A 57,671-nucleotide genomic window follows, 5' to 3' on the forward strand; every position below is an offset into this window, starting at 1 on the left:
CCTGCGCCGCCTCCAGCAGGTGCTGGCGGGTGGCTGGATCGCGGGCGACCGCGGCCTGGCCGAAGTACAGGCCTTGGGCACAGACCTCGCCGACGTGGTTGATGCGCATGAGCCCGGCCGCATGGCGCCGGGCGGGAGCGTCTAGGAGCGCGTCGGGCGTGCCGGCGGCCGGGTTGGCGCGATGCGTCGGCGGATTGCCGAAGACCGTGTCGAGCGCGCGCTGGGCTTCGGTCAGCAGGTCGTCGAGCGGGGTGTTCAGGCGCGGCATGGCGGGGGCTTCGGAGGAGGGGCGGCCCCGATTTTCCCCCGGAACCCGGCCCCGGGCCAGCCGCGGACCCGGCGGCTTGAACATGGCGGGGGAAGTGCGTAGAATGCCGGCCCTCTTGTTTCACCCTTCACAACGCGTGGCAAAGTTCCGGCAGCGTCGCCGCCGCAATGAGCCCGACCTACCTTGAGTTCCCTATGAGCACTTTCACCGCAAAGTCCGAGACCGTCCAGCGCGACTGGTATCTCGTCGACGCCTCCGGCAAGACGCTGGGTCGTCTGGCCTCCGAGCTGGCCCGCCGCCTGCGTGGCAAGCACAAGCCCGTCTATACCCCTCACGTCGACACCGGCGACTACTTGGTCGTGATCAACGCCGAGAAGATCGCCGTCACCGGCAAGAAGCTGCAGGACAAGCAGTACCACCGCTTCACCGGCTACATCGGCAACCTGAAGACCGAGACCCTGGCCGAGGCGCTGGAGCGCCATCCGGAGCGCGTGATCGAGATCGCCGTCAAGGGCATGCTGCCGAAGGGCCCGCTGGGCCGCGCCATGTACCGCAAGCTCAAGGTCTACGCCGGCCCGAACCATCCGCACGCCGCTCAGCAGCCGCAGGTCCTGGACATCTAATCATGGCTATCACTCAGAACTACGGCACTGGCCGTCGCAAGTCCTCCACCGCCCGCGTGTTCCTGCGCAAGGGCTCCGGCAACATCACCGTCAATGGCCGTCCGCTGGACGAGTTCTTCGGCCGCGAGACCGCCCGCATGATCGTGCGCCAGCCGCTGGAGCTGACCAAGAACACCGAGAGCTTCGACATCACCGTCACCGCCACCGGCGGCGGCACCACCGGCCAGGCCGGTGCGATCCGCCTGGGCATCGCCCGCGCGCTGGTCGAGTACGACGAGTCGCTGAAGTCCGAGCTGCGCAAGGCCGGCTTCATGACCCGCGACGCGCGCGAGGTCGAGCGCAAGAAGGTCGGCCTGCACAAGGCCCGTCGCGCCACCCAGTTCTCCAAGCGCTGATCCGGCGCCTGGTCCGGGCGGCGCAGGCCGCCCGAACTGGAGTGTTTCCGCAAAGCCCGGCCCAGGCCGGGCTTTTGCGTTTCCGCTCCCGCAAAAGCCGCTCCTGCGGGGATGGATGGGCGGCCAAAGAAAAAGGGCCTGATCTTGCGATCAGGCCCTTTCGGATTTGGCTGCCCCGGATGGATTCGAACCACCGAATGTCTGAGTCAGAGTCAGATGCCTTACCACTTGGCGACGGGGCAATGGATGTACTGCTCCAAGATTATCGCACGCGCGAGGCGGACTGGAAACCTTGGTGGCTATGGGTGGACTCGAACCACCGACCCCAGCATTATGAGTGCTGTGCTCTAACCGGCTGAGCTACATAGCCTAGGGAACCGCTAATTCTGGCGATGCTCCTGGTGGTTGTCAACGGTTGCCTGGCCGGCTTGTGGGCTTCGATCGAGCGTGGCAGAGTCGGGGGCAGTAGATTTTCAGGAGTCCGCATCGTGATCGATCCGGACGGCTACCGGCCAAACGTCGGCATCGTGCTGATGCGGCAGGACGGACAGGTGTTCTGGGCGCGCCGCGTGCGCCGGGACGGCTGGCAGTTCCCGCAAGGCGGCATGAACAGCGACGAAACCCCGGTCGAAGCCATGTACCGCGAGTTGCGCGAGGAAACCGGCCTGTTGCCCGAGCACGTCGAGTTGCTCGGGGCGACGCCCGGCTGGCTGCGCTATCGCCTGCCGGCACGGGCCATCCGCCACAGCGAGAAGCAGGTCTGCATCGGCCAGAAGCAGGTCTGGTTCCTGCTGCGGCTGACCGGGGACGAGTCCCTGGTGCAGCTGGATTGCACCGATACCCCCGAGTTCGACCACTGGCGCTGGGTGGATTTCTGGTACCCGGTCGAGCACGTGGTGGTGTTCAAGCGCGGCGTCTACGCCCGCGCCCTGCGCCACCTGGCGCCGCTGGCGCGCGGCATCGCCGGCGGGGCGGTCGGAATGATGCCCGAGCGCGCCCAGGAAGCCTGGCTGCCCGGCAGCAGCGCCGGGCACGACCGGCCGCGCAAGCGTTCCCGCAAGCGCCGGATGGGGCCGCGCGTGTCCGGGATCGAATGAACGGCCTTGAATTGACAACCATTCTCGTTTTCGTTTGAATGGCCACGCCCCCGATCCTGGGGCGTGAGCCTTGAGTTGTCGAACGTGTACGTATGCATCTGTAACGGGGTCACCGACCACCAGATCCGCGAAGCCGTCGCCAACGGCTGCGCCAGCGTCACCGAACTCACCATGCGTACCGGTTGCGGTTCCAACTGCGGCTCGTGCCTGGACATGGCTGCCGACCTGATCGCCCAGGCGCGCGCCGTGCGGGAATTCCCGCTGCCGATGGCCGGGCTGGCCAGCGCGGCCTGACGACCTACCTCGTCCGCCTTCCAATCGGCCAACCGACGGGCAGCGCGGGCAGGCGCCCGGAGCGAGGAACCCGCTTTTCGCCCACCGCCGCGGCCGAGACCGCTCCGGTGGCGGTGGCCATCCCGCCGGGCGAGCCTGGCTTTTGCCTCAAACTGAGCACGATTCGCGTTTCTTCATCGATGCGGCGAAAGCGCTAGAGTGCGCCCGCCCCACCGCTGGAGACGTCGCATGAAAGGCGATACCAAGGTCATCGAGTACCTCAACAAGGCGCTCTACAACGAGCTCACCGCGATCAACCAGTACTTCCTGCACGCCAAGATGCTGAAGAACTGGGGCCTGAAGGAACTGGCCGAGCACGAGTACAAGGAATCGATCGACGAGATGAAGCATGCCGACAAGCTGTCGGACCGCATCCTGTTCCTCGAGGGGCTGCCGAACTTCCAGGCGCTGGGCAAGCTGCGCATCGGCGAGAGCCCGACCGAGATGTTCCGTTGCGACCTGGCGCTGGAGCGCGAAGGCGCCGTGCTGCTGCGCGAAGCCATCGCCTATTGCGAATCGGTCAAGGACTACGTGAGCCGGCAGCTGCTGGCCGACATCCTGGAGCAGGAAGAAGAGCACATCGACTGGCTGGAGACGCAGCTGGACCTGGTGGACCGCATCGGCGAGCCGAACTACCTGCTCACCAAGCTGGAAGACTGATCCGCCTCGCGCGCGGCCGCTGCCGCGAGCCGGCCGGCGTAGCCGATCAGCGCGACGCGGGCGCGCGCGTTCTCCGCGATCGCCAGCGCCACCAGCACGCCGGGCCGGTCCAGCATGCCGGTGCGCGCCGACAGTTCGATCCTGCGCGCGGCGTTGGACAGGGCCATCGCGCCGACATTGGCGCTCGAGGCCTTCAGGATGTGCGCCACGTCGCGCAGCTTCTCGATGTCGCCGGTGGTGGCGGCCGTTTCCAACTGGCCGATCAGGCCGGGCGCGTCCTCCAGGAACAGCGCGATGATGCGCGCGGTTTCCGCTCCGGCCACCTCGCGCAGCTCGTCCAGCACGCCGGTGTCCAGCACCGGCAGCGCGGCCGCCTGGGCCGCCTCGGCGGCTTGCTCGGGCGCCTGCGGGACTGCCGGGGCAAGGGCAGGGGCCGGCGCGCGCCCGGGTTGCGGCAGCCAGCGGGCGAGGCAACTGGCCAACTGGTCGCGCGACACCGGCTTGGACAGGTAGTCGTCCATGCCGGCATGCAGGCAGCGCTCGCGATCCCCGGCCATGGCATTGGCGGTCATGGCGATGATCGGCAGGGGCCGTGCGGACTGGCCCGCTTCGCGCGCGCGCCAGCGGCGGGTCGCCGCGTAACCGTCCAGGACCGGCATCTGGCAGTCCATCAGCACCAGGTCGTAGGGCTGCTGGAGCATCGCTTCCAGGGCCTGTGCGCCGTTGCCGGCGGTATCGGCCTGGTGGCCCAGGGAGTCGAGGATCTTGCGGGCGACCAGCATGTTCACCGGGTTGTCCTCGACCAGCAGGATGCGGGCGGGGCGCGTCGGCGCGGCCATCGCCGGCGCGGCCGGCTCGGCCTCGACCGCCGGCGCCGGTTCCGGCGGGAACAGCGCGGTGCGGATGCTGGCATCCGGCGCCTGCCGGGGCAGCAGGTCGGGATGGCGCTGGATCTCGTCGGGGAGCGGGTGCTGGCCGTAGAGCCAGATCAGCCGGGGCTGGCCGGATTCCTGGCGCGCCAGCGTGCGCTGCAGCGCACGCGCGCTGTAGCGCAGGGTGTCGTGGTCGGCGACCACGATGCGGTAGGCCGGCAAGGTGGCCCCGGCGCGAAGGCGTTCCAGCGCTTCCTGCGTGGTTTCCACGCCCTGCACGTCCAGGCCCCAGTCGCCCAGCAGGCGGCTCATGCGCTGGGACAGCGCGAGGTCGCTGGAAACCAGCAGGACGCGCTGCCCCTGGGCGGTCGCCGCCGGGGCGTCCATGTCGCCGAGCACTTTCAGCAACGGGACCTCGAACCAGAAGTTGGACCCTGCGCCGGGCGTGGATTCCACGCCGATGCGCCCGCCCATCAGGTCGACGATGCGCTTGCAGATCGCCAGGCCGAGGCCGGTGCCGCCATACAGCCGGGTCGTGGAGGCGTCGGCCTGGGTGAAGGAACGGAACAGGCGCGACTGCTGCTCCGGCGCGATGCCGATGCCGGTGTCGCTGACCTGGAAGCGCAGCAGGTGCTGGGCTTTGGCCTCGCCGAGCCGCTGCACCTGCACGTCGACGTGGCCGCGCTCGGTGAACTTCACCGCGTTGCTGATCAGGTTGCCCAGGACCTGGCGCAGGCGCACCGGGTCGCCGCGCACCGACAGGCGCACCGCCGGGTCGATCCGCAGCGAGAGCTTCAGGCGCTTCTCCTCGGCGGCGCGCTGCATCAGCTGCACCACGCCTTCGAGCATCTCGCGCAGGTTGAAGGTGGTGATCTCCAGCTGGAGCTTGTCGGCTTCGAGCTTGGAGTAGTCGAGGATGTCGTCGACGATGCGCAGCAGCTGCATCGAGCTGGCGGTGGCGGTGCGCAGCATCTCGCGCTGGTCCAGCCCGAGCGGGCCGCGCGCGATCAGGTCCAGCATCGGCAGGATGCCGTTGAGCGGCGTGCGGATCTCGTGGCTCATCGTGGCCAGGAACTCGCCCTTGGCGAGCACCGCCGCCTCGGCGGCCTGCTTGGCTTGCAGCAGCTGCTGTTCGAGCTGGTCGTGGCTGAGCAGCTCCTGGCGCAGGCCATCGCGCTCCTGCTCGACGGCCTTCAGCTGCCCGCGCAACGCCGCCGCCCGCCGGCGTTCTGCGCGCAGGCCGTGGCCGAGCCGCAGGGCGGCCAGCAGCATCGCCAGGACCAGCGGCGCCAGCAGCCAGGCCCAGGGACCCGGTTGGCGCAGCAACAGGGCCGCGACGCAGCCCAGGGCCGCCACCGCCGCCGCGATCGCCAACCCGAGCGCCGCCGTGCGGTTGGCGGACATGCGCTAGGGCCTGTTAGCGCTATGGGGATGGGCCGTGCTGCCGTATGCGGCCGCGGGCCGGTCGTGCGCGGCGTCGTGGGCGGACCATGATGCGCCCGGCACCGGCCGCCCGTTCGAGCCGCACACGGCATCCCGGAGGGCCGCGCCTGGGCGTGCACGGTGTGGCGTCGTCACTCGATCGTCTACCGACATGAATCCCCTCGTTCTTCCTTGCCCCGCACGGCGTGGCCTGTCCCGATGGCGTTGCAGGCCCTAGAGCACCGCGTTCTGGAAATCGAAGTCCAGGCCCTGGCCGACGGACTGCACCAGGTTGCCCTGGATGAAGTCCACGCCGCTCACCCACATCGCCGCGGCGGCCTGCGCATCTTCGATCTGCTGGCCGATGATCTGCAGGCCGCGCCGGTGCGCCAGGTCGATCGCCTCGCGCAGTTCGCCGCGCATGCGGGTGTCGGCGTGGCTGCCGGCGAAGCGGTTGGCCAGGCGGACGTAGCCGAGCGGCAGGTGCCCGAGCAGCGCGTTCGCTTCCGGGCCGGGTTCGTACTGGCTGATGCAGAACTGCACGCCCGCCGGCATCAGGCGGGCGCAGAACCGCTCCAGCGTCACCGCGTGGATCAACGCATCCTGCAGGCGCACGTCGATGACCAGCGAGGTGCCTTGGATCGCGCGCTGCTGGATCGACTGCAGCAGCCATTCGGCGAACGCCTCGCGGGCCAGCGTGCGTGGCGATTGCGAGACGAACAGGCGCAACGGCGGCGTGGCGTGCTGGTAGGTGTGCAGCAGGCCGAGCGCGTGCTCGAGCACTTGCTGGTCGAGGTCGGCGATGCGGCCTGCGGCCTCGGCGGCCGGGATCACCTGCCCGGCCGAGAGCAGCGTGCCGTCGGGCTGGCGCAGGCGCAGCAGCACCTGGTACTGCGCGCCGCCGCCGCCGGCCACCGCGACGATCGGCTGGTAGGCCAGTTCGAGCTGGCCGGCGACCCACTCGAGATGGTCTTCGTTGCCGCGCTCGTCGGCGGGCGAATGGCGCTGTATGCCGCTGTGCAGGCGCGCCTGCAGCGCGGTGCGCTCGACCGCTTCCAGGACGGTGCCGGCATCGCCGAACGCCCCGGGGAGCGAGGCGAAACCGATCGCGCAGCGCAGGTGCACGGCTTCGTCGTCGCGGACCGTGAACGGCTGCGCCGCCAGGTGCGCGCGCAAGTCGCGGGCGAAGGTTTCCATGTCCGCATCGGGCATGCCCGGCGCCAGCAGCAGGAAGCTGTTGTCGCTCAGGCGCGCCAGCGCGTGCGATTGCGCGACCGCGGCCAGGCGGTGGCCGGCCTGGGTCATCAGCCGTTCGAACGCGGCATAGCCGAACCGCTCGCGCAGGCCGAGCGCACTGGCGATCTCGATGAAGAACGCGCCCCCGGGCATGCGCTCGTCCAGCAGCTGGCCAAGCCTGTGCATCAGGTGGACGCGGGTGGACAGGCCGGTTTCCGGATGGCTGGCTGCGGTGGCTGGGGCGGACGCGGGTTGCTGGAGCTGGGCCTGCTGGCGCGCGCGGCGGATGCGGTTGGAAACCGCCGCGACCAAGTGCCGGGGACGGATCGGCTTGGTAAGGAAGTCGTCGGCGCCGCTGTCGAGCACCTCGAACTGCCGCTCCGGATCGGGGTCGCCGGTCAGGAACACGATCGGCAGCAACTGGTGCTGCGGCTGCTGGCGGATCAGCGCGGTCAGGCGCATGCCGTCCAGGTCCGGCATGTGCAGGTCCATCAGGATCAGGTCGGGCCGGTAGTCCCCGATCGCCTGCTGCACGTTGGCCGCGACCATCTCCACCTGCGCGTGCATGCCGGCGCCATGCAGCACGCTCTGCGCGAACAGGGCCTGCGAACGATCGTCCTCGACGATCAGGATCCGGTACGGCGCGTCGTTGGCCGCCGCAAGTTCCGGCAGCACGGTGGCGGCAACGGGCGACGCGGGCGTGGCCGGTGGCGGGGTCGCCGTGGCCGGCGCGGGAGCGGGGACGGGCGCGCCGGCGGCCACGCCGGGGGGCGCCTGGTTCTCCCAGCGCCGCCAGTAATCGGCCGGCGGCGTCTCGGCGCGCACGGCATTGCGCCCGCGCGCGTTCGCGTCCTCGCGCACCGGAGAAGGCACCGGATTTCGATCGGCCATCACGTCCCCCAGGTAGAGCCGGCGATTATGCGGTCATCTTCACGGGAGCGGGGAACCGGGATGGCCCGGCGGGGGCTCGCGCAACGGCGCGGTGAGCCGTCGCACGCCGCGCCAGAGCAGCCGCCACGCCCACCACACCAGCAGCGCGCCGACCAGGCTGGCGGCGAGCACGAAAGCCAATGCCAGCCACGGGTGGGCCACGGCCAGGGCGAGCGTGGCGGTGACCACGGTGTCCTCGGCGACCGAAGCGATCCAGTTGCTGGCGGGTTCCGGCGAGGTGTTCAGCAGGGCGCGCGTGCCGGCCTTCAGGCCATGGCTGGCCAGGGCGATGCCCGCGCCGGCGGCGAGCGTGCCGGCGCCCAGCTGGCCGTCGGGCGACAGCGTCGCGGCCGCCAGGAAGGCGCCGGCCGGGACCCGCGCCAGCGTCTGCAACAGGTCCCAGGCCGAGTCCACGCCCGGGATCTTGTCGGCGAAGAACTCGACCAGCGCGAGCGCGCCGGAGGTGCCCAGCACCCACCAGGACTGGGTGGCCTGCAATGCCGGCGGCAGGTCGACCCAGCCGAGCAGGCCGGCGAGCCCGACGCCGAACACGGTCAGGTAGACGCGGATGCCGGCCAGCCAGGCCAGCAGGATGCCGATGACGAACAGGTGCGCTTCGTTCATGCCCAACGCCCGGAGCGGGGAGGGAGGAACTATCCGCCAAGCGCGGCCACGGCGCCAGTCGCCCGCCGGGCGTTCCCGTGCCGTGACGGAACGGTGGTTTACACTGCCGGGCCGCCCGTTTCAGGAACCGGCCGGCGACCGGCCGCGCATTCTCCGACGATGAGCCAGCCCAAGCCCCGCATCCGCTTCATGCAAACCGCCTCGCCGGGCTCGCCGTCGTGGCGGCGGGGCTGGATCGCCGCCATCGCGGTGTTGTGGCTGGCTTCGCTCGGGCTGACCTGGTGGTGGGCCGGGCGCAGCGCGGTGCCGCGGCTGGCCGAGGCGGAGGCCGAGCTGGGCCGGTCGCGCGCGCGCGAGGCCGCGCAGGCGCGCCAGATCGAGGAGCTGAAGCAGCGCCAGGTCAACCTGGCGGTGTCGGACAAGATCAGCCGCGCCGCCAATACCGAGATCCAGGCCTCCCTGGCCGAGCGCGACGAGCAGATCGCGGCGCTGCGGGCCGACGTGGCCTTCTACGAGCGGCTGGTCGGATCGACCAGCCAGCGCAAGGGCCTGAACGTGCACTCGATCGAGTTCGCGCCGGAGGCCGGCGGGAGCTGGAGCTACACCGCGGTGCTAACCCAGAACCTCAACCGCGGGGCGATCAGCCAGGGCCAGCTGCGCTTCTCGGTGGAGGGCGTGCGCGCCGGCAAGCTGACCACGGTCAGCTGGGACGAGCTGCACCAGAAGCAGAACGTGCCCGGCCAGGATTATTCGTTCCGTTACTTCCAGCAGTTGGAGGGCAGCGTGATCCTGCCCAAGGATTTCACCCCGCAACGTGTGAGAATCTCGCTGTCCGGCGGTGGGGCGCCGGTAAACCAGACCTTCGATTGGAAACGCGTCGGCAGCGACGCGGGGGAATGAACATGTTCGGGAACAAATCCGGCCGGGGAGGCCAGACCGTGGTCGACACGCTGATCGGCGCGCAGGTGGTGATCCGCGGCGACCTGACCTTCAGCGGCGGCCTGTACATCGAGGGCCGCGTGGTCGGCAAGGTGATCGCCGACGAGGGAAGCCAGGCCGCGGTGACCCTGGCCGAGACCGGCATCGTCGAGGGCGAGATCCGCGCGCCGGTGGTGGTCATCAACGGCAAGATGACCGGCGACGTGCACGCCTCCGAGAAGGTCGAGCTGGCCGCCAACGCCCGCGTGCAGGGCAACGTGCACTACCAGGTGGTCGAGATGAGCGCCGGTGCGCAGCTGACCGGGCGGCTGATCCACGCCGGCGCGATCGCGGCGCTGCCCTCGCCCGTGCCAGAAGAGGCGCTGGAGCCGGCTTGATAAGCCGGGCGGACGCCCCCATCTCGCGCGCATGAGTACGCTCGTTTCCCTGCCCACGGCCGCGCCCGCTCCCGACTACCAGTCGCTGGAACGGCCGCTGAACTTCACGCCGGCCGCCGCCGCCAAGGTGCGCGAGCTGATCCAGGAGGAAGGCAACGCCGACCTGGCGCTGCGCGTCTACATCCAGGGCGGCGGCTGCTCGGGCTTCCAGTACGGCTTCGAGTTCGACGAGAACCGCGCCGAGGACGACCTGGCGGTGGATACCGACGGCGTGACCCTGCTGGTCGATCCGCTGAGCCTGCAATACCTGATGGGCGCCGAGGTGGACTACACCGAGGGCCTGACCGGCGCGCAGTTCGTGATCCGCAATCCGAACGCCAAGAGCACCTGCGGCTGCGGCAGCAGCTTCAGCGTCTGAGCCGCGCCGGCGCCGGTCCGGGCGGCCGGGCGTTCCCGCGCGCGGTCGGATAGGTCCCTGGGCGCATGGCGCGGTTGCGATGCCATGCGAATGTCGGCAGGCTTCCGCGGATGCCTAACGATCTTCCTCCTCCGTTTTCGGGCTTCGCCTTCGTCGGCGAGCCGCTCGATCGCGCCGATGCGTTGCGCAACGATGCCGCCGCCGTGGCCGCGCTCTGGGACGAGGCGCGCGTGCTGGTCCTGGACAACGACGGCAATGCCTTCGCCGACGCCGACGGCCAGCCGTTCGCGCTGACCGGGGCCGAGCTGGGCGGCGGCCCCGGCACGGCGATCTTCCTCGGGTTGCAGGACGGGCGCGGCTGGTTCTGCGTGGACGCGGCGACGGTCGCGGCGCAGGCGCCGGGCCGGATCGACCTGCGCCAGGCGGCGGCGAGCTGGGACACGCGCGCGTCCAGCGCCTTCGCCTACGCGCGCGGCATGTCCTACTGGCAGGCGCGCACCCGTTTCTGCGGCGTCTGCGGCGGCGCGATCGAGTTCCGGCGTGCCGGGTTCATCGGGCATTGCGCGCAATGCGGCAACGAGCACTATCCGCGCGTGGACCCCGCGGTGATCGTGGCGGTCTCCGACGGCGAACGCCTGTTGCTGGGGCGGCAACCGAACTGGCCGCCGCGCCGCTACTCGGTGATCGCCGGCTTCGTCGAGCCGGGCGAGTCGCTCGAACAGACGGTGGCGCGCGAGGTGTTCGAGGAGACCCGGGTCCGGGTCGCCGGCTGCCGCTACCTGGGAGCGCAGCCATGGCCATTCCCGGGCGCGCTGATGCTGGGGTTCGAGGCCGTCGCCGATCCCGGTCAGGTACCGCAGGTGGACGGCGAGCTGGAGGACGCGCGCTGGTTCGGCCGCGAGGACGTGGGCGCGGCATTGGCGCGCGACCGCGAGGACGATGGCGATGGCATCCGCCTGCCGCCGCCGATCTCGATCGCGCGGGCGCTGGTCGAGCACTGGTTCCACGCCCGGGACTGACCTGGGCGATAACGCGGCCGTTGCCGGCGCTCGCATAGAATCGGTCCAGGAGGATCCGACATGTTCACCACCCTGGTCGCCGTGATCGTCGCACTCGCGTTGGGCCATGTCGCTCCGGCACTGGCGGCATCGCTGCGCCGTTTCGCCTGGCTGGAGCGCTGGGTGGGCTGGCTGGACGCGCACGCCGGCGGGCTGGCGGCGTGGCGTGGCGTCTATGGCGTGGCGCTGGTGCTGGCGCCGCCGCTGCTGCTGGTGCTGGCCGTGCAATGGGGACTGTCCGGCATCGGCTTCGGGCTGCCTTCGCTGGCGCTCGGGATCGGCGTGCTGGCCTGGACCTGGGGGCCGCGCGACCTCGACCGCGACGTGGAAGCGGTGATCGACGCCGAGGAGCCTTCCTCGCGGCGCCTGGCGATCGCCCACCTGCAATCGGCCGGCGGCAGCCTGCACGAGGACGCGCCGTCGCTGGTGGCCGCGGTGGTGGTCAATGCATTGCGGCGCTGGTTCGCGGTGATGTTCTGGTTCCTGCTGCTCGGGCCGGTGGGCGCGGTGCTGTACCGGCTGAGCGCGCAACTGGTGGAGGGCGCGCTGTCCGAGCGCCTGCCCGCGCGCCACCTGGAAGGCGCGCACCGGCTGCTGGCGGTGCTGGAATGGCCGGTGGCGCAGCTGATGGCGCTGTCGATGGCGCTGGTCGGCAATTTCGACACGGTCTACCGGGCCTGGCGCGAGGCCCATGGCAATCGCTGGTCGCTGGAGCCGGCGTTCCTCGGTGCGGTGGCGCGGGCCAGCGTCAGCGCCGAATTGCGCGAAGAGGCGCACGACTACACCGATGCCGGCCTGGTGCCGGTATGGCGTCGCCTGCCCGAGCTGCGCGATGCGATGAGCCTGGTCTGGCGCGTGCTGCTGCTGTGGATGGTGGTGCTGGCGCTGCTGGTGATCGCCGGCTGGGTGGCCTGACGGGGCCGCGGTGCCCTGGCGCGGGGCGGCGGCGCGCTAGATGGGCGCGAGCCAGGTGAACGGCGGCCACGGCAGGTTGCGCGCCACCCAGTACGTGGGCAGCAGGACCAGCCACAGCTTGGGTTCGAGCACGACCCGCATCAGCGGCTGCAACGGGCGCGGCTGCCAGCCGGACGACCAGGCCGCCATCAGCGGCATCAGCGGCAACGCGATCATCGCCAGCGGGTTCATGTGGAAGGCGCGGGCGATGTCGCCGTGCACGAGCGCGTGCAGGGCGCGGGTCAGCCCGCAGCCGATGCAGTAGTGCCCGGTCAACGCATAGAACATGCAGGGCGGGAACGGGTTGCCCGCCACGTTGGGGTCGTAATGGCGCAGCACCCAGACGCCGGCACCGGCCGCGAGCGCGGCCGATGCCAGTCCGGTGACCTTGAGCCAGGCCGGGGCCTTCAAGTCCGCGCCCTTACTGCTGGTACTGCTGCAGCATTTCCATGTAGGCCTGGGTGCCGCCGGTGGCGAACCAGACGATGTTGATGACCAGGCCGACGATCGCCAGCGCGGTCGCGACCCAGCACCAGGTCTTGGCGGTGTTCGAGGCGCGCCGGGCGCCCTCGATGTCGCCCTGGTTGAGCAGCGTGGTGACCTTGCTGGAGAACACGATGGCGACGATGCCGATCAGGCCGACCGGGCAGCACAGGCAGGTGGCCAGGATGGTCGAGATGATCGACCACGCCAGGTGGTTCGGGATCGGCTCGGAGGCGGCGACCGGCGGCGGGGTGACGGGAGGAACTGCGCTCATGTGGAACTCCTGTTTCCTTGGGTGGTGATGCAGAGTGGGCAGGGCTTGCGGGGGCAAGAGGGACGAGCGGCGGACGGCGGGTCGCGCCGGCGCCATGGCAGGGTGACGGGGCCGCGGAGGCGGCGGCCGGCGGCGACGCTGATCGATGTCGACATGGCCCTCCCCCGTGGCGGATGCCTTTCCGTGTGCAATGCAGTGGAGCCCCTGCAGCGTGCTTGCCGGTACAGCGTAGCGATGGCCGCGGCGGATCGCAAAGGCGATCCGCCGCGGGCTCAGGCATGCTCGCCGCGCAGCGCGCGCACGCGCGCTTCCAGGGCCGCGGCGCTGCTGTCGCCGGGCATCGGCTCGCCGGCGACCACGTCGACGTGCGCGCGGAAGCGCCGCGGCAGGCGCATGCGGCGCATCCGCGAGTCGCGCCGGCTCCACATGCTCGACCACATCCCGCGCAGCGCCATCGGCACGACCGGCACCGGCCGGCGCGCCAGGATCCTCTCCACGCCGGACTTGAACGGCGCGATATCGCCGTCCTTGGTCAACGCGCCCTCCGGGAAGACGCACACCAGCTCGCCCTCGGCCAGCGCCGCGTCGACCGCATCGAACGCGCGCTGCATCAGTTCCGGGTCCTCCTTGGCGCCGGCGATCGGGATCGCCTTGGCGGTGCGGAAGATCCAGCGCATCACCGGGATGTTGAAGATCTTGTAGTACATGACGAAGCGCACCGGGCGCGGGATCGTCGCCGACAGGATCAGCGCGTCCATGTAGCTGACGTGGTTGCAGACGATCAGCGCGGCGCCTTCGTCCGGCACGTGTTTCTCGATGCCGTGCAGGCGCAGCCGGTACAGCGTGCGCACCATCATCCAGCTCAGCAGGCGCATCAGGAACTCGGGCACGATGCTGAAGATCCAGATCGCCACCAGCGTGTTGGCGATCGCCAGCGCCAGGAACACCTGCGGGATGGTCCAGCCGAGGAAGCGCTGCACCGCGATGCCGAGCACCGCGGCGGTGACGATGAACAGCGAGTTCTGGATGTTCAGGCCCGCGATCACCCGCGACAGCTCGGCCTTGGGCGTGCGGCTCTGGATCAGCGCGAACAGCGGCACCACGAAGAAACCGGTGAACACGCCGATGCCGACCAGGTCGAACACGATCCGTCCGCTGCCCGGCTGGCGCAGGAACTGGCCGATGTCCAGGCCAGCCAGCAGCGCATGCCCCGGACGGGCGAAGTAGAGGTCTAGCAGGAACGCGCTGATGCCGAACGCGCCCAGCGGCACCAGGCCGATCTCGACCGTGCGGCCGGACAGCTTCTCGCACAGCAGCGAGCCGGCGCCGGTGCCGATCGAGAACAGCGCCAGCGCGAACACGTACAGCTCCTGGTGGCCGCCGAGGTTGATCTCCGCGTAGCTGGGCAGCTGCGCGGTCAGCACGGTGCCGATGAACCAGAACCAGGACACGCCGAGGATGGCGTTGCGCACCGCCGGCGTCCTGCGGGTCAGGCGCATGATCGCCAGCGACTCCGGCAGCGGGTTCCAGCGCACCTTCAGCCCGGGCGCGCCGGCATCGACCTTCGGGATGAGCCGGGCGCAGAGATTGCCGCACACCGCGATCGCGATCACCGCGGTGGCGGCCGTTTCCGGCCCGTGCGTGCCGGCGATCTGGAAGATCAGGCCGCCGACGATCATGCCGCACAGGATCGAGATCGACGTGCCCATCTCGACCAGGCCGTTGCCGCCGGTGAGTTCCTCCGGCTTGAGCACGGCCGGCAGGATCGAGTACTTCACCGGGCCGAACAGGGTGGACTGCAGCCCGGTGCAGAACAGCGCGACCAGCAGGACCGGCATGTTCTGGGTCAGGAAGCCGACCGCCGCCAGCGACATGATCCCGATCTCCATGGTGGTGGTGATCACGATCAGCTTCTGCTTCTCCAGCCTTTCCGCGATCTGGCCGGCGATGGCGGAGAACAGGAAGTAGGGCAGGATGAACAGCGCCGGGGCGAGGTTGGTGTAGAGCGTGCGCTGGGCTTCGTCCACGCCCAGATAGAACAACAGGCCGATGATGGCCTGGCGGTAGACGTTGTCGTTGAAGGCGCCCAGGGCCTGTACGGCGAAGAACGGCAGGAAGCGGCGTTGCTTCAGGAGGGCGAACTGGCTGTGGCTGGACATGCAGGCTCCTTTGCGGACGCGCGCAGCCTAGCAAATCGGATGGGGTTCTGATTGCGGGGTGGGAGGTTAGTTGGGGTTGCTGTCGCTGACGATGGCGATTCTTGCTTCCGCTCCATCCATACGGCCACGGCATCTCACCGCCTCGCGCCATCCCACTACCGCCATTCCCGCAAGGCGGGAATGGCTTTTCAGCAGCCGAACGGCTGATCATCCAGGGACGTGATTTTGGCTTTTGGGGCCTTTGCAATAAAGCTAAAAGCTTTCGCCTTGCGGCGAGTTACCTTTCTTTGCTTGTGCACGCGCGCCGCAGGAGCGGCGCCGCACGGCGGAGCCGGCCCGAAGGGCGCGGCACAAGGATGTGCCGCGTAAAGAAAGGTAACCCAAAGAAGCGCTTCACAGCAGCCGAACGGCTGATCAAGCACACCCCGCCTTCGCGCCCGCAGCTACGCTGTGGGTTCGCGGAGCCGATGGGATTTTCGGACGCGACCTCCTGTCGCGGCCGAAAACGGCGCACTCGTCCGCTATGCGGACGAGTCCGGGGCATTCGCCGCGCGGCGAATGCCCGCCCGCCGGGGCGAAGCAGTGCTTCGCCTTTTCCGGCGAGCCCCTGTGCACCGCCCTTCGGGTTTTTCCCATCGTCTCCGCCGCTACGGAGGGGGCCCGGTAGGTCAAAGTCAAAAACGGAAAACAAGATCACGAGCAACAGCAACACCGTTGCTTGCTCGCCTAGTTCTTCTCGTACCGCTCGCGCAGCAATGCCACGAAGGCGCGGGCGGCGGGAGTGGGGTCGCGGTGCCAGCAGGCGTAGGTGAGGAAGCGGAACGACGGGGTGAGCTTGACCATGGCGATGCCGTCCATGGTCTCGGCGGTCGTCTGCGGCAGGATCGAGATGCACAGGTCCTCGGCCACCAGCTGGCGGATGAGTTCGGCATGGGTGGCTTCGTACTGCAGGCGCTGGCGCAGGCCGGCCTCGGCGAAGGCACCGTCGATGATGCCGCGCACGCCCGCGCCCGGGCTCAGGCCGGCCATCGGGGCGTCGTCGAGCTCGCGCAGGGCGACGCTGCGGCGGCGCGCGAAGCGGTGGCCCGGCGCGGTGATCAGCGCCAGGCCTTCTTCGTGCAGCAGCAGGCGTTGTTCCGGCAGTTCCACCTGGGTGCCGACGCCGACCAGGGCCACGTCCAGCTGGCCTTCGGCGAGATCGCGCAGCAGCGCTTCGCTCATGCCGGTGCGCAGGTGCACGTCCACCTCGGCATGGGCGCGGCGGAACTCGCTGAGCAGTTCGGGGATCCACACCGTCATCAGCGACGAGATCTGGCCGATGTTGATGCGCCCGCGCACCACGCCCACCGCCTGCGCCATCTCGTCCTGCAGGCGCTGCGCGGCGCGCAGCGTCCGGCGGGCGTTGTGCAGGAACACCTCGCCGGCCGCGGTGACGCGCACCCCGCGGCCGCGGCGATCGAACAGGCGCGCGCCGAGCTGTTCCTCGAGCTTGGCGATCTGGTGGCTGAGCGCGGACTGGACGGTGTGGCAGCGCGCGGCCGCGGCGGTGAAGCTGCCTTCCTCGGCGACCGCCACGGCGAACTCGAGCTGGCGCAGGCTGAACATGCGATCACGAAACGAGATGGATACGGTGAAAACAATACATTGGAAAGATGGCGGGGGGAGGTCCAGACTGGCGTTCCGCGATATTTCTCCGGTCTCCCGTGAACACCTCCCCCTCCTCCCACAACGCGCTTTCGCGTGGCCTGGTGCTGCTGATGGCGATGGCCACCGGCCTGGCGGTGGCCAGCAACTACTACGCCCAGCCGCTGCTGGACCTCCTGGCGCGCGACTTCGGCATCAACGTCGGCCATGCCGGGCTGGTCGTCACCGCCGCGCAGCTGGCCTACGCGGCCGGCCTGATGCTGGTCGTACCGCTGGGCGACCGGCTGGACCGGCGCGTCCTGATCGTCGGCCTGTACGCGTTGAGCGCGGCCGGGCTGTTGATCAGCGCCAGCGCGCACAGCTTCGGGTGGCTGCTGGCCGGCACGATGCTGACCGGCGCCTGCGCGGTCAGCGCGCAGGTGCTGGTGCCGTTCGCGGCCACGCTGGCCGCGCCGCACGAGCGCGGCCGCGCCGTGGGCACGGTGATGAGCGGGTTGCTGCTGGGCATCCTGCTGGCGCGCACCGCGTCCGGCCTGCTCGCCGGGCTGGGCGGCTGGCAGACCATCTACTGGGTCGCCGCGGCGCTGATCCTGGTGGTGGCCGGCCTGTTGTGGCGCGGCCTGCCGCCGCACCCGGGCCAGGCCACGTTGTCGTATCCGCGGCTGGTCGCCTCGGTGCTGGTGCTGCTCCGCGACGAGCCGGTGCTGCGCGCCCGGTCGGTGCTGGGCGGGCTGCTGTTCGCCGGCTTCAGCATCTTCTGGACCACGCTGGCGTTCCTGCTTTCGGGGCCCGACTACGGCTACGGCACCGCGACGATCGGCCTGTTCGGCCTGATCGGCGCCGCCGGCGCGCTGGCCGCGAACCTGTCGGGCAAGCTGTCCGACCGCGGAGCCGGGCACTGGGTCACCTGGGGCGGGTTGCTGATGCTGCTGGCGTCCTGGGGATTGCTGGCGGCCGCCCCGCATTCGCTGGTGGCGCTGGTCGCGGGCGTGCTGCTGCTCGACGTGGCGGTGCAGGGCGTGCACATCGGCAACCAGAGCGTGATCTACCGCCTGCATCCGGCCGCGCGCAACCGCATCACCTCGGCCTACGTCACCTGCTATTTCATCGGTGGCGCGGTCGGTTCCAGCGCCGGCGCCTGGGCGTACGCCGCGGCCGGGTGGAACGGCGTGGTGGTCGCGGGCGCGGCCCTGGCGGCGCTGGCGTTGCTGTGGACGCTGCTGACCGTGCGCCACGAGTTCAACGACGCGGCCGAACCGGCGTCCTCGCCCTGAATCAGGTCCCGGCGTCGACCACCGCGGCGGCGGCCGCACGCAGCTTGGGCAGCAGCCGCAGCATCAGCGCCAGCTGGGTGTTGACCAGTTGCTGCTTGGCCGGCAACGCGGCCTCGCCGGCGGGCGCGGCCTCGAGCCGTTCCGCCAGGGCCAGCTCGGCCGGCTCGTTGCCGACCGGCAGCTCCTGGCGCTGCGACAGCGCCTGCGCGATGTTCCCGAACATGCGCTGCAGGTAGCTGCCGGCTTCCGCGACGGCGCCGCCGGTGGCGTCCTCGGCCAGCTCGGCGCGGTGCGCGCCGAGCGCCGAGAGATAACCGAGCAGGGTGCTCGACAGCGCCAGGAAGCGGAAGCCCGCGTCGAGGTTGCGGCGATAGCGGCCGGGCTCGCGCAGCATGTTCGACAGCGCCGCGGAGAGCGCGGCGTCGGCGTTGTGCATGTCGCGCCGGGCGATGCGGTAGGGCAGGTCGTCGCGCATGCCGCTGCGGTACTGCTCCAGCACCTGCGCCAGGTAGCGCGCGCAGGCGGCCAGTACCGTCGACATCACCACGTTGAGGCGGCGGCCCTGCCAGTCCGGCAGGATCAGGAACGAGGCGGCCGCGGCGATCGCGCAGCCGATCAGCGTGTCGACCAGGCGCGGCCAGATCAGCACGAAGCCGTCGCCGATCAGGTTGAAGCACAGCAGCGCCATCACCGTGATCGCGGCCGTGGCCAGCATGTAGCGATCGGTGCGGGCGATGAAGAACACCAGCGCGCCCGCCAGCGCCAGCAGCAGCTGCAGTTCGGTGCCCGGGAACAATTGCATCACCGCCCAGGTGGCGACCAGGCCGACCAGGGTGCCGACGATGCGCTGGACCAGGCGCAGCCGGGTGGCGCCGTAGTTCGGCCGGCACACGAAGGCGGTGGTGAGCAGGATCCAGTAGCCGTTGTCGGCATGGATCAGCTTCATCAATCCGTAGCCGACCGCCAGCGCGATCGCCATGCGCAACCCGTGCCGGAACAGCACCGAGGTGGGCGTGAGCTGGCGGCCGATGCGGGTGGCCATCTCGCGCAGCGTGTGCGGCGAGGAATCGCGCAGGCGGGTGTCGACGGTCTCGCCGGTGGTGTCGGTGCGGGTGGCTTCGGAAAGCCTGCGCTCGATGGTCTGCAGGTTGGTCACCAGCAGTTCCAGCGAGCCGAGCAGGCGCGCGAGCCGGCCATCGCCGCGCGCATGCAGGAAGTCCAGCGAGGCGCGCAGGTCGGCGGTGGCCTGGGCGGTGCGCTCGCCGTACTCGAACGGCCGGCGCAGCCGGATCGCCTCGCCGAGCCGGGCGCAGGCCTTGCCCTGCAGGCCGAGCAGGCGCTGGCAGCGGTACAGCACGTCGCTGTGGAAGAATGCCTCGGTCAGCGCCTCGTACGGATAGTGCGAGGAACTGGCGCGCTCATGGAACTCCTGCGCCATGTAGTACAGGCGGAAGTACACGCCGGATTGCACGCCGGGCCGGCCCGAGCGCCCGAAGCGGCTGATGATCGCGTTCTTGGCGGCGTTCAGCGCGGCGACCACCCTGGCGTTCTGTTCGGCCAGCGCCAGCCGGCGCGCGTGCAGGTCGCTCTGCCGCACCGGTTCGAACAGGTCGGCCTTCAGCTCGATGAAGCGGCCCAGTTCGAAGAACAGCTGCGCCAGCCGCTCGCGTACCGGGCGGTTGGCGAACAGGACCGTCCACAGGATCGACAGCAGGCCGTACCAGCTCGCGCCGAGCAACAGCAGTCCGACGCCGTGCCAGGCGGCCTCGGGGCTGCGGCTGCCGTGCTGGTCCATGCCGAGCATCGCGTAGATCGACAGCGCCACGGTGGCCTGGGCGAGCGAGGCGTAACGCTCGCCGAGCGCGCCCAGCAGGGTCAGCGCGAACGTGGACAGCGCCAGGCTCAGCACGAACGGCAGCGGATAGGGGAACAGCAGCACGACCGCGGCCGCGGCCGCGGCGAAGCACAGCAGCGACAGCAGCACCGCCTTGCCGCGGCCCAGCCAGTTATCGTCGGTCTCGGCGATCGCGCTGGCGATGATGCCGAGGAAGAGCGCCGGTACCGCCTGCAGCTGCTGGTGCTGCCAGCATGCGCCCATCACGGTGGCCAGCGCGATGAACACGCGCAGCCCGTAGCTGGCCTTCTCGTGGGCCCACAACTGGCCGAGGCGGGAGTCGAGGCGGTTCATGCACGCTGCGCAGGGGACCGGCCGGCATTATCCCGGCCGGATCCGCGGGCGGGAAGCGCCGCCCGGCCTGGGCATGGCGGCGCGTGCGGGAACGCGCTCAGCCGCGTTCGCGCTCGATCGCGCGCCAGCCGATGTCGGTGCGGTGGAACTCGTTGGCCCAGTGGATCCGGGCGACGCCCGCATAGGCGTTGCGCTGCGCGTCCGACACGCTCTCGCCCAGCGCCGCCACGCACAGCACGCGGCCGCCGGCGCTGACCACGTTGCCGGCCGCGTCCAGCGCGGTGCCGGCATGGAAGACCTTGGCGCCGGCCGGGACCGCGTCCAGCCCGGCGATCACGTCGCCGGTGGCCGGCGATTCCGGGTACGGCCGCGCCGCCATCACCACGCCCAGCGACGGCTGCGGCGTCCAGCGCGCCTCGGCCTCGTGCAGCTTGCCGTCGATCGCCGCCTCGACCAGGTCGACCAGGTCGGACTGCAGGCGCAGCATCACCGGCTGCGTCTCCGGGTCGCCGAAGCGCACGTTGAACTCGATCACCTTGGGCGCGCCGTGGCGGTCGATCATCAGGCCCGCGTAGAGGAAGCCGGTGAACGGCACGCCGTCGGCGATCATGCCCTGCACGGTCGGCTCGACCACCTCGCGCATCACCCTGGCGTGCACCTCGGGCGTGACCACCGGGGCCGGCGAATAGGCGCCCATGCCGCCGGTGTTGGGGCCGGTGTCGCCGTCGCCGACGCGCTTGTGGTCCTGCGAGGTCGCCATCGGCAGCGCGTGCGTGCCGTCGACCATCGAGATGAAGCTGGCTTCCTCGCCGTCGAGGAACTCCTCGATCACCACGCGCGCGCCGGCATCGCCGAAGGCGTTGCCCGAGAGCATGTCGCGCACCGCGGCCTCGGCCTCGGCCAGCGTCATCGCCACGATCACGCCCTTGCCGGCGGCCAGGCCATCGGCCTTGACCACGATCGGCGCGCCCTTCTCGCGGACATAGGCCAGCGCGGCGTCCACGTCGGTGTGCACTTCGTAGAACGCGGTCGGGATGCCGTGGCGCTTGAGGAAGTCCTTGGCGAACGCCTTGCTGCCTTCCAGCTGCGCGGCGGCGGCGGTCGGCCCGAAGATGCGCAGGCCGGCGGCGCGGAAGCGATCGACCACGCCCAGCACCAGCGGCACCTCGGGGCCGACCACGGTCAGCGCCACGCCTTCGTCCTGCGCCAGTTTCAGCAGGCCGTCGAGATCGGTGACCTTGACCGGTACGTTGCGGCACTTGGCCTCGGTGGCGGTGCCGGCATTGCCGGGCGCGACGATGACTTCATCGACACGCGGGGATTGGGCGAGCTTCCAGGCCAGCGCATGTTCGCGGCCGCCGGAGCCGATGACCAACACTTTCATAGCAATCTCTCCGAAGGAAAGCCCCCTGAGTCAGGGGGCGATTCGCGCCGGAGGCGCGAATGGGGGTGTGGGAGCGCAGGGCTGGGGCCCGAAGTTTGCGCAGCAAACTTTGGGATTGATGCCGGCGCAGCCGGTATCAATGCCTGAAATGCCGCACGCCGGTGAACACCATCGCGATGCCGTGTTCGTCGGCCGCGGCGATCACTTCGCCATCGCGCATCGAGCCGCCGGGCTGGACCACCGCCTTGATGCCGGCCTCGGCCGCCGCGTCGATGCCGTCGCGGAACGGGAAGAACGCATCGGACGCCATCACCGAGCCTTCCACCACCAGGCCGGCGTCGGCGGCCTTGATGCCGGCGATGCGCGCGGAGTAGACGCGGCTCATCTGGCCGGCGCCCACGCCGATCGTGCGATGGTCCTTGGCGTAGACGATCGCGTTGGACTTGACGAACTTGGCCACCTTCCAGGCGAACAGCAGGTCGGCGAACTGGGATTCGGTCGGCGCGAGCTTGGTCACCACCTTCAATTCCTCGCGCGTGACCACGCGGTCGTCGGCGGTCTGCATCAGCAGGCCGGAGCCGACGCGCTTGGTATCGACGAAGCCCTTCGACGCCGGTGCCAGCGGGATGCGCAGCACGCGCACGTTGGCCTTCTTCCGGGCGTACTCGAGCGCGCCGGGCTCGTAGTCCGGCGCGATCAGCACCTCGACGAACTGGCGGTCCAGGATCGCCTGCGCGGTGGCCGCGTCCAGCGGGCGGTTGAACGCGATGATGCCGCCGAACGCGCTGGTCGGGTCGGTCGCGTAGGCCAGTTCGTAGGCATCGCCGCAGGCCACGCCCACCGCCACGCCGCACGGGTTGGCGTGCTTGACGATCACGCAGGCCGGCGCGTCGAACTGGCGCACGCATTCCCAGGCCGCGTCGCTGTCGGCGATGTTGTTGTAGCTCAGCTCCTTGCCCTGCAATTGCTCGAACGTCGCCAGCGAGCCGGGGGCGGGATGCAGGTCGCGGTAGAACGCGGCCTGCTGGTGCGGGTTCTCGCCGTAGCGCAGGTCCATGACCTTGACGAAGCTGCCGTTGGCCTGCGCGGAAAACGCGCTGCGCACGGGCACGTCTCCCGACGTGTCGGTGATCGCCGACAGGTAGTTGCTGATCGCCGCGTCGTACTGCGCGACGCGGTTGAACGCGGCCACCGACAGCGCGAAGCGCTTGGCGGCCGAGAGCTTGCCGTCGTGGGCGTCCAGTTCGGCGAGCAGGCCGGCGTACTGGTCGGGCGAGGTCGCCACCGCCACGCGCGCGAAGTTCTTGGCCGCCGAGCGCAGCATGGCCGGGCCGCCGATGTCGATGTTCTCCACCGCGTCGGCGAGCGTGCAGTCGGCGCGCGCGGTGACCGATTCGAACGGATACAGGTTCAGCACCAGCAGGTCGATCGGCGCGATGCCGTGTTCGGCCATGACCGCGTCGTCGGTGCCGGCGCGGCCGAGCAGGCCGCCGTGCACGACCGGGTGCAGCGTCTTGACCCGCCCGTCCATCATTTCCGGGAAGCCGGTGACGTCGGAGACGTCCTTGACCGGCAGGCCGGCCTCGCGGATCGCCTTGGCGGTGCCGCCGGTGGAGAGCAATTCGACGCCCCGGGCGGCGAGCGCGCGGGCCAAGTCGACCAGGCCGGTCTTGTCGGAAACGGACAGCAACGCCCGGCGGACGGGCAGGAAATCAGCAGGCATGGGGTCGGGTGGAAGCGGAGCGGGGGCGGTATTGTACCGGCCTTGCCTCCATCCTCTCGGCGCGGTGCCGTTCTTGCCTGCTTTCCGGGAGCGACGGCCAGCCGTCGGCGGGCCACTGGCTCGGCAATGCGTGGCGCCCTGTCCCGTCCTCACCCCAGCCGGCCATGCCGGCGCGCGCCAGCAGCGCCTTCTCGCCCTGGCGGGAAAGGGTTTTCAGATCAGCCCGTATTCCTTGAGCTTCTTGCGCAGCGTGGCACGATGGATGCCCAGCATCGCCGCGGCGCGGCTCTGGTTGCCTTCGCAGTGGTTGAGCACTTCCACGAACAGCGGGATCTCCATCTCGCGCAGCACGATCTCGTAGACATCGTCGGCCTCGCTGCCGTCCAGGTCGCGCAGGTAGCGGCGGACGGACTGCGCGACGTGCTCGCGCAGCGGCGACTTCGGCGCGACGCGGCTGATGTCAGGACGAGTGGTGGCAGCGTTCAAGAGTTTCCCCGTGGAGCGTGGTTCGGGATGCGTCGGCATCGCCAGCAAGGGGGGGCGAGTCTAGCGCGAGCGGCGGGGCCGTGCACGCCCATATTCGGCCGCGCCGTGTCGATCAATGGAACTCGAAGCCGAACGCGGCCGTGCTCGCGGCCGGTTCCCGTACGCGGAAGGCGATCTGCGTGCCCTGTCCCGGTGCGAGCGTGTCGCCCGGCGGCACCGGGTGGCCGAGGTATTCCCGCGGCGAGAACACGCGGCTGCCGATCACGCGGCCATCGGCATCGGAGAGCGACAGTTGCAGGTACGGCCACGCCTGGGCCCAGCGCGCATCGTTGCGGAAGCTCGCCTGGACCTGCAGCACGCCGCGCTGGTCCGGGGCCGGGCGCACTTCCCGGTTGAGCATGGTGAAGGCCGCCGGTTCATGCCAGGCCGGCAGCTCGCAGCGCAATGCGGCGCACAGCGCCGCCAGCACGGGGCGCCAGGTGGCGTCCGCCGCGAGGCGCGCGCGGTCGGCGAGCAGCACCTGCATCGCCAGCACCAGGGCCAGCGCGGCCAGCACCGCCCACTGCCACGGAGGCGTGCGCCGCTGCACCGCGTTGGTGCGCGCGGCACGCGTGAAGCGCGGTGCCTGTTCCCATGGGGCGGGCGACGACGCGGGCGGGGTCTGCTCGACGGCCGGGACCGGCGCGTCCGCGGGGGACGGGGGCACCTGGGCGCCTGCCGCGGTGGACGCATGCGGCGGCGGGGTGTCCGCATCGCCTGCTTCGGCCTGCGGCTTGGCTTCGGGCGCAGGCGCGGGGCCGCGCAGGAACGTGGCCAGCGAATGCGGAGTCTTCTTCTCGTCGCTCATGCGGGATGCGAAAGAGGGCCCGGGCTGGCTATTCAAGCACGGCCTCAGCCGCGGCGGCGCCCGTCGATGCGCATCCAGTCGCCGTCCTGGGTCGTGCGCAGGTCGTCGAACCAGGCGGCGTAGCGTTCCAGCAATTCGCCTTCCTGGCCATGCAGGATCCCGGAGAGCGCGATTCTCCCGCCCGGTGCGACGCGCGCGGCGAGCGTCTCGGCCAGGGCGTCCAACGCCGAGGCGAGGATGTTGGCGACCACCACCGGGTACGTGCGCACCGGCTCCTGCTCGGGCAGGTGGACCGCGAGGCGGTCGGCCACGGCATTGCGTTCGGCATTGTCGTGGCTGGCCAGCAGCGCCTGCGGGTCGTTGTCGATGCCGACCGCCCGGGCGGCGCCGAGCTTCAGCGCGGCCAGCGCGAGGATGCCCGAGCCGCAGCCGAAATCGAGCACGTCGTGGCCCTGCAGCGCGCCTTCGGCGGCGAGCCCGTCGAGCCAGCGCAGGCACAGCGCGGTGGTCGGGTGGGTGCCCGAGCCGAACGCCAGGCCGGGATCCAGGCGCACCACCGCGGCGTCGCCGGTGCGCGCCTCGTCGGGCAGCTCGTGGTTCCACGGCACGATGAAGGTGCGCTCGCCGAACCGCATCGGCTGGAACTGGTCCAGCCAGGCGCGTTCCCAATCCTCGTCCTCGACCTGGCGGAAGGACGCCTGGCTCCAGTCCAGGCCGGGATCGAACGCCTCCAGCGCGGCCAGCAGCACCAGCGCGTCGGTATCGGCGGGAAACAGCGCGGTGAGCACCAGCGAGTGCCACAGCGGGGTCTCGCCGACGCCCGGTTCCAGGATCGCGCGCTCGTTGCTGGTATCGGCATCGGCATCCAGCAGGGTCACCGCCAGCGCACCGACGTCTTCCAGCGCGTTCTCGAAGCGCGGCTGGGTGGCTTCCGTGCAGTGCAGGGTCAGTTCGAGGAACGGCATGGCGGTTCTGCGCAGCGAGGGGGTGCACATCCTACTAGAGCGCGTCATCGGCTTTTCATGCGCGCGCGGCCGTGGCCATGCCGGGCGGAGCAGGTGCCGCCGCACCGGGGCGGCGGGCGACCGGGGCGTGCCGCGGACGGCCCGCGGCACCGGCGGCCGGGCATGGCCCGTCACGGCCGGCGGCGGGAACCTGCGCTAGACTGCGCCCCATTGCCGCGGCAGAGGATTCGAGGCCGCGGCGCCTTGCGACCCGTTCCGATGCCGATCATCCGTGCCCGCAACCTGTGGCTGTTGCTCGCGCCTGCCGTGCTCGCGGCGGCGTGGTGGCAGCATGGCGCGTCGCGCCCGGGCGACCTGGCCGCCGCCATCGGCGGCGAGGTGGCGACGAGCGGCCATGCGCGCTTCCCCGCGCCTGCGCGCGAGCCGGTGCGGCCCGAGCCGCGCCGGGAGACCTCCGTCCCCACCGGCCTGCCGCTCGACCAGCGCGCCGGCCTGGAGCAGGACGCGGACCTGTACGGCTATGCCCAGCAGCTCGCCGCCAGGATCGCCGATGGCGATGCCGACGCCGGCTGGATGCTGAGCCGCGTATACGACTACTGTGCCGGCTACGCGCTCGATCCGGCCGGTTATCTTTCGGACAGCGAGTGGATCGCCCACCAGGGCTCGGCCGGGATGAACGCGATGGTGGGCGCCAGGGCGCGCCTGGCCGCGCGCTGCGCCGGTTTCACGCCCCAGGACGGGCTGTCGGCGCAGCAGGTGCTGGCCCAGCGGGTCCAGGCGGCGCGGTCCGGCAGCCTGGCCGCGGAGGCCGCGCTGCTGTCGGCCGGTCAGCCTCTGGACAGCTCGGTTGCCTATAAACGCAATCTGGTCGAGCGCGTACTGGCCTCGCGCGACCCGGAGGCGTACCTGGCGCTGTCGCTGGCCATGGGCGCGCGCGCCAGCGGCGACGATGCCTACGAAGGGTTCGTCGCCGGCGACCAGTACGCGGAGCTGGCCTGGCAGGTCGCCGCCTGCCGGCTCGGCCTGGAATGCGGCGCGGATGGCACGTTGATGACGAGCTATTGCGCGATCGCCGGGATCTGTTCGCAGGACAGCCGGCAGGATTTCGAATCTTTTGTTTACGACGCAGCGGTGCCACGGCAAGGGGCGAGCAGAATGGACGAGATGATCACTTCGCTGGTCAAGGGTGAGGGAGTGAGGTCATGAATTACCGACGTTGGCTGTACGGTGCCAAGTTCTGGCTGATGGTGACGCTGTTCGTGGCGTATTCCGCCGCGGCGGTCGGCATCGTCATGATCGATACCGCCGAGCACCGCTATAACGAACTCGCCCAGGTGCGCTTGACCAAGGTCGACAGCGACGAGCAGGTGCGACGCGGCGGCGCGGCGCAGGCGGCGGCGATCTACCGGGCGCAGAGCGGCATGCCGTTCTCGTCGCTGCCGACCGGATCGACCTTCCAGATCGTCTGGCCGGACGGCTCCACCGAGACGATGATGATCGTGGACCCGCGTTCCAAGAACGGCATCGTGCCGGTGCCGGGCAGCCAGCAGAAGGCGGCCGTGGCGCGCTGACCCGCGTCCCGGCGCGGGCATGAAAAAAGGCGGGGGAATCCCCGCCTTTTTCGTGTCCGCGACCGATGGCCTCAGACCAGCGCGATCGACTGGTTCTTGCGCTCGGCCAGGCGCTTTTCCAGGTAGTGGATGTTCTGGCCGCCGGCCTGGAAGCCCTTGTCGCGCATGATGCGCTGCTGCAGCGGGATGTTGGTCTTGATGCCGTCCACGACCATCTCGCTCAGCGCCACGCGCATGCGCGCGATCGCGGTCTCGCGGTCCGGGCCGTGCACGATCAGCTTGCCGATCATCGAGTCGTAGTTCGGCGGGACCTTGTAGCCGCTGTAGATGTGCGTGTCCACGCGCACGCCGGGGCCGCCGGGCGGATGGAACGCGGTGATCAGGCCCGGGTTGGGCATGAACGTCTCCGGGTCCTCGGCGTTGATGCGGCACTCGATGGCGTGGCCGCGCAGCACGATGTCGCTCTGCTTGATGCTGAGCTTGTGGCCGGCGGCGATGCGCAGCTGCTCGCAGACCAGGTCGATGCCGGTGATGCGCTCGGTCACCGGGTGCTCCACCTGGATGCGGGTGTTCATCTCGATGAAGTAGAAGCGGCCGTTCTCGAACAGGAACTCGAACGTGCCGGCGCCGCGGTAGCCGATGCGGATGCACGCCTCCACGCAGACCTTGCCGATCTCGTTGCGCAGCTCCTCGGTGATGCCCGGCGCCGGGGCCTCCTCGACCACCTTCTGGTGGCGGCGCTGCATCGAGCAGTCGCGCTCGCCGAGGTGGATCGCGTTGCCCTGGCCGTCGGCCAGCACCTGGATCTCGATGTGGCGCGGGTTCTCCAGGAACTTCTCCATGTAGACCTGGTCGTTGCCGAACGCCGCCTTGGCCTCGCTCTTGGTGGTCTCGATCGCGGTCTTCAGCGCGCTCTCGGTGTGCACCACGCGCATGCCGCGCCCGCCGCCGCCGCCGGCGGCCTTGATGATCACCGGGTAGCCGATCTCGCGGGCGATCTTGGTGTTGGCGACGATGTCGTCGCCGAGCGGGCCGCCCGATCCGGGGACGCAGGGCACGCCGGCGGCCTTCATCGCGCGGATCGCCTCGACCTTGTCGCCCATCAGGCGGATCGTGTCGGCCTTGGGCCCGATGAAGATGAAGCCGGATTGCTCCACGCGCTCGGCGAAGTCGGCGTTCTCCGACAGGAAGCCGTAGCCGGGATGGATCGCCTGCGCATCGGTGACCTCGGCCGCGGCGATCAGCGCCGGGATGTTGAGGTAGCTCTCCGACGAGGGCGCCGGTCCGATGCAGACCGACTCGTCGGCCATGGCGACATGCTTGAGGTTGCGATCGACGGTGGAGTGCACCGCGACCGTGCGGATGCCCAGCGTGTGGCAGGCGCGCAGGATGCGCAGCGCGATTTCGCCGCGGTTGGCGATGACGACTTTATCGAGCATGGGATTCGGGATTCGGGATTGGGGATTGGGGATTCGTAAACGGCGGCTTCCTCGCGGACCGGGCGCGCGGCGTCCAGCGAACGAATCAGGGCATTGAGTCGGGAAAAGACGCGGTCGAGCAACATGGTCAGGGATGCATCCGCATCACGGAATCCGAGTCGTACGGCGAGTTGGGCTTGGGTATCCAGTTCCGAGAGCGAACCGCGGGCCATCGACAGGAAGCGCAGGTACTCCGCCGTGGAGCGGCGAGCCGCACCTTCGGCGATGTTGGAGGGAATGCTGATTGCCGCTCTGCGCATCTGCGATACGAGCCCGAAGCGTTCGGAGTCTGGAAAATGCTCCGTGACCCGGTAGACCGACTCGACCAACGTCATCGCATCGCGCCATACGTCCAGACGCTCATGCGGCCGCTGTTGCGAATCCCGAATCACGAATCCCCAATCCCGGCTCTTCAGCCGATCACAAACAACGGCTGGTCGAACTCGACCGGCTGGCCGCTCTCGCCGAGGATCGCCACGACGGTGCCGGAGACGTCCGCCTCGATCGGGTTGAACATCTTCATCGCCTCGATGATCGCGAGCGTGTCGCCGGCCTTGACGGTCTGGCCGACGGTGACGAACGGCGGCTTGTCCGGCGCCGGCGAGGCGTAGAACGTGCCGACCATCGGCGCGCGCAGCACGTGCCCGTCGGGCAGGGCGTTGCCGGGCTTGGCGGTGCCGCCGGTGGAGGCCTCGGTCGGCGAGCTCATCGGCATGCTGGCCGGGGCCGGCGCGGCGGCCGGGGCGGCCACGTACTGCGGGGCGGGAGCGGCGGCGACCATGCCGCCCTTCGGCGCGCGCGCCAGGCGGACGCTTTCCTCGCCTTCCTTGATCTCGATCTCGGCGAGATTGGATTCTTCGAGCAGGTCGATCAGTTTCTTGATTTTGCGGAGATCCATGACGGCCTCGTGGTAGGTGCAACGGGAAGCGGCAGCCGGGTGCGCGCGAGCGGCGCGGCGGCTATGCCGGGACGGGAAAACGGGACGGGCGGTTCACGCCTCGCGCCCCAGGCGTGCGATCACGCCGTCCAGCGCCAGCCGGTAGCTGTCGGCGCCGAAGCCGCAGATCACGCCCACCGCCTTGTCGCTGAGGTAGCTGTGGTGGCGGAACGGCTCGCGTGCGTGCGGGTTGGACAGGTGCACCTCGACGAACGGCAGGCCGACGCCGAGCAGGGCGTCGCGCAATGCGACCGAGGTGTGGGTGAATGCGCCGGGATTGATCAGGACGAACGCGGTGCCGTCGCCGCGGGCGGCATGGATGCGCTCGACCAGGACATGCTCGGCATTGGACTGCAGCGCCACCAGCTCGTGGCCGGCCGCGGCGGCCTGGGCGATCATCGCCTGGTCGATCTGCGCTAGCGTGGCATGCCCATAGACCTCCGGCTCGCGGGTGCCGAGCAGGTTGAGGTTGGGGCCGTGGAGCAGCAGCAGGCGAGCCATGCGAAGGGTCGGTTGGAAAGGGCGGGAGTCTGCGCCAAGCCGAGGATGCTGTCCAGATCGGCGAAGTTCATCGCGTTTGAAATGGCTGTTTGAAAAATGCCGGGGCCGGCGCGTTCCGCGACGGCGGGTACGCCCCTAGCCGGCCCGGGTCCCGGGCGACCCTGCGCCGGGGGTGGGGAGAGCGCCGGGCGGTTCGTGCAGCGCGTCCAGGTCGCGCAGGAAGCCGGCGATGAGGGTACGGCTGGCGCCGAGCGCGTGCAGCTTCGCGTCCAGGCCGGCGAGGGCGCGGGTGAGCGCTTCGTGGATCTCGTCGCAGGCCTCGAACAGCGCGCCGGCGTCCGCGCGCATGCAGGGCAGCAGCACGCGGATCGTCTCGATCTTCAGTCCCGAGGCGCTGAGCTGGCGGATGCGCCGCGCCACCAGCAGTTCCTGCTCGCCGTAGTCGCGGTAGCCGGTTGAGGTGCGCGCCGGCTGCAGCAGTCCGGCCTGCTCGTAGTAGCGCAGCATGCGTTCGCTCAGGCCGCTGCGGCGGGCGAGTTCGCCGATCTTCATGGGGGAACCTCGGGCTTGACCTTGACAGTGCTGTCAGAGTCTAGCCTCCGCGTCCCGATCCTGGCTGGAGTTCTTCCCCATGCAACCGACGCGCGACATCTTCCCGGACGACCCCGCCGCCGGCGCGGTCCTGCACGACGACCGCCCCGCGACCGCGGCGGACCTGGCGCCGCTGGCGTTCGCCGGCTATGCGCACTTCACCGCGATGCAGGTCCGGGACGGCCGCGTGCGCGGCCTGGACCTGCACCTGCAGCGCCTGCGCGAGGCCTCGCAGGCGATGTTCGGCCGCGTCATTCCCGACGAACGGGTGCGCTCGCGGATGCGCGAGGCGTTGGCGCGCTCGGCGCCGGACGCGTCGCTGACCGCGACGGTGTATTCGCGGACCGGCGAGTTCAGCGCGACCGACGGCGGCGAACTCGGGATGCTGGTGCGCACCGGCGCGGCGGCTCGACCGCCGGCCGGGCCGCTGGCGCTGATGGCGGTGACGCACCAGCGCGCGCTGGCGCGCTACAAGCACGTCGGCGAGGTCGCCAAGACCTGGTACCTGCGCGAGGCGGTCGCCCGGGGATTCGACGATGCCGCCTTCGTCGACCCGGCCGGGCACGTGGCCGAGGCGACGATCTGGAACCTGGCCTTCTGGGACGGCAAGGAAGTGGTCTGGCCGATCGCCGACGTGCTGCCGGGCATCGCCATGGGCATCGCCCGGCGGCAACTGCGGCGCCTGGGCGTGCCGCAGCGCGAGCAGGCGCTTGCGTTGGACGATCTGGCCGGGTTGTCGGCGGTGGTGATGAACTCCTGGTCGCCGGGCGTGGCGGTGTCGCGCATCGGCGAAGTGGTATTGCCGCCGGCGCCGGAGTTCGTGCGACTGCTGCACGAGGCCCATGCCAACGAGCCGTTGCACTCGCCCTGAGCCGACGCTTGCGCCCTCGTTTCGCCGCATGCGAGCGGCGAGCGGAAGCGCGCGTGATACCCATCACGAATGCGTATGCGCCCCGCTTCACCGGAGAAGCGTCGTGCTACTTTGCCCCGGCGCGAAAAGCGTAAGAGAACGTTCGCGTTTTTTGGAAGCCGCCTTGGGTTTCCTTGGGGAGAAATGAAACATGGTGGGCGCCAGCTTGATGGCGGCCGCGCGTCGGCCGCCCACGCTTGCAGTGGTGGAGGATGATCGGGTCTTCAGGGAAGACGTTCTCCTGCCGGTACTGGCCCACTCCGGTTTTTCGGTAGTCGGCATGGCGGGCGCGCTGGAGTTGTACCGGTCGATGACGGTGCGTTCCTACGACCTCGTCCTGCTCGACATCGGGCTGCCCGACGAGGACGGCTTCAGCATCACTTCGCACCTGCGCAGCCTGTCCTCGCGCATCGGGATCGTCATGCTGACCGGCTACGCGTCCGCCCCGGACCGGATGCGCGGCCTGCGCGCGGGCGCGGATGCCTACCTGGCCAAGCCGGTCGACATGGAAGAGGTCGTCACCACCCTGCGCAACCTGGCGCGCTGGGTGGTCACGGACACGCGCGATCCGCCTCCCGGGCATGCCAAGTGGCGCCTGGACGAGAACGGATGGTCGATCGTGACGCCGCGGGGCGTGGAGATCGGGATGAACCTCGCCGAGCGGCAGGTGATGTCGGTCCTGGCGGCGTCGGCCGGCACGCCGGTGCAGCGCGACGTGCTGATCGCGCGATTGGTCAAGAACGCCCACGATTTCGACCCGCATCGCCTGGAGATGCTGGTGCATCGCCTGCGCAGGAAATGCCAGCAACTGGCGGAAGAGGAGCTTCCCCTGCGCGCGGTGCGCAGCGTGGGGTACGTACTGAACTGGTAGTCGATCGCGCCAGCATCGTGCTGGCGCCGAGTGAAGGGCGTGGGAAGCATCGCAATGCGGTCGTGGTGGGCACTGTTGGCCATGGGCCTGTTCGCGGGATGCGCGTCCGCTTCGGTGCCTTCGGAAGTGAGGGCGGACCATCGCGTGGGCTGGCGTGCCTTCACCAGCGACGAAGGCTTGCCGCAGTCGGGGGTGAACGCCGTGCTGCAGACCGGCGACGGCTACCTCTGGATCGGCACGTTCGGCGGCCTGGCGCGTTTCGACGGGCTGGCGTTCACGGTGTTCCGCGAGCGGTCGTGGTCCGGCGCGCAGGTCATGGGCGATGCGCCGCAATCGGGCCCCGCCAGCGACCGCGTCCTGGCGCTGCACGAGGACACGGCGGGACGGCTCTGGATCGGCACGCAGGATGCCGGGTTGAGCGTGTACCGGCAGGGCGCGTTCCATCACCTGCCGCTCTGCGGCGGTGTCTGCCAGGTCAACGACATCCTGCAGGATGCCGACCGGACGCTGTGGATCGCCAGCAGCGCCGGGTTGATCGCGCTGGATCCGGACCGGGAGCGGGAGATCCGGCGCGATGCGGACGAGGCCGGCTATGCGCGCCTGGCGCAGGACGGGCAGGGTCGCCTCTATGCGGGCGGCAACGGCGGCCTGCTCGTCAGGAGCGGCGACCGGTTCCTGCGCGTCCCGCTGCCCGGCGGCGCCAGCCGCGTGCAGGTGCTGGAGCGCGACGGCGGCGGCCTGCTGGTCGGCACCGAGCGCGCGCTATATCGCTACGACCCCGGGCAGAGGCAATGGTGGCCGCTCGGCGTGGCCTCGCCCACCGCGGCGATGCAGGACGCGGCAGGCCGGTGGTGGGTGGCGCTGGCATCCGGGCAACTGATCGAGGAGGCCGGCGACGGGACATGGCGCGATATCCCCGAGCTGTTCGGCATGGGCATCACCAGCCTGGGGCGCGACGACGAAGGCAACCTGTGGATCGGCAGCGGCAGCAAGGGGCTGCTGCGCGTGCGCCAGTCCTTGTTCGGGTTGGTCGCCGCGCCCGGCGCGGGCGTGAACATGGCCGGGCGCGCGGTGGTTCCGGATGGGCGCGATGGCCTGTGGCTCGGATCGGCCTGCGGCGGGCTGCGCCATTGGCGGGCCGACGACGGCACGTCGTGGCGACCGCTGCCGCTGGGCCAGCAGCGCAATTGCGTCACCAGCCTGGCGCCGGAGCCGGGCGGCGCGCTGTGGGTGGGCATGGCGGAAGGACGTCTGTTGCGCCTGACCCAGGACGGGGCCACGCCGGTCGGCCGCTGGCCGGCCGACACGTCGATCAACGTGTGGCGACTGCGCGACGGGCGCCTGCTGGTCGGTGCCGGGCGTTCCACGTTCGAACTCGCGGTCGATGCGGACGGACGCGTCACCGGGCAACGCCGCATCGAAGCGCTGCAGGGCATGACCGTCAACAGCGTCGTTCCGGCCGCGCGCGGCGGCGCCTGGTTCGTCGGCGACCAAGGCGTGCTGCGGCTGCTCGCCGGCCGGGTCGTGGAGCGATGGACGCCGCGGGAAGGCCTGTCCTCGCGCTTCGCGCGGGCCGTGTACGAGGATCGCGGCACCGACACGCTGTGGGTGGGCACCTACGGCGGCGGGCTCAACCGCATCCATGGCGGCCAGGTGCAGCGCTACGACAGCCGCAACGGCCTGTTCGACGACACGGTGTCGTGCATCCTGGCCGACGCGCGCGGGCGCCTGTGGCTGGGCGGCAATCGCGGGGTCACGTTGCTGCCGAGGCCGCGGGACGCCGCGCAGGACATCGAATCGATCGGCTACGCGGCCAGCGACGGGCTGATCCCGCCCGAGATCAACGGCGGCCATTCCACGCCCTGCCATCGCGACGCGCGGGGCCGGCTCTGGTTCTCGCTGGTGGAAGGATTCGCGTTCCTGGATCCCGGCCAGATCCCCGGCCTGCAGGCGCCGCTGCCCCGGCCGCACATCGAAGAGGTGGCCGTGTCCGGGCACAGGCAGGAGATCGCCGGTTCGACCCTGACCCTGGAGCCGTTCGCGCGCAGCCTGGAGATCTACTACACCGCGATCAACCTGAGCCGCCCGCGCGAGACCCGCTTCCGCTTCCGCCTGCGCGGGTTCGACCGCGATTGGGTGGAGGCGGGGCAGAACCGCAGCATCCTCTATCCTTCCGTTCCCTGGGGAGAGCACGTGTTCGAGGTGCAGGCGCGCGTGCAAGGCGGCGAATGGTCCACGGCCTCGGCCGAACTGCGGATCGTCAATCCGCAGCCCTGGTACCTGCGGCCCTGGGTGCTGGTGCTGGCCACCTCGCTGAGCCTGCTGGCGCTGGTCGGCGCGACCCAGTACGGCGCCAGCCAGATGGCGTTCCGGCGCGGAGGCGCTCCCGATTGAACGCGGGCCCCGGCGGGCCTTCGATCACGCGTTGGCGATGCGTTTCCCGGTGCCGGCCTGCCTGGCGAACACCAACGGCCGGGCCGGCCCGGAATCCTCCTCCTGCTCCGCCCCGGGTTCGACCAGGGGCAGCCGGATGCGGATGCGCGTGCCCTGGCCGGGCGCGCTGTCCACGCTTATCTGGCCATGGTGGTCGGTCACGAAGCGGCGCACGGTCGCCATGCCGATGCCGGTTCCCTTGTCCTTGGGCTTGGTGGTGAAGAACGGCTCGAACAGGCGCGCGAGCACCTCGGGGGACATGCCGGTGCCGGTGTCTTCCAGCCGCAGGGCGGCATGCGTGCCGTCGGGCTCGACCGCGAGCAGGAAGCGGCCGCCCTGCGGCATCGCATCGCAGGCGTTGCTGGCGATGTTCAACAGCGCCAGCACCAGTTCGTCGCGGTCGGCGCGGACCCACAGGCCGGTGGCCGAGGTGTCCAGCGAGACCTGGATGCCGCGCGGGAACATCGGTTGTATCAGCGGGCGCACCTCGTCGACGGCCTCGGCGAGGTCGAAGGTGGACACTTGCGGGGTATGCGTGCGGCTGAAACTCAGCAGGCGCCGGGTGAGGGTGGCGCCGCGCTGCGCGGCCTGGCGGATGCCGGGCAGGACCGCGTCGATGGAGCCGCCGCGCTTGTCCACGGAGGTGGCGTGGCCCAGGATCACGCTGAGGATGGCATTGAAGTCGTGGGCGATGCCGGTGGAGAGCCGGCCGATGGTCTCCATCTTCTGCGTCTGCAGCAGGCGCTCGTAGGCGCGCTCCTTCTCTTCCACCTGCCGCTGCAGTTCCTGGCAGGCCGCGGCCAGTTCCTCGCTGCGGTGGATCGCGCGCTGCGAGGACAGCACCAGGCGGTCCAGGATCGTCACCAGCACCAGGAAGTTCATGCAGGTCAGGAGCAGGTTGGCCAGCGCGTCGGAGGCCTGGGTCGAGTCGGTGGCGAGCTGCAGGTCGGTGTGCGCGCCCACGGCGAGCACCGCGAGGTTGACGAGCGCCGCCCACCAGGCCGCGGCGCGTCCCAGCAGCAGGCCCGCGAACAGGAGCGGGAGCAGGTGGGTGATCTGCAGCCCGGATTGCGCGCGCAGCCCGTAGGTTTCGTAGCTGATGCCCATCAGCACCAGGCTGCCGAGCACGGTGAGGCCGGCCGAGAGCCGGAAGAACCCGTGGCGCAGCAGGTACAGGCATGTCCCGGCGTAGGCGCTCACGAACAGCGTCAGTCCGTTCTCGGCGATCCTCGCCATGTCGGCCGCGGCGATGCAGGAAGCGATCGCGATGACCAGGGTCGTCGCCGCGGTGACGGCGAGTATGGCTTGCAGCGTCAGCGCCTTGCGCCGTTCGCGCGCGTTGCGGGTAGGTATCCGTTTCACCCAGTCGACGAAGCCATGGCAGGCGGACGGGGGCGGTTCGTGGGGGGTCATCGGGGGCTGACGCAGGGTAGGGGAGAACTGGAAAGACATGCCGGTGCCATCGATGGCGGACGGCCCGTGACAACGGGGCGCCAGCGCTCGACAACCCAGGGCGGCATGCAGTCCCCTGTCCTGATGGGCCGCCGCCGGACAGGGTAGCACCGCGATCGCGTGGCGTTGCCCCGCATGCATGGCAAACAGCCATGCAAGTCGCTCTTTTTCCGGATGCAGGTCAAGCAATCGCACGATCACCTCGGCTCAAACCTCACCGCCGGTGAGTTTCGAACCGCCAGGTGCGTGCGTGCCGTCACGCACGGGCGGGATGCAGGCCCGCCCGCGGGCGCCGCGCAGGCCGGCGCCGGCATGGACGACATGACGGCGATCGGGCCGGCGAACCCCGCATGCGCGGCGCGCGGCGATCGATGCAGACGTTGCCGATGGCGATGGCGCATGGCCCGGCGCGCGCGCAATTCTTCGTGAGCCACCGTGCGTGTAATCGCGCGCGCTGCTCGCTAGTGTCGCCGCGCATGATCGGGTGCGTGGCGATGGGACCACCGCACCGCGTGCTTCGGATCGCCACCGGGATGGGCAATGCATGAAGCGTAGGACCGGCGAACGCAGGGCCAAGTCGTCAGCGCGGATCGGGGGCTCCGCTCTGTCCACGGAAATGCCGCGAGGCATCGGCGTGCCGCCGTCGGGGCGTGCCGCTCGCCGCGGGGCCGCGCATGGCCGCAACGGCTCCGTGCGCCATCGCCGGCATCGCCCCCTCCGCCGGGCGCTCCATCCGCTTTGCCTGCCCGACGACGGCGGCCGCATGCCGGCAGCCATCGCCGCATCCCACCTGCGCATCGACGTCCGCCTCCATCACGCCACGCGCTTGCGCGCGGCCCGATGGCGCCCTGCCTCCGCAAACCCGTAAGCCCGCCCTGCCGTTTTCGTCCGCGAACCGTCGCATTGGCTCGTCACCGAGGGAGCACGCAATGAACAGAATCTTCAATCTTGTATGGAGCCGGTCGCTCAACCAGCTGGTGGTCGCCTCCGAGCTGGCCACGCCGCGCGGCAAGACCTCGGGACGCACGAAGCGGGCTTCGCGCCTGGCGGTGACGCTGGGCGCGGGCGTGGCGGCGCTGCTGGGCGTGGGTGGGATGGGATGGAGTCCAGTGGCGCAGGCCGTGGATTGCACCACGTCGCCGTACAACTACTACAGCGGTAGCACGATGTGCGTGGGCTACCTGTCCCAGGCGACGGTGGCCGGAGGCACTGCCGTGGGTTATGGCGCCAGCAGCACGAATGTGAATGCCACGGCGCTCGGCTACCAGGCCGTTGCCTCCGGTATCAATGCCATCTACCTGGGTGCGCGCAGCGCCGGAGGAACCGGAGCGACCGGGGAATCGGCGATCGCCATCGGTACGGATGTCTTCTCCAGCGGCCCGGGCGCCATCAGTATCGGCGTGCAGTCGAAATCCACCGGAAGCAGCGGCGTTGCCGTGGGGGCGTTGGCCAATGCCGCGGCGCAGGGCGCGGTCGCCGTGGGCAGCGGTGCCTCCAGTACGGGCTTCAACGGCGTGACGATGGGAGCCGGCGCCACGGCTACCGGGGTCAATTCCATCTACCTGGGTGCCCGCACCGCTCCGGGAACCGGCGCGCTGGCGGACAGCGCCATCGCCCTTGGCACGGACGTGGAGGCCAGCTCCACCCGGACCGTGGCCATCGGCTTCCAGACCAGGGCCGTGGGCAACCAGTCCATCGCCCTCGGCCAGGGCGCGCTCGCTGGCGTGGTGGGCGCCCCAGCCACGCCCAACAGCATCGCCGTCGGCGTCAACGCGCGCTCCACCGCCAACGCCAGCCTTGCGGTCGGTGCGACCGCCGACGCCAGCGCCGACGGCGGCTCGGCCATCGGCAACACCGCCGCTGCCAGTGGGGTGAACTCCACCGCGATAGGCGCCGGCTCCAGCGCCAGCAGCGACAATGCGTTCGCCGGCGGCCGCCTGGCGACGGCATCCAATCTCGCCGCCACTGCGCTTGGGAACGCGGCCCAGGCCCAAGGAGACAGCTCGCTCGCGCTCGGCGCGCAGGCACTCGCCATCGGCACAAGTACGGTTGCGGTCGGCCAGGGCGCCGGTGCGGGTTCGACGACGGCCAACACGGGGTCGGCCGCGATGGGCGTCGCCGCCGGCACGCTGGTCAGCGGCGCGCAGAATACCGCCATCGGAGGCGGCATCGCGAGTGCGATGCGCGGCGCGGGTTCGGGCGTCACGGGTGCGCGCAACGTCGCCTTCGGCACGGGCGACGGCACGGTCGCCTACGATGCCAACCTGGACGCTTCGGCAGGCAACCTGGTAAGCGGCAACGACAATATCGCCATCGGCACCAACGCAGGCATCGGCGTGGCGAGCAACGCGACGACGTCGATCGGCCTGAACGCGAATGCCAGCGTGGGCAATGCGGTCGCCATCGGGACCCAGGCACGCGCTTCCGCGCTGGATGCCGTCGCGCAGGGCAGCAGCGCCAGCGCCAGCGGGCGCAACGCCATCGCCATCGGCTTCCAGTCGATCGCCTCCGAAATCAACTCCATCAATCTGGGTGCGCGCACGCTGGCGGGATCGGGCGCACTGGCGCAGGGCGCCATCGCGATCGGCACGGACGTGACGGCATCGCAGAGTCGCGCGGTCGCACTGGGTGCCGTCAGCCAGGCAACCGGTGCAGAAGCGGTTGCGGTCGGAACCCGGTCCACCGCGGCGGCCGACTACGCGACGGCGCTCGGCAGCGGCGGCGACAGCGCCGCGACGGCCGTGCGCGCCACCGGCATCGGCTCGGTGGCCGTCGGCGGCAATGCCACCCTCGGCGCCGTTGCGTCGGGCGCCAATGCCATCGCCATCGGCGGCGAGTCCGTGGCCGATGCCGATGAGGCGGTCGCCATCGGCCGCGGCTCCACCGCCACCGGCGGCAAGGCGGTGGCGGTCGGTTCCGGCAACATCGCCAGCGGCGACGGCGCCGTGGCGATCGGCGATCCCAACACCGCGAGCGGCAACGGCGCGATCGCCTCGGGCCTGGACAACACCGCCACCGGCAACGGCTCGGTGGCGATGGGCAATACCAACATGGTCGGTGGCGGCGGCCAGGCGGTGAGCACGCCCGGTACCGCGGCGCAGGGCGCGGTCGGCATCGGCTACCAGAACACGGTGGTCGGCCAGGGCAGCGTCGCGATCGGCAGCACGAGCAAGGCGCTGGCCGCCGGTGCCGTGGCGTTCGGCGACACGGCGGTGGCCAACACCGACCAGAGCATCGCCATCGGTACCAGTTCGAGCGCCACCGGCGGGAGCGCCATCGCCATCGGCAGGATCAGCACCGCGAACGGGACGAACGCACTGGCCATGGGTGCCGGTGCCAGCGCGAACGCCAACAGCACGCTGGCGCTCGGGAACTCGGCCGCCGCCAACAACTTCGGCGACGTCGCGCTGGGCAACGGCTCGACCACCGCGGCCGCGGTCGGCACGGCCGGCGTCACCATCGGCGGGACGAACTACACCTTCGCCGGCGCCAACCCGACGAGCACCGTGAGCGTCGGCAGCACCACCAACCAGCGCACCATCACCAACGTCGCGGCCGGGCGGATCGCGCAGACCTCCACCGACGCGATCAACGGCTCGCAGCTGTGGGCCACCAACCAGGCGCTGGAGGCGAGCATCGCCGGCGCGGCAAGCCACTATTACAGCGTCAACGACGGCGGCAGCCCGACCGGCAACTACAACAACGACGGCGCCACCGGCGCCAATGCGCTGGCGGCCGGCGTGCAGACCGTGGCCAGCGGCGGCAATTCGGCCGCGGTCGGCGTGACCTCGACCGCCTCGGCCGATGGCGCTTTCGTCTTCGGCAACAACTCGACCGCCTCGGGCGTCAACTCCCTCGCGCTGGGCACCAGCAGCGTGGCGAGCACGCTCAACGCCACCGCGATCGGTACCCAGGCGCAGGCGTCGGGCGTGGCGGACACGGCGATCGGCCCGCTCGCCCGGGCCAGCGGCGGCACCAGCGTCGCGATCGGCAGCCAGTCCAACGCGAGCGGGCTGGAGGGCGTGGCGATCGGCAACCTCGCCCAGGCGACCGCCACCAACGCGACCGCCCTCGGCAACCAGATCGTCGCCGCGGGCGACGGCAGCATCGCCATCGGCGCGAACACCGGCCTGGCAGTCGATGCCGCATCGACCAACGGCATCGCCATCGGCTGGGGATCGACCGTCGCCAACGCGCCCTCCGGCCTGGCGATGGGCGATACCGCGAGCGTGACGGCGGCCAATGCGCTTGCGCTGGGCAGCGGCGCCACGGCCGGCAATGCCGGCGCGGTGGCGCTCGGCTCGGGCAGCACCACCGCCGCGGCGGTCGGCACCGCCGGCACCACGATCGGCGGCACCGCCTATACCTTCGCCGGCATCAATCCGGCCAGCACGGTGAGCATCGGCGCGGCCGGGGCGGAGCGCACGATCACCAACGTCGCGGCCGGCCGGATCGAACAGAACTCCACCGACGCGATCAACGGCAGCCAGCTGTTCGCCACCAACCAGGCGATCGCGGCGATCGCCGCGAGCACGCCGCTGCACTACTACAGCGTCAACGACGGCGGCACGGCCGGTGCGAACTACATCAACGACGGTGCGACCGGCACCAATGCGTTGGCGGCCGGTGTCGGCGCCAACGCGTCCGGCGAGGGAGCGGTGGCGGTCGGCTACCAGGCCAGCGCGTTGCCGGGGCAGACCGTGGCCATCGGTACCCGGGCCACCGCCGCTGGCGGTTCCGGAGCGGCGATCGCCCTGGGAAGCGGCGCGAGCGCCGTGGTCACCGGCGGCGACGGCTCTCCGATCGCGATCGGCGTGAACGCCAACGCGAGCGGGTCCCCCGGCACGGCGCTTCCCGGCGGCTTCACCTCGTTCGAAGCCGTCGCGCTCGGCAACTCTTCCACCGCCACTGGCCAGGGCAGCACCGCGCTCGGCACCGGTACGTCCGCGACCGGGACCTGGTCCAGCGCGCTCGGCCTGAACGCCACCGCATCGGCCGACCAGGCGACCGCGGTCGGCGTCCTCGCCAACGCGGGAGCGGCCAACGGCACGGCGGTCGGCGCTTCCGCCACGGTCTCGGCCCAGAGCGGCACCGCCCTGGGCCAGGGGGCCACGGCCGGCAATGCCGGCGCGGTGGCGCTCGGCTCGGGCAGCACCACCGCCGCGGCGGTCGGCACCGCCAGCGCGACGATCGGCGGCACCGCCTACACCTTCGCCGGCACCAACCCCGCCAGCACGGTCAGCATCGGCGCGGCCGGCGCCGAGCGCACGATCACCAACGTCGCGGCCGGTCGGATCTCCGATACCTCGACCGATGCGATCAACGGCTCGCAATTGTTCGCGACCAACTCGGCGGTCGACAACGTCGCCAACCAGGTCACCAACATCACCGGCCAGCTGACGCACTACTACAGCGTCAACGACGGCGGTACCCAGGGCGCCAACTACAACAACGACGGCGCCACCGGGGCGAACTCGCTGGCCGTCGGCGTATCGGCAGCCGCGGCGGGGCAAAATGGCGTTGCGGTCGGTCTTGGCGCCAGCGCGTCCGGCGGTAGTGCCGTTGCGATCGGCCAATTGGCGGTCGCGGACGGGCTTTCCTCGGTGTCGCTCGGTTTCAACGCCAGGGCGACGACCAACATGAGCACCGCGCTGGGTTATGGCGCGCAGGCGCAGGGCCTTACCAGGTCCACGGCAGTGGGCGCTCTCGCGAATGCGTCCGGGAACTTCAGCACTGCGATCGGCACCAACGCGGTAGCGAACGGCAATGCGAGCGTGGCGGGAGGCTATCTCGCGCAATCGGCAGGCATCGCCAGCGTGGGGCTTGGCGCGCGTGCGGATGCCGCAGGGGATCAGTCGACGGCGGTCGGCAACCGTTCCCAGGCGCTTGCGGCATCCACCGTGGCGATCGGCGATACGAATACGGTCGCCGCCACGTCGGGCCCCGGCTCGATCGCCGGCGGCCGCAATTCGCAGGTGCTCGGCGGCACGGGGGCCGTGGCGCTGGGCGAGAGCCAGACGGTCTACGGCAACGGCGCCGTGGCGATCGGCGATCCGAACTATGCCAGCGGCACCGGCGCGCTCGCGCTGGGCGCGAACAACATCGCCAACAGCGACGGCACGGCGACGGCCGCGGCCACGAACCAGGCCAACGGCGCGGTTGCCGTCGGCAACAACAACAAGGCGATCGGGCAAGGCAGCGTGGCACTCGGCAATGGCTCGACGGCCGGTGCGGCAGGCGTAGCCGGGAACGTCGCGATCGGCGACGGCGCGAGCGCGACCGCCAGTGCAGGCGACGTCGCGCTCGGTTCGGGCTCGGTGACGGCGGCGGCGGTCGCCACGTCGGGCGCCACCATCGCCGGCACGGCCTATACCTTTGCCGGCACGGCGCCGACCAGCACGGTCAGCGTGGGCGCGGCCGGCGCCGAGCGCACGATCACCAACGTCGCGGCCGGGCGGGTCTCCGATACCTCGACCGATGCGATCAACGGCTCGCAGCTGTTCGCGACCAACTCGGCGGTCGACAACGTCGCCAACCAGGTCACCAACATCACCGGCCAGCTGACGCACTACTACAGCGTCAACGACGGCGGCACCCAAGGCGCCAACTATGCCAACGACGGTGCCACCGGCACCAACTCCTTGGCGGCGGGCGTAGGGGCCAGTTCCGCCGGTGCACAGGCGGCCGCCGTGGGCAACAACGCGGTCGCCGGAGGCGACCAGGCGCTGGCGCTGGGTGCGGGCGCTACCGCCAACCAGGTGGGCAGCGTCGCACTCGGTTCGGGCTCGGTGACGGCGGCGGCCGTGGCTACGCCGAGCACCACGATCAACGGCACCACCTATGCCTTCGCGGGCACCGCCCCGACCAGCACGGTCAGTGTCGGTGCAGTCGGCGCCGAGCGGACCATCACCAATGTCGCAGCCGGCCGCGTGTCGAACACCTCGACCGACGCGATCAACGGTTCGCAGTTGTTCGCCACCAACCAGGCCGTGGAAACCCTCGGCAGCGGCTGGACGGTCAGCGCGAATGGCACCAATGCCACCAACGTCGGCGTGAACAGTGCGACCGGCAACAGCGTGGACATGAGCAACACCGACGGCAACCTGGTGGTGTCCAAGAGCACGACCAGCAACGACGTGACCTTCGACCTGGCCGACGATATCGCGGTCGACAGCGTGACGGCGGGCGGCACGGTGTTGAACACCAACGGCCTGACCATCGCCGGCGGGCCGAGCGTGACGATCAACGGCATCGATGCCGGCAACCGGACGATCACCAACGTCGCGCCGGGCGTGAACCCGACCGACGCGGTGAACGTCAGCCAGCTCAGCACCGTGCAAGGCCAGTTGACGCACTACTACAGCGTCAACGACGGCGGCACCCAGGGCGCCAACTATGCCAACGACGGTGCCACCGGCACCAACTCCTTGGCGGCGGGCGTAGGGGCCAATTCCACCGGTGCACAGGCGGCCGCCGTGGGCAACAACGCGGTCGCCGGAGGCGACCAGGCGCTGGCGCTGGGTGCGGGCGCCACCGCCAACCAGGTGGGCAGCGTCGCACTCGGTTCGGGCTCGGTGACGACGGCAGCCGTGGCTACGCCGAGCACCACGATCAACGGCACCACCTATGCCTTCGCGGGCACCGCCCCGGCCAGCACGGTGAGTGTCGGTGCAGCCGGCGCAGAGCGGACCATCACCAATGTCGCGGCCGGCCGCGTGTCGAACACCTCGACCGACGCGATCAACGGTTCGCAGCTGTTCGCCACCAACCAGGCCGTGGAAACCCTCGGCAGCGGCTGGACGGTCAGCGCGAATGGCACCAATGCCACCAACGTCGGCGTGAACAGTGCGACCGGCAACAGCGTGGACATGAGCAACACCGACGGCAACCTGGTGGTGTCCAAGAGCACGACCAGCAACGACGTGACCTTCGATCTCGCCAACGACATCGCCGTGGACAGCGTGACCACGGGCGGCACCGTGTTGAACAACAATGGCCTGACCATCGCCGGCGGGCCGAGCGTGACGATCAACGGCATCGATGCCGGCAACCGGACGATCGCCAACGTCGCGCCGGGCGTGAACCCGACCGACGCGGTGAACGTCAGCCAGCTCAGCACCGTGCAAGGCCAGCTGACGCATTACTACAGCGTCAACGACGGCGGCACCCAGGGTGCGAACTACGCCAACGATGGCGCGACCGGCGTGAACTCGCTGGCGGCCGGCGTGGGTGCCAGCTCCACCGCGGCCCAGGCCGTAGCGGTAGGCAGCAGCGCAGTCGCGGGCGGGGCCCAGGCCCTGGCGTTGGGCGCAGGCGCGACCGCCAACGAGGCGGGCAGCGTCGCGCTCGGTTCGGGCTCGGTGACGGCGGCCGCGGTCGCCACGACAGGCACCACGATCAACGGTACTGCATACACTTTCGCGGGAACGGCTCCGGCCTCGACCGTGAGCATCGGTGCCCCGGGCGCCGAGCGCACTCTCACGAATGTCGCGGCCGGCCGCGTGTCGAATACCTCGACCGACGCGATCAACGGTTCGCAGCTGTTCGCCACCAACCAGTCGATCGAAGAGCTCAGCAACGTCGTCGACGCCACCGCCACGCACTACTACAGCGTCAACGACGGCGGCGTGCAGGGCGGCAACTACGCCAACGATGGCGCCACCGGCGCCAACTCGCTGGCGGCCGGCGTGGGCGCCAGTTCGACCGCGGCCCAGGCGGTGGCCGTGGGCAACAACGCGGTAGCGGGCGGCAACCAGTCCTTGGCGCTGGGTGCGGGTGCGACCGCAAACCAGGCAGGCAGCGTCGCGCTCGGTTCGGGCTCGGTGACGGCGACGGCGGTCGCCACGCCGGGCGCTACCATCGCCGGCACGGCCTATACCTTCGCCGGCACCAACCCCGCCAGCACGGTCAGCGTGGGCGCGGCCGGCGCCGAGCGCACGATCACCAACGTCGCGGCCGGGCGGGTCTCCGATACCTCGACCGATGCGATCAACGGCTCGCAGTTGTTCGCGACCAACTCGGCGGTCGACAACGTCGCCAACCAGGTCACCAACATCACCGGCCAGCTGACGCACTACTACAGCGTCAACGACGGCGGCACCCAAGGCGCCAACTATGCCAACGACGGTGCCACCGGCACCAACTCCTTGGCGGCGGGCGTAGGGGCCAGTTCCACCGCGGCCCAGGCCGTGGCGGTGGGTGCGGGCGCCACGGCGAGCGAGGCAGGCAGCGTCGCGCTCGGTTCCGGTTCGGTAACAGCGGCGGCCGTGGCTACGCCGAGCGCCACGATCAACGGCACCACCTATGCCTTCGCGGGCACCGCCCCGGCCAGCACGGTCAGTGTCGGTGCAGTCGGCGCCGAGCGCACCATCACCAATGTCGCAGCCGGCCGCGTGTCGAACACCTCGACCGACGCGATCAACGGTTCGCAGTTGTTCGCCACCAACCAGGCCGTGGAAACCCTCGGCAGCGGCTGGACGGTCAGCGCGAATGGCACCAATGCCACCAACGTCGGCGTGAACAGTGCGACCGGCAACAGCGTGGACATGAGCAACACCGACGGCAACCTGGTGGTGTCCAAGAGCACGACCAGCAACGACGTGACCTTCGACCTGGCCGACGATATCGCGGTCGACAGCGTGACGGCGGGCGGCACGGTGCTGAACACCAACGGCCTGACCATCGCCGGCGGGCCGAGCGTGACGATCAACGGCATCGATGCCGGGAACAAGACGATCACCAACGTCGCAGCGGGCGTCAACCCGACCGACGCGGTGAACGTCAGCCAGCTCAGCACCGTGCAAGGCCAGCTGACGCACTACTACAGCGTCAACGACGGCGGCACCCAGGGTGCCAACTACGCCAACGACGGTGCCACCGGCACCAACTCCTTGGCGGCGGGCGTGGGCGCCAGCGCCGCCGGAGCGCAGTCGATCGCGGTGGGCAACACCGCGACGGCGCAGGCGGCGCAGGGCGTGGCGATCGGTTCGGGCAGCCGCGTGGCGACCAACGGCGGGCTCGCGCTGGGCGCGGGATCGGTATCCGATCGCACGCTGGCGCCGCAGACCGGCGGCATCATCTCCGGCACCGGCCTGATCCCCTACAACACCACCGACAAGACCCTGCTCGGCGCGGTATCGGTCGGCAACGCCACCTCGTACCGGCAGATCACCAACGTCGCCGATGGCACCGAGGACCAGGACGCGGTCACGCTGCGCCAGTTGAAGGGCTCGCTGAGCTCGTTCGCGGTGACCCCGACGATGTACTTCCACGCCAACTCGACGGCCGCCGATTCGCTGGCGGTCGGGGCCGAGTCCGTGGCCATCGGCCCGCGCACCACGGTCAACGGCGACAACGGCATCGGCATGGGCAATGGCGCCATCGTGCAGATGAACGCCCCGGGCGGCATCGCGATCGGCCAGGACTCGACCGTCAACTTCGCCGACGGCGTCGCGCTCGGCACCAATGCGGTCTCCAACGGCATCCAGTCCATGGCCCTGGGCGCCGGCGCCACCGCCAACGAGCCGGGCAGCGTCGCGCTCGGCGCCGGCTCGGTGACCGCGGCGGCGGTGGGAACGTCGAGCGTGGTAATCGGCAACAGGACCTACACCTTCGCCGGCACCAACCCGACCAGCACGATCAGCATCGGCGGGGTCGGTACCGAGCGTACCCTCACCAACGTCGCGGCCGGGCGGATCTCGGGCACCTCGACCGACGCGATCAACGGCTCGCAGCTGTTCGCGACCAACCAGTCGATCGAAGAGCTCAGCAACGTCGTCGACGCCACCGCCACGCACTACTACAGCGTCAACGATGGCGGCGTGCAGGGCGGCAACTACGCCAACGACGGCGCCACCGGCATCAACTCGCTGGCGGCCGGCGTGGGCGCGGCCTCCAGCGGCGACAACGCCGTGGCCATCGGCGTGGGCGCCACCGCCGGCACCGCCAACAGCGTGGCTCTGGGCGCAAACGCGGTGACGGCGGCCGCGGTGGCGACCTCGGGCGTCATCATCAACGGTTCCGGCTATACCTTCGCCGGCGCCGCGCCGGTGGGCACCGTGAGCGTGGGCAGCGTCGGCGCCGAACGCACCCTCACCAACGTGGCCGCCGGGCGCATCTCGGCCTCCAGCACGGACGCGGTCAACGGCTCGCAGCTGTTCGCGACCAACCAGGCGATCGAGAACCTGAGCAACACCGTCAACGCCAGCGCCGCGCACTATTACAGCGTCAACGACGGCGGCGTGCAGGGCGGCAACTACGCCAACGACGGCGCCAGCGGCGTGAACGCGGTGGCCGCCGGCGTCAATGCGGCGGCGAGCGGCCAGGGCGGCGTGGCGATGGGCGCCAACAGCAACGCCACCGGCGCGACCTCGGTCGCGGTCGGCTCCGGTGCGCAGGCCACCACGGAAGGCGGCGTCGCGCTCGGCGCGGACTCGGTCTCCAGCACCGGTGCCGGCGTGGCCGGCTACGTGCCGACCGGCGCGAACGCCGCGCAGACCGCGGCCATCGCGGCCACCACCAGCACCTCCGGCGCGGTCGGCGTCGGCGACGCGAGCAATGGCCTGTACCGGCAGATCACCGGCGTGGCGGCCGGCACCGCGGCCAGCGACGCGGTCAACGTCGCCCAGCTGCAGGCGGTGCAGAACCAGGTCAACGCGACGGCGACGCACTACTACAGCGTCAACGACGGCGGCGTGCAGGGCGGCAACTACAACAACGACGGCGCGACCGGCACCAACGCGGTGGCCAGCGGCGTGAAGGCCACCGCCAGCGCGGGCAACAGCACCGCGGTGGGCTCCAACAGCAGCGCCTCGGCGGAGAACGCGGCGGCGCTGGGTGCCGGTTCCAAGGCCACGCATGCCAACAGCGTCGCGATCGGCAACGGTTCGGCCACCACCGTGGGCGCGCAGGCCGGCTACAACGCCGCCTACGTGGGCAGCAGCAACTCGACCGGCGAGGTGAACGTGGGCGGTCGCACGATCACCGGCGTGGCGCCCGGCATCGCGGGTACCGACGCGGTCAACGTCAACCAGCTGAGCTCGGGCATGAACCAGGCCATCAACGCCGCCAACCAGTACACCGATTCCCGCCTCGGCCTGATGGAGCGCGGCTATCGGGCGGCGGCGTCGTCGGCCATGGCCATGGCCGGCATGCCGCAGGCCTACCTGCCGGGCAAGAGCATGCTGGCGATGGGCTTCGGCGGATACCAGGGCGAGTACGGCATGGCGGTCGGCCTGTCGGGCATCACCGACAACGGCCGCTATGTCTACAAGGCCCAGGCCAGCGGCAACACCCAGCACGATTGGGGCTTCGCGGTGGGCGCGGGAATCCAGTGGTAGCTCCCATGCGCGACGGGCCCTGCACGCGCACGGGCCCGTCGCGCGGCGGCGCAAGCGCGCATCCCGGGCGCCGGGCATCCGGCGAACGCCGATATCCAGAGACGACACTGAAGAGGCGAGACGCCATGAACATCAGGAACAACTCCGTGCAGGTCATCCGGTTCGCGCTGTGCGCGCTCCTCGCGGCCGGTGCGCTGGCGGCCTGCACGCGCCACGTGAGCCGCGACATCACGCCCGAAGGCCAGGCGGGCGAGGTGGTCTTCCCGCCCCTCGACAGGATCGTGCTGAAGGAAGGCACCTTCCCCAATCCCGAGAGCCTGCGCCAGGTCGGCCCGGGCGTCACTCGCGACCAGCTGTACGAGCTGGTCGGCCGGCCGCATTTCCGCGAAGGCTTCTCCGCGCGCGAATGGGACTACCTCTTCCATTTCCGCCAGGGCGGCAAGATCGTCACCTGCCAGTACAAGGTGATCTTCGACAAGGACTACCACGGCCAGAGCTTCCACTGGGCGCCCGCCGCGTGCGCCGACGTGCTCGAGGCCGCCCCCGCGGCGGCATCGGTGGCCGCGCCGACGCGCTTCGAGCTTTCCGCCGACGCGCTGTTCGCCTTCGGCCGTTCGGGCCTGGACGACATCCTGCCGCAGGGGCGCAGCGAGCTGGAGTCCATCGCGCGCCAGTTGAAGGACTCGGAGGCCTCCATGATCCAGGTGGTCGGGCATACCGACCGGATAGGAAGCGAGAGCGCGAACCAGGCGCTGTCGCAACGGCGCGCACAGACGGTGCGCATGTTCCTGATCCACAGTGGCGTGGCGGCGCGCGCGCTCAGCGCGTACGGGGTGGGCGAGTCGCAGCCGGTGAAGGAGTGCGCCGATTCGCTGCCGCACGACGAACTGGTGGCATGCCTGCAGCCCAATCGCCGCGTCGAGGTGATCGTCGCCGGTTTCAGGTAGTCCCGTCGCGTCGTTCGCACGGCGCCAACAGATTCATTCAACAGAAGGGGTTTCGATGAAAAGGTTCTTTTCCACGATCGGCATTGTGCTGCTGCTCGCCACGGGCGCGGCGGCGGCGCAGCAACCGCAGGCGCAGGCCAATCGCCCGATCCCGGGCGCGATCGAGCCCAATGCGGTGCGCGATGCGGGGTTGCGGGTGGTGACGGTGGTGGACTCCGGGCAGCCGGCGCAGTTGTGGAACGAGGCGTCGTCGGTGACCAAGAAATCGGTGGCGCGCGATGCGTTCGTCGCCGGCATCAACAAGTCGCGCCAGCCGCTGGGGAAGGTGGTCAGCCGCAACTGGCTGTCGGTGCGCCGGCAGTCGGGCGACGGCAAGGCGTTGCCGGCGGGGTTGTATGCGTCGGCGGAGTTCCTGACGGAGTTCGCGGGCAAGCCGCCGGTGCGGGAGTTGGTGTCGTTCAGGCTGGACGAGGATGGGGCTTGGCGGTTTTCCGGGTATGCGGTGCAGCCGTAGCCAGGTCCCTTGCAGGAGGGATTTCTTCTCGTCGCCCTCGCGCTGGTAGGGCGCTGTCCGGGGACATCAAGCAGGAGCCCCGGCGCGTGGCGACCACGGGCCGGGGCTCCGTATCGGCGCCGATGCGCCTGGCTCAGTCCCTTGCCAGCGATTCGGCGAGGGCGCGCAGTCGCTCGCGGTACTGGTCCAGGTCGTGCAGGGGGCGAGTGGCGACGCCGCTGTCGATCGCGGCCTGCGCCACCGCGGCCGGCAGCTCGACCAGCAGCTCGGTGTCGAGCGGGTGCGGGATCAGCCGGTCCGGGCCGAACAGGCTGCGGCCTTCGGCGTCGACGTGCTCGCGCGCCAGTCGCGCCAGCGCGTTCACGCAGGCCACCTTCATCGCCGTGTTGATCTGGCTGGCGCCGACGTCCAATGCGCCCCGGAACAGGTAGGGGAAGCACAGCACGTTGTTGATCTGGTTCGGGAAGTCCGAGCGGCCGGTGCCGACCAGGGCGTCCGGCCGCACCGCGCGCGCGTCGTCGGGCAGGATTTCCGGATACGGGTTGGCCAGCGCCAGCACGATCGGCGAGGCCGCCATGGTCTTGAGCATGTCCGGCGTCAGCGTGCCCGGGCCGGACAGGCCCAGGAAGATGTCGGCGCCTTCCAGCGCCTCGGCCAGGGTGCGCTTGTCGGTGTCGCGCGCGTAGGCCGCCTTGCTCGGGTCCAGGTTCTGGCGGCCGCTGTGGATCACGCCGGAACGGTCCACCGCCAGCACGTTGCCGCGCTTCAGGCCCAGCGAGACCAGCATGTCCACGCAGGCGACGCCGGCCGCGCCCATGCCGCACACCACCAGCGTCGCGTCCTCGATCGCCTTGCCGACGATGTGCAGCGCGTTGCTGACCGCCGCGCCGACCACGATCGCGGTGCCGTGCTGGTCGTCGTGGAACACCGGGATCTTCATGCGCTCGCGCAGCGCGCGCTCGATCGCGAAGCATTCCGGCGCCTTGATGTCCTCCAGGTTGATGCCGCCGAAGGTCGGCTCCATCGCCGCGACGATCTCGACCAGCTTGTCCGGGTCGTTGGCGTCCAGTTCGATGTCGAACGCGTCCACGCCGGCGAAGCGCTTGAACAGCACGCTCTTGCCTTCCATCACCGGCTTGCCGGCCAGCGGGCCGATGTTGCCCAGGCCGAGCACGGCGGTGCCGTTGGTGACGACGGCGACGAGGTTGCCGCGCGCGGTCAGCGCGTGCGCGCGGCCGGGATCGTCGACGATGGCCTCGCAGGCGTAGCCGACGCCGGGCGAATAGGCCAGGGCGAGGTCGTCCTGGGTCGCCACGCGCTTGGTCACGCGGATCTCGATCTTCCCGGGGCGGGAGAACTCGTGGTAGTCGAGCGCGGCCTGGCGCTGGTCGGGCGTGGTGCGGGAAGCGGTCGATGGACTGTCGGAGGACATGGAGGATTCGCGTGGGAGGGGAAATCGTCGTGCGGTAGGGCGAGGGCCCGCGCTCAGCGCGCGGCGCGCAGCAGCGCGTCCTCGACCACCGCTTCGGTCAGCACGGTCGGCAGCACGGTCGGCGGCGTGCCGGGGCCGTAGACCACGTACAGCGGCACGCCGACCGCCTGGTGCTGTTCGAGGAAGGCGCTGATCTGCGGATCGACGTTGGTCCAGTCGCCCTTCATGTAGACCGCGTCGACCCGGCGCAGGGTGTCGCGGAACGCGGCGCTGCTCAGCACGTTCTTCTCGTTGGCCTTGCAGGTCACGCACCAGTCGGCGGTCATGTTGACGAACACCACGCGGTTGTCCGCGCGCAGGCGGTCCAGCAGCTGCGGCGAGTAGGCGACCTCGCCGGCCTCGGCGGCGGCGACCGGCGCGTGCAGGCGGGTCACCCCCCACACCGGCACCAGCGCCAGCAGCAGCATCAGCGTGGACAGCGCCATGCCGAGCCGGCGGCTCTGCCAGCGGCTGCGCTCGAACCACCACAGTCCCAGCGCCAGCAGCGTGGCGCCGACCAGCACCAGCGCGATCGCATCCACGCCGCGCTGCTTGCCGAGCACCCACAGCAACCAGATCGCGGTGAGGTACATCGGGAACGCGAGCACCTGCTTGAGCGTTTCCATCCACGCGCCGGGCGTGGGCAGGCGCCGCGCCAGCGACGGCACGAAGCCGATCAACAGGAACGGCAGCGCCAGGCCGAGGCCGAGCGCCAGGAATACCAGCATCGCCAGCAGCGGCGGGGCGGTGAACGCATAGGCCAGCGCCGAGCCCATGAACGGCGCGATGCACGGGCTGGCGACCACGCAGGCCAGCACGCCGGTGAAGAAATCGCCGACCGGGCCGCGCCGCGACGCCAGCGACTGGCCGATGCCGCCGAGGTTGCCGCCGAGCGTGAACACGCCGGTCAGGCTCAGGCCGACCGCGAACATCAGGTAGGCCAGCGCGGCGACGAACCACGGCTGCTGCAGCTGGAAACCCCAGCCGGCCGCCTGCCCGGCCGCGCGCAGGCCGATCACCAGCGCGCCGATCACCGCGAACGACAGCAGCACGCCCAGCGAGTACCAGAGCGCGTGGCTGCGCGCGCGCGCGCGGCTCTCGCCGCTGTGCGCCAGTCCGAGCACCTTCAGCGACAGGATCGGCAGCACGCACGGCATCAGGTTGAGCACCAGCCCGCCCAGCAGCGCCAGCACCAGCACCGCGACCAGGTTGCGCTCGGCATGCGGGGGCAGGCTGCGCCCGGCATTGCCGGCGGAGGCATCCGGCGGCGGGGCCGGCGCCTTGTCCGTGGCGGCGCCGGCGCCGGACAGCGGCGGGATCGGCAGCGGCGCGGCGGTGGCCTGGTCCGGCGGCGAGAGCTTGCCGGCCGGCAGCGCCAGCTTCACCCGGCGCGTCATCGGCGGATAGCAGATGCCGTCGGTCTGGCAGCCCTGGAAGGTCGCCACCAGGGTGATGTCGGCCGCGTCGGTGCGGTCGCGCAGCAGAGGCAGCGCGACCTCGGCCTGGTCGAAGTACACCACCACGTCGCCGAAGTGCTCGTCGCGGTGCGGCTTGCCCGGCGGCCACTGCGGCGCGCCGGTGCGGATGCCGGCCACGCCTTCCAGCGCCAGCGAGGTGCGGTCGCGGTAGAGGTAGTAGCCCGGCGCCGGGGTGAAGCGCAGCAGCAGCGTGTTGCCGTCGCCGGCGATCGCCTCGAACTCGAACGCCTGCTCGGCCGGCAGCGGCAGCGCCTCCACGCCGGCGAGGTTGGCGACACCGGCACCGGGCAGGCGCGAGGCCAGCGGCGACGGCGCGGTGTTGCCCGCGCTGGGCAGGGTGCCGGAGGGCAGCGCGGCGGCCGTGCCCGGCCCCGGCAGCCTGACCTCCAGGCGGCGCTTCTGCGGCGGATAGCACACGCCGGCATCGGCGCAGCCCTGGTAGCGCACCTCCAGCTGCAGCGCGTCGACGCCGTCGGCGGCCGCGCCGGTGAGCACCGCGGTCACCTCGTCGCGATAGGTCTCCACCTCGCCGAAGAACTCGTCGTGCTTCTTGTGCCCGTCCGGCAACTGCAACGGGTTCTGCTTGAACCCGGGGATCTCGCCCACGCCCATGCGATGGCGGTACAGGTAATAGCCCGGCGCGATCTTCCAGTGCAGCTCGACCCGGCCCGGCGCGGTGGCCCGGGCGCTGAGTTCGAAGGCCTGGTCCACCGGCAGCAGGTCCTTCTCGGAGAAGGCCAGCGCGGACAGCGGCAGCAGCATGAACGCGCACAGCGTGACGAAGCGGCGCAACAGGGTCATCGGGACATTCATTTCCTGCGGGTCTCGTCGTCGATCCACGCCAGGTACGCCGGCAGCCCGTCCTCGACGCGCAGGGCGATCGCTTCGGGCAGCTCGTACGGATGCAGCGCCTGCAGGCGCTCGATGGCCGCCTGCAGGCGGGTGGCGGTGGTCTTGATCAGCAATTGGACTTCCTCGCCCTGTTCGATCCGGTCCTGCCAGCGGTAGGTCGAGCGCGCGCCGGGCAGCTGCGTCACGCACGCGGCCAGCCGCTCGGACACCAGCGCATGCGCGATGCGCTCGGCGCTGGCGGCGTCCGGGCAGGTGCTGAGCAGGACGAGAACTTCGCACGGGGAAGGCGTGCGGCGCTCTTGCGAGGGGCTCGCAGCCGGGGAGGTGGAGGGCGGGGAAGGCATGGGTCCGCGAGTGTACCGGCTCGCTGCGCGCGGGGCAGCCGAGCGCGGGCCCGTTGCAGTTGGAACATTCCTTTCGCGTCCCGGGCCGAGGCGTGCGCCCGCAGCGCGGATTTCGCGCGGGACGCGGGCCCGTGAGGCCAACGGCGCACGCTCGCCCGGCCCCCGCGCTGGGGAGGGGCCTTCGTCTTCGATGCCGCGGTCGGTTCGGCAACTGGCAACTGGCCGGCCTGGCCGAGGTGAACAGCGCCGCGGTGCCCCACTCGGGATGGTCGATGAAGGGATTGCGGTTGCCCTGGGCGCCGTGGATCACCTCGTTGCGGGCGCGCTCGGCGGCGTCCGGCAGGTCGGCCTGGTGCCAGGCCGGTCGGGCCCGCCGGGCCGAGGCCGCCGCGACGGATCGGGCGCCCCGCCGCGATCCGGCGTTTTTTTGTCCGCCGCCCCCCTTGAAAGGCATTCGGCCGGCTCCATGTCAGGCCAGTCCCGATCCGTCGGGTTTTGTCGTGCGTGATGCTGGCACTCGACATGCGCGAGTGCTAACATCACCAGCCTTTTCCAGACCAATCAATCACTTAAGAGGTCTTTCAATGAGCATCAAGCCGCTTCACGACCGCGTGGTAGTCAAGCCGATCGAAGCCGACGAGATTTCCGCCGGCGGCATCGTGATCCCGGATTCGGCCAAGGAAAAGTCCACCAAGGGTGAAGTCGTCGCCGTCGGCGCCGGCAAGCCGCTCGACAACGGCAACGTCCGTGCCCCGGCCGTCAAGGTCGGCGACAAGGTGATCTACGGCCAGTACGCCGGCAGCACCTACAAGGCCGAAGGCGTCGAGTACAAGGTCCTGCGCGAAGACGACATCCTCGCCGTCGTCGGCTGAGTCTGTATTGCGAGTCCCTCGCAGAGGCGCGGCACATCCGTGTGCCGGGTTTGAAAGGCGAGTCCCTCGCAAGAACGCTGCCTTCTCTTTCCAAAAACACGAACACTTACTGAGGTAACAGCACATGGCTGCCAAGGATATTCGTTTCGGTGAAGACGCTCGTACGCGCATGGTGCGCGGCGTCAACGTGCTCGCCAACGCCGTCAAGGCGACCCTCGGCCCGAAGGGCCGCAACGTCGTGCTCGAGAAGAGCTTCGGCGCCCCGACCATCACCAAGGACGGCGTCTCCGTCGCCAAGGAAATCGAACTGGCCGACAAGTTCGAGAACATGGGCGCGCAGATGGTCAAGGAAGTCGCTTCCAAGACCAACGACAACGCCGGCGACGGCACCACCACCGCCACCGTACTGGCCCAGGCGCTGATCCGCGAGGGCGCCAAGGCCGTGGCCGCCGGCATGAACCCGATGGACCTCAAGCGCGGCATCGACAAGGCGGTCACCGCCGCCGTCGCCGAGCTGAAGAACATCTCCAAGCCGACCGCCGACGACAAGGCCATCGCCCAGGTCGGCACCATCTCGGCCAACTCGGACGAGTCGATCGGCAACATCATCGCCGAGGCGATGAAGAAGGTCGGCAAGGAAGGCGTGATCACCGTCGAGGAAGGCTCGGGCCTGGAGAACGAGCTGGACGTGGTCGAGGGCATGCAGTTCGACCGCGGCTACCTGTCGCCGTACTTCATCAACAACCAGCAGAGCCAGTCGGCCGACCTGGACGACCCGTTCATCCTGCTGCACGACAAGAAGATCTCCAACGTGCGTGACCTGCTGCCCGTCCTCGAGGGCGTGGCCAAGGCCGGCAAGCCGCTGCTGATCGTCGCCGAGGAAGTCGAGGGCGAGGCCCTGGCGACCCTGGTGGTCAACACCATCCGCGGCATCGTCAAGGTCGTGGCCGTCAAGGCCCCGGGCTTCGGCGACCGTCGCAAGGCGATGCTGGAAGACATGGCCGTGCTGACCGGCGGCACCGTGATCTCCGAGGAAGTCGGCCTGTCGCTGGAGAAGGCCACGATCAAGGACCTGGGCCGCGCCAAGAAGGTGCAGGTCTCCAAGGAGAACACCACGATCATCGACGGCGCCGGCGACACCGCCGCCATCGAGGCCCGCGTCAAGCAGATCAAGACCCAGATCGAGGACACCTCCTCCGACTACGACCGCGAAAAGCTGCAGGAGCGCGTGGCCAAGCTGGCCGGCGGCGTGGCGGTGATCAAGGTCGGTGCCGCGACCGAGGTCGAGATGAAGGAGAAGAAGGCGCGCGTCGAAGACGCCCTGCACGCCACCCGTGCGGCCGTCGAGGAAGGCGTGGTCCCGGGCGGCGGCGTCGCCCTGGTGCGCGCGCTGGCCGCGATCAGCGAGCTGAAGGGCGCCAACGAAGACCAGACCCACGGCATCCAGATCGCCCTGCGCGCGATGGAAGCCCCGCTGCGCGAGATCGTCGCCAACGCCGGCGAGGAGCCCTCGGTCATCCTGAACAAGGTGAAGGAAGGCAAGGGCAACTTCGGCTACAACGCCGCCACCGGCGAGTTCGGCGACATGGTCGAGTTCGGCATCCTGGACCCGACCAAGGTGACCCGTTCGGCCCTGCAGAACGCCGCTTCGATCGCCGGCCTGATGATCACCACCGAAGCGATGGTGGCCGAGGCCCCGAAGAAGGACGAGCCGGCGCTGCCGGCCGGCGGTGGCATGGGCGGCATGGGCGGCATGGACTTCTGATCCGCCGCGGCCCACAGGCTGCATGCTGTACGGAAAACCCCGCCGCGAGGCGGGGTTTTCTTTTGCCCTGTCCGCGCCCGGCCGCGGGCCGGAACCGCCGGTCCGCCTGCGTCCGGCACGGCTGCGTCCGGGGGAGCCCGCACCGCCTGCCAGCCGATGCGGACGGCGCGCTTGCCCGGGTGCGTCGCGGCCGGTCTGCCCACGCGCGCAAATCCGCGGCGTGCGCTGCATCCAGGTTTGCACGGATGCGCATGACATTCCGTTGACAACGATATCAGCGCGGACCTAGGTTCGGCCCGGGGAGCGCGGCCCGCGCAGCGGGCCAGGGGAGGCGACGCCGGCAGGCGCGCTTGCGCGACCGCGACCATGTCCGCCGGCCTCGCCGGTTCTTCCGCAGGGGAACCACCCATGAAGTGCCGTAGCCACCGCCTTGCCCTCGGCGTCGCCTTCGCCATCGCCGTGCATGCCAGCGCCGCGCAGGCGCAGAGCGCCGACGCATCCGGGTCCGCCACCGACCTGGATGCCGTGACCGTCACCGGCTCGCGCATCAAGCGCGCCGAAGTCGAAGGCGCGCAGCCGGTGCTGGCGATCAGCGCCGAGCAGATCCAGCAACAGGGTTTCGCCACCGTCTACGACGCGCTGGCGAGCATGAATCAGCAGGGCTCGGTGGAGGCCGACACCCAGTGGGGCTCGCACACCCCGAACGCCTCGCC

The 57,671-nt window shown here is 70.5% G+C and carries 43 protein-coding genes, 2 tRNA genes and 3 pseudogenes (2 of these 48 running past the window's edge); 22 read left to right on the top strand and 26 right to left on the bottom strand.

What is annotated here, in order from left to right; translation table 11 throughout:
- On the bottom strand, positions 1-268 hold the beginning of the coding sequence (gene coq7 / locus FD678_RS15140; protein WP_140725514.1) for a 2-polyprenyl-3-methyl-6-methoxy-1,4-benzoquinone monooxygenase. It extends 371 nt beyond the left edge of the window; 268 of the gene's 639 nt are visible here — the first part of the coding sequence; it begins with the start codon at positions 266-268; its stop codon lies off the left edge, out of view.
- Between the two features lie 194 nt (positions 269-462).
- Between coq7 and rplM the strand changes: the two genes are divergently transcribed.
- Together rplM and rpsI are read left to right on the top strand one after the other, a co-directional pair.
- Entirely contained in the window at positions 463-891 is a 429-nt protein-coding gene (gene rplM, locus FD678_RS15145; protein ID WP_140725517.1) for a 50S ribosomal protein L13, read from the top strand.
- Between the two features lie 2 nt (positions 892-893).
- Positions 894-1,286 carry a 30S ribosomal protein S9 gene (gene rpsI, locus FD678_RS15150; protein WP_140725521.1) on the top strand — a complete coding sequence of 131 codons (393 nt, stop codon included), beginning with the start codon at positions 894-896 and terminating at the stop codon, positions 1,284-1,286.
- Positions 1,287-1,453: 167 nt separating this feature from the next.
- On the opposite strand, the gene FD678_RS15155 is transcribed toward rpsI, so the two are convergent.
- Positions 1,454-1,528 (bottom strand) — tRNA-Gln (locus FD678_RS15155).
- Between the two features lie 51 nt (positions 1,529-1,579).
- Positions 1,580-1,656 (bottom strand) — tRNA-Met (locus tag FD678_RS15160).
- A gap of 118 nt (positions 1,657-1,774) precedes the next feature.
- Here FD678_RS15160 and FD678_RS15165 point away from each other — a divergent pair.
- The 3 genes and pseudogenes from FD678_RS15165 to bfr form a co-directional block, all read left to right on the top strand.
- A pseudogene (locus tag FD678_RS15165) lies at positions 1,775-2,233 on the top strand (RNA pyrophosphohydrolase); the annotation flags it as partial.
- A gap of 213 nt (positions 2,234-2,446) precedes the next feature.
- On the top strand, positions 2,447-2,677 hold the full coding sequence (locus FD678_RS15170) for a (2Fe-2S)-binding protein (protein ID WP_218569759.1): 231 nt from the start codon (positions 2,447-2,449) through the stop codon (positions 2,675-2,677).
- Between the two features lie 228 nt (positions 2,678-2,905).
- Positions 2,906-3,376: a bacterioferritin gene (gene bfr / locus FD678_RS15175; RefSeq protein WP_140725528.1), complete on the top strand. Its 471-nt coding sequence runs from the start codon at positions 2,906-2,908 to the stop codon at positions 3,374-3,376.
- Here the strand turns inward: bfr and FD678_RS15180 are convergent.
- The 3 genes from FD678_RS15180 to FD678_RS15190 all read right to left on the bottom strand — a co-directional run bounded on the left by FD678_RS15180 (position 3,349) and on the right by FD678_RS15190 (position 8,460).
- Positions 3,349-5,652, bottom strand: coding sequence for an ATP-binding protein (locus FD678_RS15180; protein WP_140725531.1), 2,304 nt, complete (start codon positions 5,650-5,652; stop codon positions 3,349-3,351). The two genes, bfr and FD678_RS15180, sit on opposite strands and share 28 nt — an antisense overlap.
- Before the next feature lie 252 nt (positions 5,653-5,904).
- Positions 5,905-7,797: an EAL domain-containing protein gene (locus FD678_RS15185; RefSeq protein ID WP_140725534.1), complete on the bottom strand. Its 1,893-nt coding sequence runs from the start codon at positions 7,795-7,797 to the stop codon at positions 5,905-5,907.
- 39 nt (positions 7,798-7,836) lie between these two features.
- The gene (locus tag FD678_RS15190; protein ID WP_140725537.1) at positions 7,837-8,460 is read right to left on the bottom strand and encodes a DUF4126 domain-containing protein; all 624 of its coding nucleotides are present in this window, start codon (positions 8,458-8,460) and stop codon (positions 7,837-7,839) included.
- Positions 8,461-8,619: 159 nt separating this feature from the next.
- On the opposite strand from FD678_RS15190, the gene FD678_RS15195 reads away from it, so the two are divergent.
- The 5 genes from FD678_RS15195 (at position 8,620) to ampE (ending at position 12,167) form a co-directional block, all read left to right on the top strand.
- Entirely contained in the window at positions 8,620-9,360 is a 741-nt protein-coding gene (locus tag FD678_RS15195) for a DUF6776 family protein (protein WP_218569760.1), read from the top strand.
- A gap of 2 nt (positions 9,361-9,362) precedes the next feature.
- Entirely contained in the window at positions 9,363-9,776 is a 414-nt protein-coding gene (locus tag FD678_RS15200; RefSeq protein ID WP_140725541.1) for a bactofilin family protein, read from the top strand.
- Positions 9,777-9,807: 31 nt separating this feature from the next.
- A complete protein-coding gene (gene erpA, locus FD678_RS15205) occupies positions 9,808-10,194 on the top strand; it encodes an iron-sulfur cluster insertion protein ErpA (RefSeq protein WP_140725544.1) in 387 nt (128 codons plus the stop codon).
- A 110-nt stretch (positions 10,195-10,304) separates the two neighbouring features.
- A complete protein-coding gene (gene nudC / locus FD678_RS15210) occupies positions 10,305-11,213 on the top strand; it encodes an NAD(+) diphosphatase (protein ID WP_140725547.1) in 909 nt (302 codons plus the stop codon).
- Between the two features lie 60 nt (positions 11,214-11,273).
- Positions 11,274-12,167 carry a regulatory signaling modulator protein AmpE gene (gene ampE / locus FD678_RS15215; protein ID WP_140725552.1) on the top strand — a complete coding sequence of 298 codons (894 nt, stop codon included), beginning with the start codon at positions 11,274-11,276 and terminating at the stop codon, positions 12,165-12,167.
- 36 nt (positions 12,168-12,203) lie between these two features.
- Here ampE and FD678_RS15220 read toward each other — a convergent pair whose 3' ends face one another.
- The 4 genes from FD678_RS15220 to FD678_RS15235 all read right to left on the bottom strand — a co-directional run bounded on the left by FD678_RS15220 (position 12,204) and on the right by FD678_RS15235 (position 16,727).
- Positions 12,204-12,617 (bottom strand): DUF2752 domain-containing protein, encoded by a 414-nt coding sequence (locus tag FD678_RS15220; protein WP_218569761.1) that lies wholly within the window; start codon positions 12,615-12,617, stop codon positions 12,204-12,206.
- A 10-nt stretch (positions 12,618-12,627) separates the two neighbouring features.
- Positions 12,628-12,963 (bottom strand): CD225/dispanin family protein, encoded by a 336-nt coding sequence (locus tag FD678_RS15225; protein ID WP_140725555.1) that lies wholly within the window; start codon positions 12,961-12,963, stop codon positions 12,628-12,630.
- A gap of 272 nt (positions 12,964-13,235) precedes the next feature.
- Positions 13,236-15,122: an MFS transporter gene (locus FD678_RS15230; RefSeq protein ID WP_140725557.1), complete on the bottom strand. Its 1,887-nt coding sequence runs from the start codon at positions 15,120-15,122 to the stop codon at positions 13,236-13,238.
- A 726-nt stretch (positions 15,123-15,848) separates the two neighbouring features.
- Positions 15,849-16,727 carry a LysR family transcriptional regulator gene (locus FD678_RS15235; RefSeq protein WP_140725560.1) on the bottom strand — a complete coding sequence of 293 codons (879 nt, stop codon included), beginning with the start codon at positions 16,725-16,727 and terminating at the stop codon, positions 15,849-15,851.
- A 152-nt stretch (positions 16,728-16,879) separates the two neighbouring features.
- Between FD678_RS15235 and FD678_RS15240 the strand changes: the two genes are divergently transcribed.
- Positions 16,880-18,040: an MFS transporter gene (locus FD678_RS15240; RefSeq protein WP_218569789.1), complete on the top strand. Its 1,161-nt coding sequence runs from the start codon at positions 16,880-16,882 to the stop codon at positions 18,038-18,040.
- 1 nt (position 18,041) lies between these two features.
- Here the strand turns inward: FD678_RS15240 and yccS are convergent, their stop codons facing one another.
- The 6 genes from yccS to prmA form a co-directional block, all read right to left on the bottom strand.
- Positions 18,042-20,228 carry a YccS family putative transporter gene (gene yccS, locus FD678_RS15245; protein WP_140725565.1) on the bottom strand — a complete coding sequence of 729 codons (2,187 nt, stop codon included), beginning with the start codon at positions 20,226-20,228 and terminating at the stop codon, positions 18,042-18,044.
- 97 nt (positions 20,229-20,325) lie between these two features.
- Entirely contained in the window at positions 20,326-21,612 is a 1,287-nt protein-coding gene (gene purD / locus FD678_RS15250; RefSeq protein WP_140725568.1) for a phosphoribosylamine--glycine ligase, read from the bottom strand.
- Positions 21,613-21,748: 136 nt separating this feature from the next.
- Complete coding sequence (gene purH, locus FD678_RS15255) at positions 21,749-23,335, bottom strand: bifunctional phosphoribosylaminoimidazolecarboxamide formyltransferase/IMP cyclohydrolase (RefSeq protein ID WP_140725571.1); 1,587 nt, start codon at positions 23,333-23,335, stop codon at positions 21,749-21,751.
- Between the two features lie 213 nt (positions 23,336-23,548).
- Positions 23,549-23,821, bottom strand: coding sequence for a DNA-binding transcriptional regulator Fis (gene fis, locus FD678_RS15260; RefSeq protein WP_140725574.1), 273 nt, complete (start codon positions 23,819-23,821; stop codon positions 23,549-23,551).
- Positions 23,822-23,933: 112 nt separating this feature from the next.
- A complete protein-coding gene (locus FD678_RS15265; protein ID WP_140725577.1) occupies positions 23,934-24,668 on the bottom strand; it encodes a DUF3426 domain-containing protein in 735 nt (244 codons plus the stop codon).
- A 44-nt stretch (positions 24,669-24,712) separates the two neighbouring features.
- Positions 24,713-25,633, bottom strand: a complete 921-nt coding sequence (prmA, locus tag FD678_RS15270; RefSeq protein ID WP_140725580.1) for a 50S ribosomal protein L11 methyltransferase — start codon at positions 25,631-25,633, stop codon at positions 24,713-24,715.
- A 258-nt stretch (positions 25,634-25,891) separates the two neighbouring features.
- Between prmA and FD678_RS15275 the strand changes: the two genes are divergently transcribed.
- Positions 25,892-26,839, top strand: a complete 948-nt coding sequence (locus FD678_RS15275) for a hypothetical protein (RefSeq protein ID WP_140725583.1) — start codon at positions 25,892-25,894, stop codon at positions 26,837-26,839.
- Positions 26,836-27,204 (top strand): hypothetical protein, encoded by a 369-nt coding sequence (locus FD678_RS15280; protein ID WP_140725586.1) that lies wholly within the window; start codon positions 26,836-26,838, stop codon positions 27,202-27,204. Before FD678_RS15275 ends, FD678_RS15280 begins: the two co-directional genes overlap by 4 nt.
- Before the next feature lie 71 nt (positions 27,205-27,275).
- On the opposite strand, the gene accC is transcribed toward FD678_RS15280, so the two are convergent.
- The 5 genes and pseudogenes from accC to FD678_RS15305 all read right to left on the bottom strand — a co-directional run bounded on the left by accC (position 27,276) and on the right by FD678_RS15305 (position 30,672).
- Positions 27,276-28,643 (bottom strand): acetyl-CoA carboxylase biotin carboxylase subunit, encoded by a 1,368-nt coding sequence (gene accC / locus FD678_RS15285; RefSeq protein ID WP_140725590.1) that lies wholly within the window; start codon positions 28,641-28,643, stop codon positions 27,276-27,278.
- Positions 28,644-28,729: 86 nt separating this feature from the next.
- A pseudogene (locus FD678_RS15290) lies at positions 28,730-29,074 on the bottom strand (four helix bundle protein); the annotation flags it as partial.
- Between the two features lie 20 nt (positions 29,075-29,094).
- Entirely contained in the window at positions 29,095-29,580 is a 486-nt protein-coding gene (accB, locus tag FD678_RS15295; protein WP_140725593.1) for an acetyl-CoA carboxylase biotin carboxyl carrier protein, read from the bottom strand.
- A gap of 93 nt (positions 29,581-29,673) precedes the next feature.
- Entirely contained in the window at positions 29,674-30,120 is a 447-nt protein-coding gene (gene aroQ, locus FD678_RS15300; protein WP_140725596.1) for a type II 3-dehydroquinate dehydratase, read from the bottom strand.
- A gap of 135 nt (positions 30,121-30,255) precedes the next feature.
- Entirely contained in the window at positions 30,256-30,672 is a 417-nt protein-coding gene (locus FD678_RS15305) for a MerR family transcriptional regulator (protein WP_140725599.1), read from the bottom strand.
- A 79-nt stretch (positions 30,673-30,751) separates the two neighbouring features.
- Between FD678_RS15305 and FD678_RS15310 the strand changes: the two genes are divergently transcribed.
- The 3 genes from FD678_RS15310 to FD678_RS15320 all read left to right on the top strand — a co-directional run bounded on the left by FD678_RS15310 (position 30,752) and on the right by FD678_RS15320 (position 34,886).
- Positions 30,752-31,582, top strand: coding sequence for an aminotransferase class IV family protein (locus FD678_RS15310; protein ID WP_140725602.1), 831 nt, complete (start codon positions 30,752-30,754; stop codon positions 31,580-31,582).
- Between the two features lie 208 nt (positions 31,583-31,790).
- Positions 31,791-32,492 carry a response regulator transcription factor gene (locus FD678_RS15315; RefSeq protein ID WP_256661957.1) on the top strand — a complete coding sequence of 234 codons (702 nt, stop codon included), beginning with the start codon at positions 31,791-31,793 and terminating at the stop codon, positions 32,490-32,492.
- 144 nt (positions 32,493-32,636) lie between these two features.
- Positions 32,637-34,886 (top strand): ligand-binding sensor domain-containing protein, encoded by a 2,250-nt coding sequence (locus FD678_RS15320; protein WP_177497840.1) that lies wholly within the window; start codon positions 32,637-32,639, stop codon positions 34,884-34,886.
- Positions 34,887-34,910: 24 nt separating this feature from the next.
- On the opposite strand, the gene FD678_RS15325 is transcribed toward FD678_RS15320, so the two are convergent.
- Positions 34,911-36,338 (bottom strand): sensor histidine kinase, encoded by a 1,428-nt coding sequence (locus FD678_RS15325; protein ID WP_177497842.1) that lies wholly within the window; start codon positions 36,336-36,338, stop codon positions 34,911-34,913.
- A gap of 968 nt (positions 36,339-37,306) precedes the next feature.
- Here FD678_RS15325 and FD678_RS20440 point away from each other — a divergent pair.
- The 3 genes from FD678_RS20440 (at position 37,307) to FD678_RS15440 (ending at position 50,176) form a co-directional block, all read left to right on the top strand.
- Positions 37,307-48,715: an ESPR-type extended signal peptide-containing protein gene (locus tag FD678_RS20440; RefSeq protein WP_218569762.1), complete on the top strand. Its 11,409-nt coding sequence runs from the start codon at positions 37,307-37,309 to the stop codon at positions 48,713-48,715.
- A 125-nt stretch (positions 48,716-48,840) separates the two neighbouring features.
- Complete coding sequence (locus tag FD678_RS15435) at positions 48,841-49,662, top strand: OmpA family protein (protein ID WP_140725615.1); 822 nt, start codon at positions 48,841-48,843, stop codon at positions 49,660-49,662.
- A 55-nt stretch (positions 49,663-49,717) separates the two neighbouring features.
- Positions 49,718-50,176 carry a DUF4019 domain-containing protein gene (locus tag FD678_RS15440; RefSeq protein ID WP_140725618.1) on the top strand — a complete coding sequence of 153 codons (459 nt, stop codon included), beginning with the start codon at positions 49,718-49,720 and terminating at the stop codon, positions 50,174-50,176.
- Between the two features lie 133 nt (positions 50,177-50,309).
- Here the strand turns inward: FD678_RS15440 and FD678_RS15445 are convergent, their stop codons facing one another.
- From FD678_RS15445 to FD678_RS20885, 4 genes and pseudogenes are all read right to left on the bottom strand, one after another.
- Positions 50,310-51,608 (bottom strand): malic enzyme-like NAD(P)-binding protein, encoded by a 1,299-nt coding sequence (locus FD678_RS15445; RefSeq protein ID WP_140725621.1) that lies wholly within the window; start codon positions 51,606-51,608, stop codon positions 50,310-50,312.
- Positions 51,609-51,661: 53 nt separating this feature from the next.
- A complete protein-coding gene (locus FD678_RS15450; RefSeq protein WP_140726180.1) occupies positions 51,662-53,926 on the bottom strand; it encodes a protein-disulfide reductase DsbD family protein in 2,265 nt (754 codons plus the stop codon).
- Between the two features lie 8 nt (positions 53,927-53,934).
- Positions 53,935-54,321 (bottom strand): divalent-cation tolerance protein CutA, encoded by a 387-nt coding sequence (cutA, locus tag FD678_RS20670; protein WP_140726183.1) that lies wholly within the window; start codon positions 54,319-54,321, stop codon positions 53,935-53,937.
- 271 nt (positions 54,322-54,592) lie between these two features.
- A pseudogene (locus FD678_RS20885) lies at positions 54,593-54,775 on the bottom strand (endonuclease); the annotation flags it as partial.
- A 130-nt stretch (positions 54,776-54,905) separates the two neighbouring features.
- Here FD678_RS20885 and FD678_RS15465 point away from each other — a divergent pair.
- The 3 genes from FD678_RS15465 to FD678_RS15475 all read left to right on the top strand — a co-directional run.
- Complete coding sequence (locus FD678_RS15465) at positions 54,906-55,193, top strand: co-chaperone GroES (protein WP_140725624.1); 288 nt, start codon at positions 54,906-54,908, stop codon at positions 55,191-55,193.
- 124 nt (positions 55,194-55,317) lie between these two features.
- The gene (groL, locus tag FD678_RS15470) at positions 55,318-56,958 is read left to right on the top strand and encodes a chaperonin GroEL (RefSeq protein WP_140725627.1); all 1,641 of its coding nucleotides are present in this window, start codon (positions 55,318-55,320) and stop codon (positions 56,956-56,958) included.
- Positions 56,959-57,366: 408 nt separating this feature from the next.
- A protein-coding gene (locus tag FD678_RS15475) for a TonB-dependent receptor plug domain-containing protein (RefSeq protein WP_140725630.1) crosses the window boundary here: on the top strand, positions 57,367-57,671 show its start. It continues 2,575 nt past the right edge of the window; 305 of the gene's 2,880 nt are visible here — the first part of the coding sequence; its start codon is at positions 57,367-57,369; the stop codon falls past the right edge of the window.

Origin of the sequence: Pseudomonas sp. Hp2, from assembly GCF_006386585.1 — a bacterium.
Lineage (GTDB): Bacteria > Pseudomonadota > Gammaproteobacteria > Xanthomonadales > Xanthomonadaceae > Pseudomonas_S > Pseudomonas_S boreopolis.

What these genes read in the sequence shown, in the direction of transcription:
- FD678_RS15310 (WP_140725602.1), top strand. Translation starts at nt 30,752, where the DNA reads ATGCAACCGACGCGCGACATCTTCCCGGACGACCCCGCCGCCGGCGCG.
- cutA (WP_140726183.1), bottom strand. Translation starts at nt 54,321, where the DNA reads ATGCCTTCCCCGCCCTCCACCTCCCCGGCTGCGAGCCCCTCGCAAGAG.
- FD678_RS15440 (WP_140725618.1), top strand. Translation starts at nt 49,718, where the DNA reads ATGAAAAGGTTCTTTTCCACGATCGGCATTGTGCTGCTGCTCGCCACG.
- FD678_RS20440 (WP_218569762.1), top strand. Translation starts at nt 37,307, where the DNA reads ATGAACAGAATCTTCAATCTTGTATGGAGCCGGTCGCTCAACCAGCTG.
- prmA (WP_140725580.1), bottom strand. Translation starts at nt 25,633, where the DNA reads ATGCCGTTCCTCGAACTGACCCTGCACTGCACGGAAGCCACCCAGCCG.
- nudC (WP_140725547.1), top strand. Translation starts at nt 10,305, where the DNA reads ATGCCTAACGATCTTCCTCCTCCGTTTTCGGGCTTCGCCTTCGTCGGC.
- FD678_RS15465 (WP_140725624.1), top strand. Translation starts at nt 54,906, where the DNA reads ATGAGCATCAAGCCGCTTCACGACCGCGTGGTAGTCAAGCCGATCGAA.
- FD678_RS15200 (WP_140725541.1), top strand. Translation starts at nt 9,363, where the DNA reads ATGTTCGGGAACAAATCCGGCCGGGGAGGCCAGACCGTGGTCGACACG.
- FD678_RS15185 (WP_140725534.1), bottom strand. Translation starts at nt 7,797, where the DNA reads ATGGCCGATCGAAATCCGGTGCCTTCTCCGGTGCGCGAGGACGCGAAC.
- FD678_RS15305 (WP_140725599.1), bottom strand. Translation starts at nt 30,672, where the DNA reads ATGAAGATCGGCGAACTCGCCCGCCGCAGCGGCCTGAGCGAACGCATG.
- FD678_RS15325 (WP_177497842.1), bottom strand. Translation starts at nt 36,338, where the DNA reads ATGACCCCCCACGAACCGCCCCCGTCCGCCTGCCATGGCTTCGTCGAC.
- purH (WP_140725571.1), bottom strand. Translation starts at nt 23,335, where the DNA reads ATGCCTGCTGATTTCCTGCCCGTCCGCCGGGCGTTGCTGTCCGTTTCC.
- FD678_RS15230 (WP_140725557.1), bottom strand. Translation starts at nt 15,122, where the DNA reads ATGTCCAGCCACAGCCAGTTCGCCCTCCTGAAGCAACGCCGCTTCCTG.
- FD678_RS15435 (WP_140725615.1), top strand. Translation starts at nt 48,841, where the DNA reads ATGAACATCAGGAACAACTCCGTGCAGGTCATCCGGTTCGCGCTGTGC.
- aroQ (WP_140725596.1), bottom strand. Translation starts at nt 30,120, where the DNA reads ATGGCTCGCCTGCTGCTGCTCCACGGCCCCAACCTCAACCTGCTCGGC.
- rplM (WP_140725517.1), top strand. Translation starts at nt 463, where the DNA reads ATGAGCACTTTCACCGCAAAGTCCGAGACCGTCCAGCGCGACTGGTAT.
- FD678_RS15315 (WP_256661957.1), top strand. Translation starts at nt 31,791, where the DNA reads ATGGCGGCCGCGCGTCGGCCGCCCACGCTTGCAGTGGTGGAGGATGAT.
- FD678_RS15180 (WP_140725531.1), bottom strand. Translation starts at nt 5,652, where the DNA reads ATGTCCGCCAACCGCACGGCGGCGCTCGGGTTGGCGATCGCGGCGGCG.
- FD678_RS15275 (WP_140725583.1), top strand. Translation starts at nt 25,892, where the DNA reads ATGCCGATCATCCGTGCCCGCAACCTGTGGCTGTTGCTCGCGCCTGCC.
- FD678_RS15225 (WP_140725555.1), bottom strand. Translation starts at nt 12,963, where the DNA reads ATGAGCGCAGTTCCTCCCGTCACCCCGCCGCCGGTCGCCGCCTCCGAG.
- FD678_RS15280 (WP_140725586.1), top strand. Translation starts at nt 26,836, where the DNA reads ATGAATTACCGACGTTGGCTGTACGGTGCCAAGTTCTGGCTGATGGTG.
- FD678_RS15265 (WP_140725577.1), bottom strand. Translation starts at nt 24,668, where the DNA reads ATGAGCGACGAGAAGAAGACTCCGCATTCGCTGGCCACGTTCCTGCGC.
- FD678_RS15235 (WP_140725560.1), bottom strand. Translation starts at nt 16,727, where the DNA reads ATGTTCAGCCTGCGCCAGCTCGAGTTCGCCGTGGCGGTCGCCGAGGAA.
- rpsI (WP_140725521.1), top strand. Translation starts at nt 894, where the DNA reads ATGGCTATCACTCAGAACTACGGCACTGGCCGTCGCAAGTCCTCCACC.
- accC (WP_140725590.1), bottom strand. Translation starts at nt 28,643, where the DNA reads ATGCTCGATAAAGTCGTCATCGCCAACCGCGGCGAAATCGCGCTGCGC.
- FD678_RS15195 (WP_218569760.1), top strand. Translation starts at nt 8,620, where the DNA reads ATGAGCCAGCCCAAGCCCCGCATCCGCTTCATGCAAACCGCCTCGCCG.
- groL (WP_140725627.1), top strand. Translation starts at nt 55,318, where the DNA reads ATGGCTGCCAAGGATATTCGTTTCGGTGAAGACGCTCGTACGCGCATG.
- erpA (WP_140725544.1), top strand. Translation starts at nt 9,808, where the DNA reads ATGAGTACGCTCGTTTCCCTGCCCACGGCCGCGCCCGCTCCCGACTAC.
- purD (WP_140725568.1), bottom strand. Translation starts at nt 21,612, where the DNA reads ATGAAAGTGTTGGTCATCGGCTCCGGCGGCCGCGAACATGCGCTGGCC.
- accB (WP_140725593.1), bottom strand. Translation starts at nt 29,580, where the DNA reads ATGGATCTCCGCAAAATCAAGAAACTGATCGACCTGCTCGAAGAATCC.
- ampE (WP_140725552.1), top strand. Translation starts at nt 11,274, where the DNA reads ATGTTCACCACCCTGGTCGCCGTGATCGTCGCACTCGCGTTGGGCCAT.
- FD678_RS15190 (WP_140725537.1), bottom strand. Translation starts at nt 8,460, where the DNA reads ATGAACGAAGCGCACCTGTTCGTCATCGGCATCCTGCTGGCCTGGCTG.
- bfr (WP_140725528.1), top strand. Translation starts at nt 2,906, where the DNA reads ATGAAAGGCGATACCAAGGTCATCGAGTACCTCAACAAGGCGCTCTAC.
- FD678_RS15445 (WP_140725621.1), bottom strand. Translation starts at nt 51,608, where the DNA reads ATGTCCTCCGACAGTCCATCGACCGCTTCCCGCACCACGCCCGACCAG.
- FD678_RS15450 (WP_140726180.1), bottom strand. Translation starts at nt 53,926, where the DNA reads ATGACCCTGTTGCGCCGCTTCGTCACGCTGTGCGCGTTCATGCTGCTG.
- FD678_RS15240 (WP_218569789.1), top strand. Translation starts at nt 16,880, where the DNA reads ATGGCGATGGCCACCGGCCTGGCGGTGGCCAGCAACTACTACGCCCAG.
- yccS (WP_140725565.1), bottom strand. Translation starts at nt 20,228, where the DNA reads ATGAACCGCCTCGACTCCCGCCTCGGCCAGTTGTGGGCCCACGAGAAG.